Raw genomic sequence first — 57,671 nt, 5'->3', positions numbered from 1 at the left:
GGAAAGCGCCAAACTTTGCCACGCAATACCGAGCAACTGATCGGGAAAAACCAGCAGTCCCAGCAGGACGAACATCATGATTTGCACCATCCAGGCGAACCCGTTGTTAAAATGAATAATAGACCGCTTGTAGGTCAGGTCCGAATTACCCAGCACGATGGCCATGACATATACTGCCAGCAAGCCGCTTGCCTCCAGTAAGGATGCCGCCGCATACGTTAAGACCGCAAATGCCAGCGCCATGACGGGATACAGACCGGATGAATCAAAATTCATTTTATTAATGGCATATACAGCTATGCGTCCGAGCACAAAACCAACGACCAGACCAAAACCCATTTCCCACAAAAATAGTAGAATATGTACCCAAATGGATTGCTCAGGGTGATGTATCAGCTCAATCAACGTTACCGTGAGGAATACGGCCATCGGATCATTACTGCCGGACTCCGCTTCCAGCGTGGATGTAATTCGTTTTTTGATGTTTTTACCACCTAAAACAGAAAACACTGCTGCCGCATCTGTCGATCCGACAATAGCGCCGAACAGCATGGATTCCATCCAGCTCACGCCTAAAATAAACTTGGCGCAAACGCCAATGACCACCGTCGTAATAATGACGCCAAGCGTAGATAATGACATCGCAGGTCGAATGACTGGCTTAACATCTGCAAACTTCGTTTGCATCCCGCCTTCAAACAAAATAACGATGAGCGCGAGAATCCCCACCAATTGCGTAATAAACGCATTATCAAAATAAATAAACTGACTGAGCACCATGCCGACGGCAATAAACAATACGAGCGCAGGCATGCCGAAACGACTGGAAAATTTGGTAGTCAGTACGCCGACTAGCAGCAAGCCGGACAGCAAAAGCACAATAAAATTAATAATAGTTGTCTGTTCCATACGACGGCTTCTCCTATCTTGAAAATAGATGTTCATTTTTTCGCCTTTTATCTATATACCCTCAAATCACACAGAATACTAATCTTAGATAAAAAAATATATATAAAATCAAAAAATCCAGCTCATGAGCTGTGCTAATCGGCACTCCATGAGCTGGATTTTTTGATTTTATAGGGCTTGAACTGCGTAATTCTCAGCGCTTTAAGCTTTGGGCTGAATCATATTCGCCGGTACAACATATTGGTCGAACTGCTCTTCGGTCAACAATCCACTACGCAGAGCCGCTTCTTTGAGAGACAGTCCTTCGGCATGCGCGAGTTTGGCGATTTTAGCCGCATTTTCATATCCGATATACGGATTTAATGCTGTCACCAGCATCAGCGAATTGTTCAAATTGTGCTCAATTTTAGTGAGATCCGGCTCGATACCAATCGCGCAGTTGTCATTAAAGGCAACAATTGAATCGGCTAGCAGATTCACGGATTGCAGGAAATTATAAATAATGACTGGCTTAAACACGTTCAGCTCAAAATTCCCCTGACTCGCAGCAAAGCCGATAGCGGCATCATTACCCATGACCTGCGTTACGACCATCGTAAGTGCCTCGCTCTGGGTCGGATTGACCTTGCCCGGCATGATCGAGCTGCCTGGCTCGTTGGCAGGAATCGTAATTTCACCCAAGCCGCTACGCGGACCGCTTGCCAGCCAGCGAACATCATTGGCGATTTTCATTAAATCAGCAGCAAGTGCTTTAACGGCTCCGTGTACGGCAACCACTTCATCATGGCTGGTCAGCGCATGGAATTTGTTTGGTGCGGACGTAAATGTTTTGCCAGTGAAGCTGGAAATCTCCGCAGAGGTTCGGTCACCGAACTCCGGATGAGCGTTAATACCCGTGCCCACGGCTGTACCACCTATCGCCAGCTCCTTCATATATTGCACCGTGTCGATGATAATTCGCTTGCTTTTGTCCAGCATGGCATACCAGCCGCTGATTTCTTGACCCAGAGTAAGCGGCGTGGCATCCTGCAAATGAGTACGACCGATTTTAATAATATCCTTAAATTGCTCTGACTTCTGCTGGAAGGTTTCTTTCAGCTTATCAATAGCAGGCAGCAAGTGATCCTCCACTGCAATGACACCCGCTATATGAAGCGCCGTCGGAAATGTATCATTCGAGCTTTGCGACATGTTCACATCGTCATTGGGATGCAGCTTTGCATCCTGTCCCTGCTCTTGCAGCCATTGGCTTCCAAGATGAGCAATCACTTCGTTCACATTCATATTGGATTGCGTACCGCTTCCTGTCTGCCATACGACCAATGGGAAATGGTCATCGACCCGACCAGCAAGAATTTCGTCCGCCGCATAAATAATAGCGTCCTGCTTCTGCTGTGACAGCTTGCCCAACTTATAATTGCTGATCGCTGCACTCTTCTTGAGCACTGCGAACGCCTGAATAACCTCTAACGGCATTTTCTCCGAGCCAATCGGGAAATTTTCCTTGCTGCGCTGTGTTTGCGCTCCCCACAGACGGTCTGCCGGTACTTTGATTTCACCCAACGTATCTTTTTCGATGCGGTAGTTCAATTCATTTCCTCCTCTTGGCCTATGTAATTCAGACAAAATATGGTGACTTCCTTGCCTATTATACATTAAATTTCAAAGGTTATCATATATATTGCAAGCGCTTTTTTACGATTAGGCCGGAGGAGGAATGGATCGTCAGCGACATACCAGGGAGGTCGGATCAGCTAATGGTGATGTTGCCTTTAGCTCGAACCTCTTTTCTGCCCAGCAGCTTATTCAGCGCGTCGATGTAAGCTCTGGCACTGGCTTCCAGAATATCTGTACTTATGCCTCTTCCACGGGCGGTATATTCTCCTTGTCTCAGAACAGCATGCACTTCTCCGAGCGCATCCTTACCGTACGTTACAGATTGGATCGAATAATCCTCCAATTCCACTTCTTCATCACTGGCCTTGTCTATAGCATGAAAAATCGCGTCTACGGAGCCGTTGCCCATCGCCACTTCATCAATAGCTGCTCCATCCTGCTTAATCAGTCGAATGGATGCTACTGGAACCGACTGATTGCCATAGGATACCTGGATGGAATCCAGCGTGTAAATCTGTGGAGAGGCACTGCGACTCTCATCCATCAGGACGAGCAAATCTTCATCCAGCACCTGTTTTTTCTTGTCCGTCAAGGCTTTGAATTTACGGAACGCCTCCTGAAGCTGCTCCTCTGTCAAAGCATCAAACCCCATGTCCGCCAGCTTTTCCTTGAACGCATGTCGCCCCGAGTGCTTGCCGAGTACAAGCTTACTCGTCTTCAAGCCGATGCGCTCCGGGGACACAATTTCATATGTCGTACGCTCCTTAAGCATCCCGTCCTGGTGAATACCGGACTCGTGGGCAAAAGCGTTCGCTCCAACAATGGCCTTGTTTCCTGGTACGGACATCCCCGTGCGTTTGCTCACCAGGCGACTGGTGGCATACAATTCCTCCAGAATGAGATCCGTTTTTGCATCATAAAGCTCGGTTCTGGTATCAAGGGCCAGTGCGACCTCCTCCACAGGGGTATTTCCGGCACGTTCCCCGATGCCATTGATTGTGCCTTCAAATTGATCTACACCATTACGGATGGCCGCCAATGTGTTAGCTGTTGCCATGCCGAGATCATCATGACAGTGGGTGCTGAGCTGTATTTTTTCGATGCCCGGCACCTGGGCTTTTACGATTCTGAACATTTCGCCGAACTGATCCGGCGAAGCATACCCAACGGTGTCCGGCAGATTGACGACCGTTGCTCCAGCACGGATCGCCATATCCACGACCTCGCAAATAAAGTCCAGTTCAGTACGACTGGCATCCTCCGCCGAAAATTCCACCTTATCAAAATACTTTCGTCCATAACGAATGGCTGCGGCTGCGGTCTCCAGTACCTTCGTCTTATCCATTCGCAGCTTGTGCTGGCGGTGAATGGGTGAGGTAGCCAAAAACAGATGAAGACAGGCGTCCTCCGCTCCCCGCAGTGCCTCTCTGACCGCATCTATATCCTGCTCTTTCGAACGTGCAAAACCAACCAAGGTTGAGTTGGTGACCTGTTTGGCAATCTCCTGCATGCTGAATATCTCACCTGGCGAGGTAGCCGGAAAACCGGTTTCTATCCGATCTACGCCCAATTTTTGCAGTTGAAGGGCGATTTCCACCTTTTCTGTACTGGTCAGACTAACTCCTGGTGATTGTTCTCCATCTCTTAACGTTGTGTCCAACACCCATATTTTGCGCATTCAGAACCCACCTTTGGTTTTATTTTAGGAGATGTTCGATATAAAAGATTTACAATTCAATTTATTCATCCGATCATCTGATGTTTAAGATTAAAAAAATTATGAATTTCCCATATGCTTTTGCAGTTCCAGCTTGGTGCCATCCAAATGCTGAATACTGTACAGCTCGGCAGCCTTGGCATCCTGATCGCGGATCGCTTCATATATTTTCTCATGCTGAAGTGTAAAAGGATTTTGCATCGCCGGATCGGTTACGAGATTTTTCAGTGCCTTCCGAATCGCCTCTACAAAGCTGCGATACACATCTGTAAGCACTTTATTACGTGTAGCTCCGGCAACAGCCAAGTGAAAAGTAATATCCGCATCCAGATACCCGTTCAAATCTCCAGCAGCCAATGTCACGGCACGACGGTCCAATGCCTCGCGCATCAAGCGTAAATCTTCATCCTTACGTCGTAAAGCAGCCAGTCTGGCAATTTCCAGCTCCAACACACTCCGCACCTCATAGACCTCAATTATTTCAGCGCGACTCAGTCGGTAATCCAGAGGCTCCTGGGAAGTCGTCGGTTGGCAGACAAAGGTTCCGTGTCCTTGTTTTTTCTCTAATAGACCGGCATGTACGAGAACGCTGACCGCTTCACGCACCGTGGAACGCCCTACTCCAAAAAGCTTCATCAGCTCAGGCTCTGTCGGAATTTTTGCACCCACTTCCCATTCACCAGTAGCTATTTTTCGTTGCAGCTGTTCAGCCACTTCATCGGCGATTTGCTTGCGTTTGACGGCTTGAAAAGGCACCATTTCCTGATTCATCTGATCATCTCCTGTTTCGTATCATACTATAGCGGCTTGCCATCCTGCAACCTGTTTTTCATGTTCCTATCCTCACTAAACAGACTTCTGTCTGTAATATTTGTCTTCTCCACCTCTCCCATCAACAAAATAAAGCCCGCACCGTTGGACACGATACAGGCTTATTCCGATAAAATATAGGCTAGGATTTCGAACGTGCAGGTGTGACACAATATAAACGGCTGGTTGCTTCAAAAATATGGCCTGGAGCAAGTGCAATCAACCCGATCTCCTCCGCAGGCAAGTCCGGACGATTCGGTGCATTGATCATGTTCATTTGCGGCTCAGGACAGATGAATTCCTTGTTCGCTTTGTTATTCCAGATCATCCAGTGCTTATAGGCCGTGCCTACATCGTATACGAGAGTAGCGCCTGTCTTACTGTGTGTCAGCTCCATATAGTTGCGTCCATTTTGCGGAGCTGCCGTGTAATGATTATCCATGGAGGCAAAATAAGGACTCACTCCCGTTGTCTTCAGCAGTTCCTCTTCCGGCGACAATGGCTGGAACTGTCCTGTGGCTAACAACCGCTCCGTCAGCTCGCGACGCTCACCGATGGTAACCTTAATTTTGTAGTCTTCCGGCGAACTCTCCGGTACGAATGGAACCCGAATTGCCGTGTGAAAGGCATACAGGTTTGGAATCGGCTGATTACCCTCGTTGTGGATCACATAACGCTGATGCAGTCCAAATTCGTCCAGGCTGTATGTCAGCTTGATGGTAAAGGTGAACGGCAAATAGCGGAACATGGGATGTCCTTCCCTCACATGCTGATTCATTACCACATAGCTGCCCTGTTCTCCAGATCCGTAGTCCTCAACCTCCCACCGGACGGTGTGTAAAAAACCGTGCAAATGGTTGTGGGTCGCCGTTTCATTGATGGGCAGTTCATATGTAACTCCATTCCACAGAAATTTGCCATCTTCATACCGATTCGGAGGAAACAGGAAAGGAATCCCATAGACTGACGGACTTTGTTTAAAAGCCTCTATGCTGTCAGCTTCCGGCTCGCGGAGAAATGAATATCCTGTCTCATTGTCACGAAAAGAAATCAGATTTGCCCCGTTTCCCGGCAGGGCTACCGCTTCATAACGCCCGAATTTAAGGCGAATCGCCGGTATTCCATAATAAAGGTCACCAATTGCAGCATGCTGATGTGTCATCAAAAATCCTCCTTGATGAATGACGATGTTTTAATGAAAGCGTTTAGCTTTTGGCTTGACTATACCATGCTGAGCAAAAAAATTCCATGCCAACACAAAAAAACGATGCCCCGTAAGGCATCGTCCTTTCCACGTCACTACACATAGCGTCCCTGCTTGGGTACAGCCGTGTGCTCAAAATCCTCCGCCAGTCGTTCCAACTGGGTCGTAAGCTCATTACCCTGCATGTAGTGACCGTGTCCCGTAACAGCAATCTCCGGCTTTAAACCGGACAGCAGTTCCACTGACCGCTGCGCAGCCTGCCAATCTGTCGTAAAATATGCAGGCGGACCGTGTATTTCTTTTTCCTGTAAAATAACTGCCAGCGCCGATTCCTGCTTTACTGTAATAAAAGCATCTCCAGTTACTAGCAACCGTCTGCGTTCATGAAAAAGCGATATGTGACCCGGCGTATGTCCAGGTGTATGCAGCCACTTCCACCCAGGCGCACCGGGCACACTGCCATCCTCAGGCAGACGGGTGATGCGATCATCCAGATCAATGGCATCATTGGGGTATAAAAAGGAAACGCTCGACAGCAGACCTCCACCCACGCTGGGATCAGGTTGTTGGTAATCCTTCATCCCCGTCAAGTAAGGAAGCTCCAGCGGGTGCGCATACACAGGGGTACCCCAATGCTGAACCAGTTCAATGGCCGATCCCACATGGTCAAAATGCCCGTGAGTGAGCACAATAGCAACGGGAGGGCCAGCGAACCGTTCCTCAGCCAAGCGAATAATCGAGTCTGTAAACCCCGCCATCCCCGTATCCACCAGTACCCAGGATCGACTTCCCGGCTCCCCGATAAAACACACATTTACAAACAGCGTCCGTAAGCTCAGAAGATCGGGAGCAGCCTCTTCATTTGCCGTCATTCCTTCGGTGAACAGATGATTTGCCAAACCGTCATCCTCCCCATTCACATGGAATTTGCTGTCATTATCGACCTATAGGCTTCCCCCATGTCGGCAGATTATGCGGACACTGCTAAATATAATCCGCTTGTCACGAAAATAGACCATGTTTACATTACTCGGGTAATTTACTCCATGCCGCATCAAGCAAATAATCAAACAAATCATCGTTCTCTTCAATCCATGCATCCATACGCAGCATCTCTTCCTCTACCCGTGGCTCCCCTGCAAAATGGAGACTGTAATCCCACTCCTTGCCCCTTTTGCTATGGAACGTAATTTCGTATACAGAGGTCTGTCCGTCTACTCCAAACACGACCTGACCCAAGTATGCACCATTCTCATCTCTAGTCATTTGTGCCTGCTGAATATGTACTTCCTGTACTTCCTGAGGTGCATTTTGATCCGTCATTCATCTATCCGCCCTTTCATTTTCACCAAAATGTACCAAAATGGATTTGTGAACCTTTTCGTTACATTGTACAATATATAAGCCGTGTGTGGAATTTGCAAAAAACTGCGCAGGCAACCCCAAGCCCTGTTAAGGGCCTTTTCGTGAAATGGAGGAAAGTTACATGTCAGATTTTCAACAAAAATTGCAAAAATATGCCGAGTTAGCTGTTCGGGTGGGGGCTAATGTCCAGCCTGGGCAAACACTTATCGTTCATGCTCCCATCCTATCCGCTGAACTTGTGCGGCTTATTGTCAAATCTGCGTATACCGTCGGAGCCAAGCTGGTTAAGGTAAAATGGAGCGACGAAGCCATCACTCGCCTGCAATATGAACTGGCTCCTGATGAGACTTTTAATATTCCTCCCAAATGGTATGCGGCTGAAATGACCGAAGAGGTCGAGAACGGCGCAGCGGTACTGCATATCATAGCAGAAAATCCGGATTTGCTTCAAGGTATCCCGTCCAGTCGCATTACTGCGGCTCAGCGTGTGCGTTCACATGAATTGCGCCAATACCGCGAACTTCAAATGGCCGACAAATTCAGTTGGGCTCTGATTGCTTACCCTTCCGAAGAATGGGCTGCCAAAGTATTCCCGAATCTGCCAGCTTCCGAACAAATGGATAAGCTGTGGGAAGCCATTTTCAGCACCGTGCGTGTGGATCTGGACAACCCGGTAGAAGCATGGAAAGAGCATTTGAAAACACTCTCCAGCAAATCAGATATTTTGAATGCCAAACGCTATAAAAAGCTGCATTATCTGGCCCCAGGTACCGATCTAACCATCGAATTGGCTAAAGATCACCTGTGGGTTGCAGCCGAAAGCGTCAATCAGCAGGGACACACCTTTGTAGCCAATATGCCTACCGAGGAAGTGTTTACTGCCCCGCTCAAAACCGGAGTGAATGGCAAAGTAAGCAGCACCAAACCTCTCAGCTACAGCGGAAATATTATCGACAACTTTACACTGACCTTTGAAAACGGGCGCATTGTAGATGTACAGGCTGAAACAGGTTTGGAGACTCTTCAGCATCTCGTCGAAATGGATGAAGGCTCCCACTACTTGGGCGAAGTCGCTCTTGTGCCTCACCAGTCCCCGATTTCGGATAAGAACATTTTGTTCTATAATACGTTGTTTGATGAAAATGCTTCCAACCATCTGGCCATCGGCAATGCCTATGCATTTAACCTCAAAGGCGGCAAGGACATGAATCAGGAGCAGTTAGCAGCCAACGGCCTGAATTCCAGTCTGACACACGTCGATTTTATGATCGGCTCAGGTGAAATGGACATTAACGGCGTCACCGAGGACGGTACCGAGGAACCCATCTTCCGCAAAGGAAACTGGGCGATCTAAAAAGACAAAAAAGGCTCACGCCGCTGTCATGCGGAGGAGCCTTTTTTTCTTCATTCAACGGGTTAGGTCACAGATATTTTACAAATTACGAAGCCACTGATTCACTGTAATTCCAAAGACAACTTGCACTATGCTGATGATTAAAAAGACAATAAGGCAGCTTACGATTCTTCGATTTGTGGATTGGTGCATGGATAAAGCGGATTTTACATAAAACATGCTGCCCAATATTCCTATACACACACCAAAGATCCCCGAAAATAGCACTCCTATAACCAAGCTGACCACTACAAAAGCCCAACTCCAACCCGGAACTTTAGACACGGGCACGTAAGGCTGATTGGAACCCAGATATACGCCATCGACGGCCAAATCCGCTTTGTTACCGATGACGACAACATTTACAGCTTTATTCGTCAATCTGATGGGGAAATCGACCAAATTCAAAAAAGCATTCTGGCTTTTAACCTTCTGTACGCTTCCATTCACAATAATTTTTCCTCCGCCGAGGCTACGCTTGTACTCAATTTCATACTGAGTTCCATTATCTTCTACATTCCATTTTGCCATTGCTCTACTCCTCTCAAGTTTTAGGCTAGCCGTAGATATACTTCCGACATTTCCTAATTATGTACTGTAAAAATCATAACATAAGCTGCAAGTTAAATAATGGAAAAAGGCCGCTTATTAGCGACCTCTTCGTGTATTTCATATTGTATTGGTGTTAGTTCGTATGTCCAATTTTAGCTTTGTAAGCAAGGGAATACTGGTCAGCAGCTAAAATCGCATCCAGCACATCGTCCGCTGTCACTGCAAATGGCAGATTATGAGCAGTTTCGCCTTCTTTCGTCGCCGCCTGAGCTACACGGTACAGATCCTCACGGGAGGCTTCCTGGAGCTTGACGTCCTCCAGCGTGACAGGCAGATCCAGCTTCAGATAAAAATCGATATACCGTTCCACCTCGGCCAAAGGTCTTTTTTCTAACGCAAGCTGTACCAAGGTGCCGAAAGCCACCTTCTGACCATGCGTCAAGTGATGAATATCCCCTTCCAGCACGGTAAAACCGTTGTGTATCGCATGTGCGCCTGCCAAGCCACCACTTTCGAATCCTAGCCCACTCAGCAGCGTATTGGCTTCTACCACTGCTTCAAGCGCAGGTGTAACCACTTTGCGCTTCACGGATTCATAGGCTTGCAGCCCGTAATCGAATAGAACCTCTTCGCACTTGGCCGCAATTGCTTCGGCTGCCAAGGTTGGCAAGCCGCCAGCCATCGTTGTCGCCCGGGCCTCGATGACGGCACGAGCTTCAATCCATGTTGCCATCGCATCCGCAATGCCGGAAGAGAGGAACAATGGCGGTGCTTGGGAAATAACCTTTGTATCGACTAGGATCAAGCTTGGATTTTTACTGAAAAAAGAATACGTATCAAATGCGCCCTCATCCGTGTACAAGACAGATAGCGCACTGGTCGGAGCATCCGTGGAGGCTGTCGTTGGGATAATGACTACCGAGGAACCAAGCACCTCATTAACCGCCTTGGCGGTATCCAGCGTCTTGCCGCCGCCTACACCAATGACAATATCGACATGCCCGCTTCGTCCCTGATCAGCAATACGGTTCACTTCGTTTTTGGATGCTTCCCCTTGAAACTCCACCTTTACCGATGTAATCCCCGCCTGTTCCAGACTTTTCACTACCCGGTCGGCTGCGATACCCCATACCAGCTTGTCGGCAATAACCAGAGCAGTATGACCTAATGGCTTGACATATTCACCCGTTTTATCAATCACATTTTTCCCTTGCACATATTTACCCGGACTAATAAATACTTTTTCGCTCATCGTTCAACGCTCCCTTCCAAGTTTGTACAATTCCTATTATACAGCCGGAAGAGCACACATCTCAATTTCAAACCCCAGATCTTCAATCATTTGATGATCGGCTGTGACTGCTTGTCCATCTGTCGTTAAATAATCTCCTACGAAAATCGAATTGGCTGCATACAGAGATAAGGGTTGCAGTGTCCCCAAATTCAGCTCCCGTCCGCCTGCGACACGAATTTCCTTGGATGGACAAATGAACCGAAACAGCGCCAGTACCTTTAATGCTCTGATCGGAGATGTGCGTTTTGCTCCTTCCAGCGGGGTTCCAGGGATCGGATTCAAGAAATTGACTGGGATGGAGTCGGCACCGATTTCCCTTAACGCATAACCCATTTGGACGATTTCCTCATTCGTTTCCCCCATCCCGATAATCACGCCGGAGCATGGTGACATCCCGTGAGATTGAGCCATTTTAACCGTTTCGACACGTTGATCGTATGTATGTGTGGTTGTAATGGACGGATAGTTGGCCTTGCTCGTATTTAAATTGTGATTGTAACGATGGACTCCCGCCTCTGCCAATCGGCGGCCCTGATCTCCTTTGAGAATTCCCAGGCACGCACAAATTTTAAGTGGCATCGTACTGGTAATTTCCTGTACCGCCTCAATTATCTGATCCAGCTCTCGATTCGTTGGGCCCTTGCCGGAAGCTACGATACAATATGTACCTGCTTTCCTTGCTAACGCTTCACGGGCTCCGGCCAGCAGAGACTCCTTGTCCAGCATACTGTATTTGCTGACAGGTGCCGTGGATACGATCGATTGTGAGCAATAGCCGCAATCCTCCGGGCACAGGCCGCTTTTGGCATTCATAATCATGTTGAGCCTTACCTTTTTACCGTAAAAATGATGACGCACACGAAATGCAGCTTGCATAATCGGTAAAATTTCCTCATCGTCCGCTTCCAGCACCGCCAACCCTTCTTCGAGTGTCACATTGCCGCCGTGGATCACATTTTCAGCCAGCGAGTACCAATCCATAACCTCATTGGACCATTTCATACTTTGTACCTCCCTAATTTAAATGAGCATGTAAACAGATACGTTTCTCAGGAGAAATTTCCTTTTTAATTGTCAACCAAATAAATTATTTTGGGTTGACAATAATATAGTTCATCATATCAATTCATGTCTCATGTGTAAAGAAGCCAAAATCAAAAAAAGCGGCCCTCTATTGTTCAAGGGACGCTTCAAGAATGATTCAATTATAGAATGTCTACTCTTTTATCTGGTGAATCCTGATTTACGAGACTCCCGCTTCCTCCATAAGGACTGGCTGCTTCAACAGCCGGATACGTGAAATCCGCTTGTTCTCGATTTCTTCTACAACGAACAGACAACCTTCAAATTCTACAGACTGACCCGGCTGTGGCGGGATGACTTCAACATGCGAGTATAGCCAGCCCCCTACTGTATCATAATCCTCATGATCCAGATTCAGTCCAAAGCGATCATTCACTTCATCGATTAACAGCATACCGTCAATGGAAAATTCCTCGTCAGTAATCTGCTCACAACCAGGACGCTCCTGATCGAACTCATCCTGAATTTCACCAACGATCTCTTCCATAATATCCTCCAGCGTTACCATACCCGATGTACCGCCGTATTCATCAATCAAAATCGCAATTTGTGTCTTGCTACGCTGCATGCGTTTGAGCAAATCACTAATTTGCGTTGATTCAGGAACGGCAAGAATCGGACGGATCATCGTACGGGTATCCAGTTTGTTCGCCCGCAGAAGATCCTTGATATGGATAAAGCCGATAATATGGTCCTTGTCCTCGGCGCAGATTGGATAACGCGTTCTCATGCTCTCCGTCGCAATCGCGAGATTTTCGTCTGTGGACTCATTGCTGTACAAACAGATCATCTCGGTACGCGGAATCATGATTTCCCTGGCGGTCGTGTCGGTAAAATCAAATATATTATCAACAAGCGCCAATTCCGTATTATCAATTAGTCCGCTCTTATTGCTTTCTTTCATCAGAATGCGTATTTCATCCCCCGTATGCGCGGAATCGTCATATTCGGATACCGGCTCCAGACGGAATAAACGCAGCAGGCTGTTCGCCATGCCATTCAACGCCCATATGAATGGATACATCAGCTTGTAAAACCAAGTCATCAGCATGGCCGAATACAGCGTAATGGTTTCAGCTTTACGAATGGCTATTGTTTTGGGCGCCAATTCACCCAGCACAATATGCAGAATCGTAATCACAATAAATGCAATGACCACGGCAGTACCGTGTACATATACCGGTCCCAGCCCGGCGGCTGTAAATACAGGTTCGATCAAATGTGCAATGGCCGGTTCTCCGATCCACCCCAGTCCCAGCGAAGCCAGTGTAATGCCCAACTGGCAGGCAGACAGATAAGCGTCCAAATTGTGTAATATATTCGCGGCATATACGGCTTTTTTGTTGCCCGCCTCTACCAATGTGTCAATACGGCTGCTTCTGACTTTTACCATTGCAAATTCTGCAGATACAAAAAAACCGTTCAATAATACTAATGCAAAAACAATAAATAAGTTAAACATACTCGGTAAAGGGTCACTCAATATGCTCCCCATCAGCCGTCATTACGGCAGACAGGCGCACCTCCTTCGGATAATTTCATCATAGACAGAACGATAACACATCATAAGCAGCGTCAACTTCCCAACACAATCACTCCTTCCGGCTTTCACAAACCATATTTTCGCATGAATGACGAAGCCATTCATCAGCTTATATTTAATTATATAGTTATACACTACACAGTCAATCCGCAAGGTATGTCAGAAAAATCGGCTAACGCGGTCATTTTGACCGGAAATCGCCATTTTCCGCCTCTTACCACAAGGGAAGCTACTATATTTGAGAAAGAATATAAATAAAATAAATCCCCCGCCGTAAGGCAGAGGATTGGGGGATAAACTATATATATGAAGACATCATCGAACCGGGGACGAGCCCGGATTACCCATGACGCCAGGATATTGGTACAGCAGCGGTTCATCAAAAGTCGCATAGTCCAGATTCACCATCAACAGAATGGTGCGTCTTCCGGTAGACGGATCACTGATGATAATGTGGTCACGACCTGCCGCTTCCAGAATACCTTTGAATATTTTCGCGTTCCATTCCCGGTTATTTTCATACGTCATATAGAAGGTTCCTGTTTTACCCAAGTTCAAGCGTAAAATATTTTCAATATAAGATTGCTCATATTGTGGAGTCTGAGTCTGTACCACTGTGCCAGTCGGTGTCATTGCGCTACCACTATTGACTTGAGGGGGAAAGCTGCTCATGGGCTGCATGGTTCCCATTGGAGCCAACCTAGGCCATTCGGGAAACCCGCCGCCAGCAGGATAAGAGACAGGACGGTAAGCTTGCTGTGAAATCATGTTAATTCCTCCTAAAATGGTTTTAAATCATACAAACTCATGTTGTTACGCATTAATAGACGGCAGGGCAATCCTGTGCAGTTGGACTAAAGAAGCAATGGGCCTTGTAACGGCCGGTGTTAGTCTGGTTATACCAGGTACCCGGACAGTCCCCGGAAGGTCTGAAAAACCACAATGCATTGGATGCCGGACGTATTTTCTCTCCATTGATTACACGTGTGGCAAGTCGAATGTCCCGATCTCGGGCTCTCTGATAAAAGTACCCTTTTTGAGTGGCTTCAAACCCGCCGGGGCTTTGGAATACCATGTCATTCATGAGGCGAATCCCCTGGAAATCCAGGCAATTGGCCAAAATCCGGTTCACACCAACGTTACCGACCATGAGCATTCCCTGCTCACCTTCTCCTTCGGCCTCTGCCCGCATAAGCCGGGCGAGTGTCCTTACATCCCCTGAGTTGACATTAATAACAGCCAACGTCTCTCCTCCTTACTGCTCAATCATATATCGTATCGTATGGTACAAATGCCCAATGGGTGACAGCTCCAGCGAAAAAAAGATAAAAAAAATAGCCCCGAAATTCGGGACTATTTCTTCAGACAGCTTACGGTTCGTAAATCATTTTACGCGTCATCCCGCCGTCCACTACCAGATTCGTGCCTGTAACAAAGTCGTTGCCGGGTTGGGTCAAATACAGGCACGCCCGCGCGATGTCGGCAGGGGTTCCCACTCGACCAGACGGATGCTGCTGATGGTCTTCAGGACGCAGTTGCCCGTAATCTCCTGTCTCAATCCAACCCGGACTAATACAGTTGACCCGGATGCCATCCTTTCCTAGTGATATGGCCATTGCGTGTGTAAGGGCTGCAATGGCTCCTTTGGACGCTGCATAGGCTTCTGTATCCGGTTCTGACATAAAAGTCCGTGTCGAAGTCATATTGACCACCGAGCCCCCTTCCGGATTGCGCTTCATCACCTTGGCCGCTTCTCGTGTCGCAATAAAGCAGCTGCGTACATTCGTATTCAAAATGTCATCCTATTCCGCAACCGTTAAATCATACGGAGATTTCCATTTGGACACGCATGCATTGTTAATCAGCGTATGAATGGTACCGTATTCCTCTTCCGTGGCACGGATCAGCGCAACAATATCTTCCTCCTTACGCACATCACAGGGAACAAAGATCGCCTGATATCCTTCATTCCGTGCCGCAGCCGCAACAGCTGCTCCTTCTTCCTCATTGTGATCGGCAAATACGACCTTGGCCCCTTTGCCAGCGTAGGCCAAAGCGACCTCTCTTCCGATTCCATGTGCCGCTCCTGTTACGATAACAACTTGTCCCTCAAATGACATGGCTTATTCCTCCTCTATACACTTCCCTAGTTTATATGTACCAAAATGTACTGCACAAGAAACAAGAACAGCCCCCTGGCCTGTTGTATTGCAGGGGGCTGCCCATGAATGAATGAGAGAATAAGCTGCTGTCTACATTTTAACCTGTTCCAAGCTATAGCGATTGAGACGCTGGAACCCGATGTACCGTGTACCCTGAAAGGTAAGCCGCCCCTCATCTCCCTCGGCACATTGACCATATTCTTCCCCGCTTACCTTGAACTCCATCCGGTCACCACTCTCCACCTCGAAAGTTACATAATAGAAAGTATAGGTACGAGTCCCTTGTTCCTCCTGCCGCCTCTGTTGGAGATGTGTCCTTCTGGCCGTAATTCGGGAACCGACCGTCAATACAGGCTGCCTTTTATTCCGGCTCCATTCCATGACTTCCTTGCCCGCAGACAGTACGACAATACCCAACACGACTACGAAAAAAACGGGCAGTACCGTACCCAGCCAATCGAACATCCATAATGACTCAAATCCCATGCACCGCACTCCTCTCCGCCAGGCATTCCACAGGGAAACGGCCGGGCATCCTCACATGACCTAAGCTTTCTGTAATAGTATATGTACGCTCCTGCCCAAATTTGATAGCAACCCTCAAGAACGCCAAGAGCCCCCACGGAATGATCCGGGAGGCTCAACATATGGCGATATCAGAATGGCGCATCTGTTTATACATGTACAAGCTGGAGATAACGTTGTGTCTCATCCAGAACTTCATTTTCTTCTGTTTCCGCATAACGCTCTGCACACTGTTTGCAATCCTCTTCAGTCGTGCAACCATAGGCATCCTGGCAAGTGTAACAAAATTGAAGGTAGTATTGAGTTAACATATGATCCTGATTCGTTCTCATGATTATCACTCCTATCGTTGTTTACAGGTTCAGTATAACAGCGACTCATCCGGTAGATTGTGATTTTTTTCACATATTGTCATATAAAATTTAAGTTTTTTAAAAATAAAACGCCCTGTGCCTCTTCCCAGATCTGCATGACCTTTTGAGGACGATGAGGGGGAAAGCACAGGGCAATCCCCCTGGTGAAGGTTATAGGATCCTCCAGTTGGCACCGCCATCCGTCGTTTTAAGTAACAGTGATTTCTTGTCATCCAATCGTTCCAGAAGCAGCCAACCTACCGTAGAAGAAGCAAAACGGAGCTTGACCGATCGCGGGTAATCCTTTAGCTTCGATGGCAGCACTTTGCTGCCAGTAAGGGTTGTCCACGTCTTGCCCCCATCCATTGTTCGGCTCATTCCGGCTGGGGTTATGATCCACCCTTCCTTATCATTTAGAAAGGTGCGGCCGGGAATAATGGAGTTTCTTTTACTGCTTAGCCCCAAAGACACATTGTTCCATTGCGTGCCTGTATCAGCAGTAAATAGTCCGCTATATTTTGTGCCGCTATCCAAATAACAGAGAACAGGAATCCAGTACGAGGAACTACTTCCTTTAAGAGACTGCGGAGCTTCGGCTTTTGCTTGAGGACAACCATTCATTTTATTGGCTACCGGAGTCCAGGTCTTCCCTCGATTCGAAGTTTTATAAAGCTTAACACTGCTATCCAGATTAATCGCAACAAAACCCTGCTTGTTGCCATCAAAGCTCATTCCCGCCATGCTGCCCTGATCGGGTAAGCCCGAGCCTAACTCATTGGATGACATGCCAGCACTTTGCGCAACCTTCTTCCATGTGGCTCCTCCGTCAGTGGTATGATACAACAACTTTTGTTGGTCCTGCTCATTCAAGTTTGTAGAAGCCATAATCCATCCGTTAGACGGATCTACATACTGGATAGCGCTCACATGTTCCCCGCTCGGGAGCGCTGAAATGTCCCAACTCTGTCCCCCATCAGCGGTTCTGAGGATGACGGTTGCCGTTTTGTCCAGATTTTGACGAACAACCCAGCCGTGCCGGGAATCGGTAAAGCTAATATCCTTCCCATATTCAAGCTTGTCTTGAAATTGAACGTTTTCGGAAGGAGAAATATTATTCCAGGTCTTTCCGCCATCATGCGTATAATAGAGCCGAAGCTCATTACGAGTAACTCCCCAAACGAAACCTTTGGTATCATCAATCAGATGGAAATCAGCTATTCGTGTCTGAACTACATATTTGGCATTGGGATCGCCAACCTTCGGCGTCAATGATGGATTAATAGTTATCGTTTGTCCCTGGTCATCCGGTTCCTCAACCTGAGGTTTGGTTACGGTTTCTGTGGGTTCGGAAGAACAGCCAGCCAGCAGAATGCCTGTTAGCAGCAATACTCCCCCCAGGAGCGCACGCCAGCGCAGTTTCATATAAAAATCCTCCCTCGATGGCATGCGGTAATCCGTGCCAAAAGCTTATCTGAAACAGAATTATACCATAAACGACCCTAAGTGACACTTTTCGCATGCTCATACCAAAAAGCCGGCCACCCTTAACTACGTGCAGGATGCCGGCTTTTTAACATTTATACCTATTAGGATTTACGGTTTAGCAAACTTTTGTGATATCCGTAGAAGAAATAAATCAGCAGACCCAGCAGAAGCCACACGATAAATCCAATCCACGTGCTGATATGAAGCTGAAGCATCAAACCGACGCAAACCAGGGCACTCAAAAGCGGGAGCAACGGAACCCAAGGTACGGTAAAGCCTCTTTTCAAATCCGGACGTCTCTTCCGCAGAACGATCACCCCAACCGATACAACGGCAAAAGCGAACAGGGTTCCGATACTCGTAAGGTTCGTCAGTGCATGTAATGGAAAAAATCCACTAGCCAATGCAATGATGCTTCCGACCAGCCAGGTACTTCGGATGGGTGTTTGAGTTTTGGGATTGATTTTAGAAAAAAATATCGGTAACAGACCATCACGGGACATCGAAAAGATTAGCCGTGTCTGACCATACAACAGCACGAGTAAAACCGTGGTCATCCCGGCAATCGCACCGACAGAAATCAATCCTGCCGCAAAATCTTGATGAATAAAGCGCAAAGCAAACGCAACAGGATCATTTACCCCCAGCTGCGTATAAGGTACCATTCCAGTAAGTACAACCGAGACCGCTATATACAGCACTGTACAAATCGCAAGCGAGGAAATAATACCGATTGGCATATTCCGTTGCGGATTACGTACCTCCTCTGCTGCCGTTGAAATGGCATCGAAGCCCAAATAAGCAAAAAATACGATTGCCGCAGCACTCAAAACACCGGAAAAACCATAGGGGAGAAACGGTGTCCAATTAGCAGGCTTAACATAAAAAATTCCGATTCCGATAAACAGCAGCACGACTCCGACTTTGACACAAACCATAATGAAATTAAATCGGACCGTTTCCTTGGCTCCGAGACTCAGCAGCAGTGTGATCAACATAATAATACACACGGCAGGCAGGTCAATAATGGTTCCCTTGGCTGAATCGAAGGCTGCGGTTAAAGCCAGTGGTAAATGTATATCAAACCCAGCCAGCAAACCTTGAAAATAAGCAGACCAGCCACTGCTCACTGAGGCGGCCGCCACCCCGTATTCCAAAATTAAGTCCCAACCCAGTACCCAGGCCAGAATTTCCCCAAACACAATATAGCTATACGCATAAGCGCTACCGGCAGCGGGAACCGTAGATGAAAGCTCTGCATAGCACAAGGCTGCCAGCACGCAGGCAATTCCTGCAATAACAAAGGAGATCATCAGGCCAGGACCCGCATTTTCCGCTGCTGCCTTGCCTGTGATCACAAAAATCCCGGTACCGATAATACATCCTACACCCAGCATAGTCAGATCGAAGGCACCCATCGTTCTCTTCAAGTGACCCGTCGTTCCGTTTTCTCCATGCGGGAGCATCCCTGTCTTTTTTCGAAATAAGTCCATAATCATAATCCTCTTTCCATAATGTCCTACGCCAATATTACTACTGCAACGCTTTAGTGTGTGTTTCTGTCATTCGATTAATTATTAGCGAGTCCCTGTTTGAAGTCAAGGAGAAATGTCATATTTCTTTGCAGTGAAGGGCACATATACGGTAAACTAAGTTGGAAAGATAAATTTTGTATTATTAAAAAATGAAAAGGTATGCAACCCGAGAAGGAGATGAGGATTTTATGAGCTTAAAACCTTACAAACGAAGCAGAGTGGCCATTGTCGGCATGGGAGCGGTCGGTACAACGACCGGTTACACCCTCCTGCTACGCCAACGCATGTCAGAACTTGTCTTTATTGATGTTAATGTCAAAAAGGCGCAGGGAGAAATGCTCGATATGAATCACGGGCTCCCCTTTCTCGGCGGTGTCAAAGTGTGGGCGGGTGATTATGAAGACTGCCGTGATGCGGATATCATCATTGTTACAGCAGGCGCATCACAAAAACCGGGAGAAACACGCATTGATCTGCTCAAGCGTAATGCCGAAATTTTTGAAAGCATCATTGATAATATCGTCAAGGTCAACACACACGGCATTTTGCTGATCGCAACCAATCCAGTGGACATTCTCTCCTACATCTCCTGGAAACGTAGTGGCTGGCCTTCGAGCAGAGTTATCGGTTCAGGTACACTGCTGGACAGCGCACGCTTCCGTTATTTGATCGGTAAGCAAAAGGGCATTGATCCTCGCAGCATCCACGCCCATATTATTGGAGAACATGGCGATTCCGAGCTGCCTGTATGGAGCATGGCCAACATCGCAGGAACTCCATTGGAGCTGGGTGAAGAAACGAAAAATGAGATTTTTGAAAGTACCAAAAATGCAGCCTATGAAATTATAGATGCCAAAGGCGCGACTTCTTACGCCATCGGGCTGGCTCTCGACCGTATCGTAGCCGCCATTCTGGGAGACGAAGGGTCGGTACTTAATGTGTCCACTTTGCTGGAAGATTATAACGGAGTGTCTGACGTTTACCTGGGTGTCCCGAGTATTGTAGATCACAATGGGGTACGCGAAATTTTGGATCTTCCACTGAATGATAAGGAACGTCAAGGGCTGAATCAATCTGCGGACAAGCTGAAAGATCAAATCAGTAAACTCAACTTGTAGATGAACAAACTGAAATTGTAGACAAAAAGGGCCTCCACAGCGGCGAAAATACCGTTGAGAGGCCCTTTGATTATGTCATATAAGAGTTCAGCTTATCGTAAACAGTTTACTCAGATTACCAAGGCGGCGTATTGCCATCGGCAAATTCGTCTTCTTGCTGGCGCTTCTCTTTCAATCGCTCAGCCACCGTTTCGAACGATTCAGGTTGAAGCAGCTCAATCGGTGAAAATCCCTTTTCAAACGTAAATGCATCACCTTCAATAATAAGTGCATATCTATCATGAAGTTTCGTGATATGCAGCTTGGCGCCAAAGTCGGACAGTAGCCCACGCACGGCCGTATCATCCAGCTTGAAGCGAACTTCAATTTCCGGCTTTAGCTCAACAATATGCTGCGCAGCCTCTACGACCTGAAGGGGCTCCCATTTCCCTTGCAAATCCCGTTTTTCACTGGCTGCCCACAGCTCCAGATCACGTTCCTCTTGCTGTCTTTCCTCATTGGAAGCATCTGGCCATTTCGTCTCTACATAGTTCTGGACGAAGCCCATGACATGCTCATTAACGATTTCTGGCATGGATTGCTCGTAGGTCACAAATTTCAGAAAATCCTCAAAATACCGGGCATGCGAGGACTGGTGAATTTTAAGCTCCCACTCATCGTTCATCCCCTCCTCCAGCATGTAAGGATACATGATAGATTTCATATTACGGGCTGAAATGGCCATTTCGACCTCACTGACCAGACTGCTTTCGGTAATCCTGGCAATTTTAGGTTCAAAATCACATTTGAGCACAAAAATAAACGGATCATCGGAGTGTGTATTCAAGGTAGCCTGTACAATGATCAACGCTCCGCCGCGTACCGCGCTCGTATCCAGATACATCCGCACCAGATCATCGCAGGCATTTTTAAAATCTTCCTTATCCTCTGCTGCCCGCAGCCGGGCGAACATATTGAAATTCGGATTACTGCTCAGTTCATGCTCCGGTTCGACGATAAAGCGGCCAATTTTGGTCGGTGCTTGCTCTGTGCTCGGATTTTTCTCGACCTTCCGCTTGCTAATGCGGGCAAATTCCCCATCCAGAAATTTTTTAACATCGCTTTCGTCATAATCATAGTCATCCATCGTAGCGTAATGCTTGTAGGACTTACCACCCTGTCCTTCTTTTCCGTCTACCTGAATTACAAAAAAAGATAAAAAGTCCACTTGAAAGTTCATTTGCGTTTCATACGCTCCTTCTCAGGCATGTACGCGTAATTATATCACTATAGATTTAAAACGTACATCGGATGCAAATCCTCATCGTGAAGATATACATTTTAGTTAACATAATATTTATTATGTATTTTTAAATGATTAGATATTTGACCACTTCATTGTCATAGCTGATGATTCTGAATAACGGCACAAGAAACCGCTTCTGGAGATATAATATGCATCCTCCCGAGGCGGTTTCTTATATTTGTATCATGATTTCATACGGATTATGACTCTCTCACCTCATGCTGTCTTTTCCACAATCGTGCATACAGGCCGTTGTCAGCCAACAGCTCATCATGTCGCCCCTGCTCCACGATCATTCCTTTGTCCAATACCACAATACGGTCCGCGTTTCGTATCGTTTTGAGGCGATGAGCAATAGCAATGACTGTTCTCCCTTGTACAAGGCGATTAATGGCCTGTTGAATATCCTTCTCATTCTCAGGATCCAGTGAAGATGTAGCCTCATCCAGCAAGACGATCGGCGTATCCTTAAGAATAGCACGGGCAATGGAAATCCGCTGCTTTTCGCCACCCGACAATGTACTGCCTCCCTCACCTACCCAAGTGTCATATCCCTTTGGTAGCTTCGTTATAAAATCGTGGCAACAAGCTTGACGAGCAGCAGCTTCGATTTCTTCCTGCGTAGCACTGCTTTTACCAAATCGAATATTATTTGCAATGGTATCTTGAAACAGATATACATCCTGAAATGGCATAGACATGCTCACATCCCGCAGTACAGGCTGGTCACCATACCCAAAGCGTATGTGTCTCAGCTCAATGTCGTGTCCTTCCGGAGACAACTGGTCACCCGGCATCACTGGCTCGTTCAGCAATTGGACGATTCGCTCCCCTGCCTGCTCGTGATACCTAAACTCTGCAAAGTTTACAAGCGCAGTGGTCAGCGGATCATAAATACGTGTTCCTACGATTAGAAAAGAAACAAAAACGATTACATCCATCTGACTCCCCAGTAGTAGATACACCCCGATTATAACCATCCAAGTCAAGCCAGACCGCAGAAAAGCAATAGAAGCTAATACAATCGGTCCTAACAACCCTTCAATACGGATGCTGTGCCGCATCAGCTCTTTAAATGCAAGCTCCAGCCGGACAAAACGCTCTCCGGTTAGCTGGTAGGCTTTAATCACCCGAATACCATTTAAATACTCCTGGAGGCGATTGGCAGCATTGATTTTGGCACGCATATGATTGGCGCCCAGCCGTCGCTGGATACGTGAAAGTAAGCAATACCAACAAAAGGGCGACTGGAAAAGCAGCAAACAAAGCCAGCGCCATCCGCCAATCTAAAAAGGTTAATCCGATTAATGCCAGCAGTGGCATGGTAACTGCCCCGATCATTTGCGGAACCAAATGGGAAATCCCATGTTCCACCATCGTAAAATCACCCATCATCATATTTGCCAGGTCACCCGGGTCCCGTTTGTTCAAAAATCCCAGAGACAGTTTGCGCAAATGCTCAGCCAGACGCGACCTCCCGGTTACCGATGCATCATAGGCTCCACGATATTGGGAACGATACGCGGGTATCTCACACAGAAACAGCAGAAGAAGTGACAGAAGCAGCCCCCCGCTAATCCACCATAAGCTAGTGGATTGGAGCGAAGTTCCCGGATGCATGAAAGGCTCGAAAATCAGACGGGCTGCCCCCACCAGCAATGCAAAAGGAACGAGACCTACGATATTGGCCAAGGTTGTGTATAATACCGGTTTTAACAGTGCCCGTGGATGTCCAGCCGTTATATTTTGCAGTATTCTCATCGATTAGCCGCCTCCTCTTCTGTTGCTCCAATCTGCCATTGCCCAGCATCCGTATAGGCTCGCCATAAGCGGGCATACAGACCGTCTGCATGCAGCAACTCGTTGTGCTGCCCCCGTTCAGCAATGCGTCCTTCCTGAAGCACCAGAATCTGATCCGCATGCCGAATAGTAGACAAACGATGTGCAATAACAATGACCGTTTTGTTTTTCATCAGTTCCTTCAAAGCCAATTGCATCTCGTATTCATTTTCAGGATCAGCAAATGACGTGGCTTCATCTAGCACTAAAATGGGCGCATTTTTGAGAATGGCACGTGCTACCGCAAGCCGTTGCTCTTCACCACCCGATAGATACACTCCTCCTTCTCCAATAGGCGTATCATAGCCATTCGGCAACTTACAGATGAACTCATGACACTGCGCGGCTTGAGCAGCGGCGATGACCTGCTCCATAGACGCCTTTGTATCACCCACGGCAATATTGTTAAAGACGGAATCATAGAACAAAAATGTTTCCTGAAATACAAAAGCAACCGTGTCCATTAGATTGGAAGTACTCATCTGGCGGATATCTGCTCCACCAATACGGATTGCTCCTTTCTGTACATCCCAAAAACGCGGCACCAAATTGGCGATTGTCGATTTACCGGAACCAGAGGGGCCGACTAAAGCGGTCATTTCCCCTTGAATTGCCGTAAAAGTAATATCAGATAACACTTGAGTCGGTTGATTTTCGTCTCCGTTCTCCTGCTCATTTACTTCTTCTATGCTTCCATAGGAAAAGAAAACTTGCTCAAACTGCACATCATAGGTAGTCGGCTTCAACGGATGTGTCGGCTCTTGCATTGCAGGTTCGTTAAAAATACGGTCAATTCGATTAACACCTTCATCAATATCACGCATGGAAGACATGAGGTGCATGATTTTAAACATTGGAGATGAAACTCCTGGGGCCATGACTAGAAAAAATAGCAGCACCGAAGCAAATGCTACATTTCCTGGGTTACCACTTAGCAGATATACGCCCACAGGAAGTACAAAAGCGGCGAATGAGCTAATCATTACCTTAAACACAAGAAAACCTGTTTGGAATTGGTCGGTGAATTTCACGCAATATTCACGATAATGCACCATATCAGAGTAAAACTTACGGAACGAATGCACCGTCTGTCCAAATACCTTGATTGCGGGCATACCACGGACATATTGCACAGCCGATCCGTTCAGACGTTCTAGTGAATTGTAATATTCCCTAACGTTGTCCTGCGTTTTGGAACCGCCGATCAGCGTCATTTGAACGGTGAAAGCAAGCAAAATCGGTACGATACAAGCGAGAGCCAACCATATATTCAAACTAAACATGGCCACAACCATCACTACTGCTGTCACGATAACCTGCACTAAATCAGGCAATTGGTGAGCGACAAACGTCTCTACTTTTTCTACGTTTTACTCCAAGGTCTTTTTGACTGCCCCCGTAGAAGTGCCATTAAGCCATCCTAGAGGGAGTTTACCGATGTGCGCAGACAGCTTGACACGTAAGCCGTATAAAATACGGAAAGCTGCAATATGTGAGATAAGTCCGCCGATGTACATTGTAATAAGGCTGGCTAACAGACCTGCTAAAGCGATCAGCCCCCACCGAACCATAAATGGACCATCTGCTGTTGTCGGTTTTGCAGCGTGCTCAAGTAGCTCTTTGAGCACAACATACACCGAAGCATAAGGCACCAGCATCAAAATGGCGCTTAAACCGGAAAATAGAGCAGAAAAAGCCAGCAACCCGCGTTTTTCCCCGGCGATTTGCAGCAATCGGGCTATGCCCTTTTTTTGTTGCATGAATCATTTCTCCTTTCAGATCACGGCAGTTACAAAATGCTTGAGCCTGAGTCTATTGTACGGCTCGCATTCTGCTTCCTGCCGCCAATTCCGGGAGAATCACCAACGCTGGAAGGAGAATTTTATAAAATTGAAGGATATTCTAACGAGGATAAATTTTTATTTTTTCGGTAGACACTCGGATTATAGCCATATGTTTTACGGAATAGCGCGGCAAAATGACTAAAGTTGCTATAACCGACTATCGCTGACGCCTCACTGACGGAAATCTGCTCCTGTTCCAGGAGTTGCTTGGCTTTTTCCAGTCTTTGCTGGCGCACAAAGCCAAATACAGTCGTGCCGAATAGCTCTTTAAAGCCATTTTTAAGCTTTTGTTCATTTATAGTGCTAACCGAATCAGGCTTGGGGGCTGAACCAGTGTACGAAGGGATTAAAACGCAGCTCCATGTGATTCATCGCCTTGCTTGCTGGCATTTCCGCATGGATCTTCACATCATTCATGTAAATAAGCTGTACATGTCCTCCATGCTCACGCTCTGAACGAAAGTCATCCACGGACCAGGCGGCTGAATAGTCGATGTTCAGCGCTAGCTCTAAATAAGGTGTACCGAACTTTCTTGTAATCTGGACTGGCTCATGAAATAGCATTTTACTATGCGAAAGCTCGAAGCCATTACGTAAAAAATGTGTACGATGTACACCACTTCCCCATTGTTCGGGTATATGATAAATATGTTCATGTTTCAATACCGCTTGAGTGAGTTCATTTTTATCATTTATAAGGTTTGAATCCGCTATCTGGTTATAGTAATCATTAAATGTAGACGGAGAATTATGTATCTTCATCTTGTTATCGCTTCCTCCCTTATTTGGATTTGCATTGCATGCAAGCTCTATTCATGATTACAATTATAATGATTATCATTCTCATTTAAAAGATAATAACATCTATTCGCTACTAAGTTAACATAATATTTATTGCGAGATAAATTTTCTATTCTGTAGTTTTAACATATCAATATCTAACCTTTGTTGTTTACTTTATCGAATTTTCAAAATATGGATGCTTGAACATAACTTATGGATACAGAAACAAAAAACCTTTAAGACTGCTTATAAGTAGTCTTAAAGGTTTAAATGTGAGGAATGATAACGTTTTATAAAGTTGGCGATTTAAATCATATCCAGCGCTGTTTTCAGCACGTTCGCTCCATTCATCATTCCATAATCCATCATATTGATTACAGTGACTGGAATCTCGTTGCCCACTTCTTTCTTCACGTCATCTTCCGCGTGCCCCATTTGGGGGCCCAGCATAACAATATTGACCGGCATATGCTCTCTTATGCTACTCTCACTACAAGCTTCGATTACAATTTCCACATTTTGTGCACGAGCCGCCTCTTTCATTCTCTCCACCAGCATACTTGTAGAAAATCCTCCTGCGCAAGCCAGCAATATCTTTTTCATTTTAGTTCACTCTTCCTTTCAATTGGTCTTCAAGCTCGATTCTTATTTTAATTTCCTCTACCATTTCTATAGCCAGTTCGCGTACGGTCAAGGCATTCATGAGATGATCCTGTGCATGAATCATTAGTAGGGAGACTTCGTTTTTTTCCCCCCGGCTTTCAGCCTGGATCAAGCCTGTTTGAACTTTATGCGCTTTAGTAAGCTGCTCTTTGGCCTGTTTCAACACCTCTTCCGCCCCCTGCACATTATTATCACGTGCAGTTCGAATGGCTTTTAAACTCAAACTTCTTGCCTCGCCGCTGCTTGCAATTAATTGCATAACTGCTTGTTCGTAATCCATTTCTCGCCAACTCCTATATCATATGGTCTAATTCATCCATAAACTGATCAAAATTTTGTATGGCCAGCAACTTCTTTCTGCTTTCGTCGTTTTCCATAATATGAAGCAGCATTTTGCTTATTTCTTTATGCAAAAACAATTGGCCTTGCCGCAAATTGATGAGAAATATGATCTGCACCGTTTTTTTTTCAAAAGAAAGCGGTTTCCTTAAAATAGTTACACTTATACAATCTTTTATTGCACCCATCCTCATCGGATGAGGCCCGGCAACTCCATTTTTATAAATGGTCGTAAACTTTTCTTCTCGGAGTAGAACCTGTTTTGTAAAGTCTTCTTCAGCGTAATGCTTGTCTACAATTTCATCGGAATATTGCTTCAATAGTTGTTTATAATTGTCCGGTCCGGTCAAATAAAATAAGTCTTTCTGAAACAATTCTTTGAAGTCCGTTATTTTGTACGAAGGCTTTACCGGGTTAAGATTTAGAGAAATGGTTTCCTGAATCCGTTTGACCTCGGCATCATCCAGCCATTCTTTAATATGAATAAAAGGTTTTTCAATCTTTTTTGACTCCAGCGGAATAGTTGACAAAATGAGATCGATCGGCATTTTCCCGATTTCCTCCAGTTCAAGAAACGATGCTGTTATCACCGAGGCTTTCGGAAATATAGTTTCAATTTTTAATCTAATCAGGTTGGCACTGCCTGCTCCCGTTGAACAAATCACCGCAATCCGTTTGAACTGTTCCAAATTATATTGCTTCATTCGTTCCAGATGAGTGGCGAAATGAAGCGCAACATAGCCAACTTCGTCACGTGATATCTTAAACCCGTATTTTTCTTCAAACATTTCCGCAAATCGAAAAGATATGACAAACACATTTGCATATTCTCTATATAAGTTCTCAACAAGCGGGTTTTCCAGTTGAAGATTGTAATAAAGACGATTAAGCAATGGATACAAATGCATAAGCAGAGCTTCCCGCAGTTCGTCATCCTCGTTGAAACAGGTCAGAAACTCCTGGTCCAAAGTGTACAATATCTCTCCCATATCTTCACGCAGTTTCCAGGTCGCTTCAACACCGATATTCTGAGCTGTCGTTTTTCCGGAAATGTGCAGCGCCAAATAATCCACTTCTTCATCAGGCAGCTTAATAGTGTAAGTTTCAGCTATCCATGCCCCTAAACCGCGTGCTATATTAACATAAATCGGAGCGACCTTCCTGATTTCACCATCAATAATCATGTTTCGTTGACAGACCCGGTACAACAAAATAAACAAATGAATAAGCAAATTGTTTAAAAAGCTGTCGGATATTTTCAAGTTGTTTTCCGTACATAATTGATGCAAACAGAGTTTCAACTTTTCGGAATCAAACTGGCGGCAGAAGGTGTTAAAATTCTCTTTTTCCTGAGGAGCATCGGCTCTCTGCAGTACCATATGTGAAAATGCCTTACGAAAGTCTTTCTCATCACCTTCAATTTTAATTCCGTAATAAGATCTTCGAGTAATGGATAATTTGTAGGGTTTGAGCTGTTCTTCAACCTCTCTAAGATCCGAAAGAATCGTTGACCTGCTTATTCCGATTTGATCCGCCAGTTTTTCCATAGACTGAAACGAATCATGCCTAAGCAGATTGGCCAAGAGACAATGTTGCCGTTCTTCCTTATTGTTCAGGTCTATACGTTTGTCTTCATCTTCGCGCATATATTCGGCAAAAGCAGACTCATTTCCAATGCATAAAGAATATCCTTGACCTCGAATCAATTGAACTTGAAAACCATGCTCATCGCCAGTCTTGTTTAGCGAGTGGATGACTTCCCGCAAAGTTCTTTCGGAAAGCCCCATTTCTGCAACCAATTCTTTTATTTTTACGGGAAGCTTCTTCTTGAACAAAATCTTCAGTATTGTATGCTCCCTCATAGCATCCCTCATTTTCATTCAACTTGCTTTACTGCATCTGCATTCGTACTCTAAGCTTCAAATTCCTTCATGGCCATATTTCATTTGGAATAACCGGTTACCTATATTGTAACGATGGGAATAATACTTATACAGATCAAACTTTGCACATTGAAACGGCAAAATATAAAGGATATTTGATAGTAACCAACGATAGCTTATTCCAACTTCTCCCCATTAGACATAATGACCTTTTTATACTAACCTAGTACCTCATAGACTATTGTTATAAGTCTGTTTTGTTTAGTTGCTTCTGTTTCTTGAGATATAATGTTATGAGCCGAATGTTGTTTTATGGAATATTTCATTCCTAACGGTAAACTTACATTCAACTTATATTTCCTTTCACCTTGCTTTTTCCACTCATGAGAAACCTTGCCGTACAATGTATTGATAGCTCCATATACAGAATCCAATTCATTAGGAAAGTAAGGCTGAATAATGACTTGATCATTGTGTTCAGAAGTATTAATTCCAATAAGATTACGTATAATCCAACTACTATATGATGAAAACATGGCATGGTTATAAGATGCACTTGAATGCATTGGATTAGAAGCTTGTGTCGGGAAATATTCACTAAGAACTTTATTGCCTCTCGAAAGCATTGCTCGATAACTCGGCATTTCGCTTCGAGTCAACCACTGATAAACACGATGCTCTTCACCTAATTGAGACAATGTTTCAAATGCCCACGACATGCCAAAAATCCCAAATTTAAAGATCCATGCATCTTGTTCAAGTTTTTTCAGCAAGTTCCCTTCAACAAGAGATTGAATTTCACGATCAAGCAATCCTGCTTGAATACCAAACGTAAAACTGGATTGCGAGCCAGTGGCAAAGTAACCTTTTTCATTATAAAATTCATCCATAATTCGTGTTTTGACAGATTCTATTCTATGCAAGAGCAGATCGTACCTTGAACCGGATTCACCAAGTGATGCAAACAACTTTTTATATCGTTTTAGAATAAGCAAATACATGCATGCAGAACAAAAGGTCTGGTCCGGCGTATAAATCTTTCCATTCTGAATCGTTGTGTCTACTGATCCCCAATCACCAAGACAGCAGTGCTTGATATAGTCATAATCAAAGCCCAATAGATAATCCAGATGTTTTTCCAAATAGACTCGATTTTTATCTATAAAACCTGTGTCCTTATACTTATTGCAGATCGCATCTGCTAAGGAAGGAAAAACCAATTGCCAGCCGATCGAGCCAGAACCATTTGAAGGTCCATGAGTCATGATGCCGACATAAGGGGCTGTTTGTGTAATTCCTCCTTGCATCGTCTGATCAGCAGCAAAATCTAAAAATACTTTTTTGAGCAAGCTTTCTGTATCAAGAGTAAGCATTTGCGTATCCAAAAGTGCTACAATATCTCCACCATATCCAAATCGCTCTCTTGCGCAATCCTCGAAATAAGAATGAATGTTGTTCAACCGGGTATCTGTACTTGCATCCCACAAAGCATTCAGTTCAGTGTTGGAAGATGAAAAAGCTGATATTTTTTGCAAATCCGTGTGAACACGATACGAAACGATTTTTTCCAAAATACCACTATGATCATGATTTGAATTTACTTGATTTGCAGGTTTAAATTCCACTTTAATATAACGAAAAGAATGGTACGTGTAGGTATTTTCAAAATGCAACTGCTCCGGTTTGGTTTTTGTTATTTTATCCTTTTGAATGACAGGGTCCTCTGAACGAATATTATTCTTTTTATCTGATAACCCATAAAGACCACTGATACTTGTTGAAAAGTTCAATTCATGATTACTCCCCATATCCTCCGCATAATAAAGAGTAATTTCTCCTATAAATTCTTTTTGAATATCAAAAGCAACTTGTCCCGAAATGATTTCTTCCAAATCCATAATGATATGAGATTTAGCTGATTCAATCATTTTAGGATGAATTTCTTGTTTTCTTTTCACTTTAGGAATCGAACTCGGAGTTAGCTTTCCGCTGGGACCGTACACCTTAGTTGTGATTGCTGATTCATTAGATACAGCATCCGTGAAATGTTCTCCAATATATACATTGTTCGACAAATATTGACCGAAGCTAGATGCCCACGTATTATCAGTATTGATCATTTCCGTGCTTCCATCAGACATAGTTAAGCTAATTTGAGCCAATAAACATGGTTTTCCTATGGCCAGCTGTTTGCGTATATTATATCTGCTAAGGATTAGAATAGGAGCAGGATTATACCAACCATTTCCCAACTCAACTCTCACCTTATTCTTACCTGTGTGAACATAATTACTGATATCAATCGTGTCATAATATACTATCTTGTCGTAATTAGTGACATCACTAGTCAAATAAGTATCATGCACCCTTGCCTCATTGATAAACAACGAATAATATCCAAGTCCACAAATGTCGATAAAAGACTTTTTAAAATCACTTGTTACAACAAATTCTTTTTCTAAAACAATATTCGCCTTTTCTTGAAAGTACTCATACTCTTTCTCAATCGGATTGTCTAATCTTGTTATCCATTCTGCATGCTTCAAATTCAGATTTTCAGAATAGAAAGCACTTTCCAAATCATACTGTTCTTCATGTTCACAAGTTATATCAAGCTGCAGCACGTATTTCTTCCTAACACTTGATCTGAACACTGATGGAATAGAAACAAATGTTCTTTTTCTGGAACTACACCTATTTTCTTGCTTAAAGACGACTTCATCTCCACAGATCATTTTCAGATTATAACTTTTCTGACTAAAGTCAGAGCTGCTCCAATCCACTAAAATGTCTTTTTCCAAATCTACTGAAAACGCAGTATCTAAACCATTGATCTTAATGCTGCTGTTAGTATTCAACGTATAACATCTCTCTTTCCATTTGTTCAGCAATGTAAATTACTGTCATTTTTTTACTTGCATATTTCATTGACTAAATCAGCAAAGAATATTATTATGTTAGCGCTAACAACTATAATTTTATCAAATAAATTGTTTTTTTTAATGACTTGTTTTGACTGAATGAATAACCTTTTTTTACATTGGAGGAATGCTTTATGAACAAAAAAGAGGTGTACCATTTTTTGAAAATGTTCACGCAACGAGAGCTATATTTCAAAGAATCAATGATTGATAGAATGGAAGACAACTCCAACCAGTTTGATATTTACAGAACATTTAACGGAGAAAATGTTTATAGATATACTTTTGAGAAGCATCTTGACAAATTAATGGAAAAAAATCCTCAAATTTCAAAACATATTAAAAACTCTCCTCTCTTAATTTTTAAACACAATCGCTTCTCCTACACTCCTCTGCATTCACATGATTTTATCGAATTAAATTATGTTTATACAGGAAATGTCCAAATCAATATAAATGGACTGACAGTTACCCTCAATAAAGGAGATTTATGCATACTGGATACGGATGTAATTCACCAAATTTTAAATACTACAGAGAATGATATTCTCGTCAATATACTTATGAAAAAAGAATATTTTACATCTAACATGCTAAGCAGATTAGCCTCTAACAGCATTATTTCCCGATTTATTGTAAATTCAATTTCTGAAGCTCAAAATCATGATCAATATATTATTTTTAATACTCAAGAGAGTGAACAGCTCTTTGATGCAGTCAACGGCTTAATCGCATGCTACTTTGATAAGTCCTTTTACTCTGCTGATGTAATTAATGCTTACATGATTATTATATTTTCGGAGTTGTTAAAGTCTTATAACAAAGAAAAGTCAATGGAATTAAGTAAAGCCAATCATCATTATATAGGCGATGTTTTACAGTTCATCGAGGAGCATTATGGAGAGTGTAGTTTAAGCGATATAGCTGCTAAATTTTCCTTCAATACAAGTTATTTAAGCAGATATATTAAAAGCAGCACCGGAAAATCCTTTGTTGCAATTATTCAAGAGATACGCTTAAACCATGCTTGCGCATTGCTCAAAAACTCAAACTATTCGATTGAGCACATAAGCCAGCAAGTGGGTTATAACAATATCACTTTTTTCTATCAGAAATTTAGAGAAACATACCAATTGACTCCAAATGAATTTCGCAAACTACACACCACAAAAAAACTGGAATAATACAATTGAAAAAAAGGCACGCCTTGTAAGTTGCAGTGATCGCTTGCTTCATCACATATACGCAATCCTCAAAAAAGGCGGGCCTTACTAAAAATTGGTTGCTTGCTCGATCAATGCTTGCTTACAACTAATTCCCCGGAGGCAATATCTCTTTGATAATTTTTCAAGAAATTCCACATTAGCTCTGCTTCCGGTTTATAGTTCCAATGAGCCAAATCTTTAATCGCAGCTAACTTCATAACCACTACACCTTGATCATTGGATAATGTACCAATATACATATCCTTATCGCCCAGCTTTGACCATTTCTGATCATCCAATTGAACTCCATAGTATTCATTTACACTCATGTCATACGTTCCAGATACTTCTAATTTATTGATGCGTTGATAGGCCTGAATGACTTCAAACATACTAACATTCGGATCTTCTTCGAATTTACCAGGTTTACCATACTTACTGGAGCCATCCACTGGAATCATTTGCAGGTAATCATGATCTCCGCACACATACATAAAAGGAACTGCTCCACCTTTATAGTTTTTTGAGATTTCAGTAATTTCCTTCTTATCCACACCAGGAGCAGAGACAGCGGCAGCGGCTGCAAAAATATTAGAATACTTCACTCCATAAAGGGAAGTTTTAGAGCCACCCGCTGACAAACCTGTAATATAAGTTCTTGATGGATCAATTTGCGGGTATTTCTTTTGAAGCTCTTTGACTAAGCTTGCTACGCCCGCATCTCCGAGACCGTCATTATGATTAAAATTCTTGCTCTTATCCTCCCACTCAGGGGAAACAACGATAAACTTTTCTTTGGAAGCTAACTCTGTCCACCCGCTAGTATCGCCTTGTATTCGGGGATCATTGCCTGTTCCATGCAAAGTAACGATCAGAGGAACCGTTTTTTCCGTAAATGTTTTAATATCTGAAGGAACATATTCATACCACATATACATCCCTGTGCCATTAACCGGTTGATCAATCATTTGATTATACGTAAGGTGCAAATCTTCAAACAATGGAATACCTGTCAAAGGATATTCATTCGTATAATCCTTAGGGTTTGAATTATAAAATTCTGTTACTTCATTGTGCATGCGGTAATTTTTTAAAAAAACCTTTTTCCATGCGTTTTGAAAAGCTTCTGACAAACTTTCACGTTGTGTACTGGCTATAACTTGTTTGTATTCATCCTTTTCATTCACATAGGATTTTATCGTTTTATCTGGTGATGATTTTTCGGTAGCTGCGTTTCCCTTAACATAATACGAAAGCACTTTTTCAGATGGGTTGCTCAGATAGGCGGGAATGGCTACACCCAAGCTTCGATTTTTGTCAATTGAACCCCCATATAACATAATACCAGCTAGAGCATAACCTTTGTCTGACAAATGATTATTCACAAAAGTTGCACCTTCATCAATTCCGATTACCTTTACATTTCGCACAATTTCATTTGATAACAAATCTATAAACACTTCAGCATCTTTTTCACCATACCCTGACGGATTAAGCGGATTAATGAAACGAATGGTGGATCCCCATTCATTTACATTATCCACGATGCCCAAATTGCTCATTAATTGTTTCGCTTCATCTAAGGTGAGATTTCCGGCATAAACATAGTAGCTGGGAGAAAGAATATCCGACCGGGAACTTTTAAATCCATTTTTACTTGCATCATACTTATAATAATGAGGTGCGGTTCCTGAGGAATTCACTTGACTCAAAGTAAAGGATTTTGCTTCAGCCGGTGCTTTTACATTCGTAAAAGAGACAAACAAGAAAAGAGCTAAAAATGCACTTAATAGTTTCATCACTATTCACCTTTCTTAAAACAATTTGGATTGCCTAAATGGCCATTGCTGCTATCATTTTGTTAAACTTACCTGTTCTTCTTCATACACTTTTTTATCTGCCATTTTCACAAAAGGCAGCCAAACTAATGTGGTAATAACCAATAAAACTAATTGAAGTAGGGCTCCTTTAATACTACCAGTAACTAAGTAACCGCTAATGATTATAGGAGTTGTCCATGGAATTTGCGCCAAACCGGTAGGTAAAGGAACTAATCCGGCTGAAAAAGCAAAATATGCGACTACCGTAGAGATTGCATTTGAAAAAATGAAAGGAAAAATATAACTAAAATTGAGCACTAACGGAACCCCGAACAGAACTGGCTCACCAACATTGAACAAATATGGAGCACCTGCAATTTTCCCCACTTGTTTATACTGTTTGCTTTTTGCCACTATCAAAATTGCAACCACTGCACCTATGACACCAATTCCAGCAAAGTGATTTCTAAAGCTCATACTTATAATATTCATTGGTAACTCTCCAGCGATCGAAGCCACCTTATTTTGATCTTCAAGTACCTGATGAATAGGATCCATAACAGCTTGGATGATAGATGTTCCATGCAATCCGAAAAACCATAAAAACTGCTCAAAAATTTTAACAATAACTAGCCCAATTAAAGAACCTCCTAAATAAGTTAGAGGTTTCCCCAGTATATTGTTTACTAGATCAAGTGCATTAGTATTGAATAACAACTCAATCATTAACCTAACACACAAAAAGAATGTAACAACAATAAAAGAAGGAATGGCTGATTCAAATGGTCCTGCTACTGCTGGCGGTACAGAGGGTGGCATTTTAATTTTCAAACCCTTATCTGCGACTTTTTTATAAATAAGAGTGCTAAATATCCCAATCAGAATGGACAAAAACATGGATTTGGCGCTTATTCTAGAAATGTCCAAATACATGACTCCATCTATAATATTAAGTGGTGTAACTAATAAAAAGGATACAACAGCCGTAATTATACATTGCAGTACGTTTGTTTTTAATTTATCTGCAATGGATTTCGACATTGAAATTACAACAATTAATCCTCCTACTGCTAATGTCGCATTATTTACATACAATAACTTTTCTTGCCATACACTTGCATCCGAAGTACCCAACATTCTTGTTATAAAATCGGTTACTTGTGTAACTGGAAAATAAGCGATAATTAAAAATATTGAAGCAATAAATGTAAATGGCATATATGCTAACATTGCGTCTCTAATTGCAGAAACATAAATATTTCCATTAACTTTTTTTGCAAATGGCCCGACAATTTTTTGCAATTTATCAGTTAATGATTCCTTGGCTTGATTCATGATGTCTCCTCCTATATATCCTTTTTTTCTTCCGGAAACAAAATTTGATAGCGCTAACAATTTGATTTTAATAGCTATTTCAATTTATTTTAATGACTCCTTTTTACTCGTTTACTAACTATATTTTACCTCGTATAATATTGAAAACAGAAATATACGTAAATGTTATTTGGTTAACCATGCTGCTTTGCTGTAATGATAAACGCCTAATTCATCTAAGGATAACATAATATATATTATGTTATCCTTATGCTCATTATTGTAACGAATTAAAGAAATCGGCCTTGACTTCAATGCCTGTCTAATCGTATAGTATGGGTATATCTTCAATTAAGGGAGAGATTTTGATGTCGGTGAACGTTCTTAACTAAGCAATTGCATATTCAGGGAGTATCATCAGGCGCTTGTGCCCTTCGGGGACAGGTTTGTTTGTTGCTATGTTGTTACCCTGATATTAGTTAAGAACATGCGGATATCATAAATCGCCTTCGGGATTATCTTCATCCAGGCCCCATTCCGTGCTGTGTTCAGCGCGGTTTTTTTATTTTCAGATTTTGTAACTTCCCTTTAAACGTCTTCCATTCGATCCAAATAGCTTAGCAAAGAGCTGTTGCGTGAATGAATGGGAAACTCGGAACTACAAAAGCTGAATAACAGGCTTATTTGAAGATAAATACCCTCTTTCCTTAAGGGCGGAGAATGAACGTTTTGTTCATTCTCCGCCCTTTTTTATTTTAACAGCAAGGTTCCAAAATCCTTACACTACACAACTAGAGGAGAGATTTATTTATGAACGAAACTACAATGCTGCGTTTGGAATATGATCAAATTAAAACAAGAGTTTCCGAATGTGCTTTTTCTTACCTGGGTAAGCGTCACGCTGCTTCTATGCGACCAATTACTGATATCCGTACTATTAAGATTCGTCTTGACGAAACGAACGAAGCGTTACAGATCATTCGCCACGGAGCAAGCGTCCCTGTTCCTTCGTTGGAAGGAATGGAGCACATTCTTCATCTGCTCGGAACCGGGTATATGTTCAGCGAGCGCGATTTTTCTCATATGGCTCAATTCATTAGAAGCTGCATTCAACTGATAAAATATATGCATTCCAAGGCGGATGCTGCTCCAACCGTCAGCGCCTACGCATCTTCCATGTATGGCATGGAGCTACTTCTATCCGAAATCGAAAGATGTATTCATTCAGGACGTGTGACGGATATCGCCAGTAAAGAACTAGCTAAAATTCGCAAAAAAATTGTGGTTACTGAAGAACGTATCAAGAGAAAGCTTGACTCTCTCACCACCCGTCACCGATCCATCATGCAGGAGAATATGATTAGTCAGCGCAATGGCCGTTACGTGCTCCCAATTAAAAAAGAATTCCGTAAACAAGTGAAAGGCAATGTACTGGATGAATCGGGAAGTGGTCAAACGGTTTACGTTGAACCTGCCGAGATCACGAATCTGCAATTCGATCAGAGCGCGAACATGGCAGAAGAATCAAAAGAAGAAATGAAAGTGCTGGGAGACCTGACGGCAATGGCTGAGTCATACAACCGGGAACTAAGCATCAATACAGAGACGGTAGGTGTACTGGATTTTTTATTGGCGAAAGCCAAATACGCCATGACTCTGGATGCTGTCCCTGTTGAACTTAACCTTGACGGGATTATAGACATCCGAGGTGCACGTCACCCGTTGATGTCCAATACCATGGTGCCGCTTGATTTCTCAATTGGTGAAGGATATTCCTCACTCATCATCACCGGACCGAACACAGGCGGAAAAACGATGGCCCTCAAAAGCGTCGGTCTATTAACACTAATGGTGCAATCTGGGCTACTGGTACCTGTTTTGCATGGCAGCCGAATGGCTGTATTCGAGGAAATTGTGGTAGACATCGGGGATGGACAAAGCATTGAACATGCTTTGAGCACCTTTTCTGCACATGTTCGCAATATGATCGGCATTTTGGAAACGGCGGGCAGCTCCACACTGATCCTGATCGATGAAATGGCATCTGGTACCGATCCGGGAGAAGGCGTAGGACTCTCCATTGCACTGTTGGAAGAATTCCACCGCCGCCAGGCAACGGTAGTGGCTACAACACACTTTAGTGAAATCAAGCATTTTGCTGAAAACACACCGGGATTCCAAAATGCTCGTATGGAGTTTGATACCGAAACGCTGCAACCCTTGTACCGTCTTTGCATCGGCGAAGCCGGGGAAAGCTACGCATACGCAATTGCCTTGAAGCTGGGGATGTGGGATCGTATTATCGAGCGTTCTCAGACCATTTCTGCAGGCAGAACGTCTCGGAATACACAGGAATCGTTTATTATGCCTCCTGCTCTTGATGATGATAAGCCTGTGGTTGCAAATAAACCTTCCCCTAAAAAAGGGACTTTAAACCCTTCAGCCAAACCATTTTCCCTTGGCGATAGTGTTTATGTAGGCTACTTGAATCGGAACGGAATTGTCTATAAAACCGAGGATGAACGGGGTAATGTAGGGGTTTTGATCCAAGGACAAAAGTTGACCATAAATAAAAAAAGGCTCGTCCTTCACATCGCTTCTACTGAATTGTATCCTGACGACTACGATCTGGACATTATTTTCGAAACCAAGGAAAACCGCAAAAAACGGAAGCTTCTGGAACGCAAGCATGTTCAAGGGTTGATCATTGAATCTCCTCCGGAAAAAGAAATGTAAACACATTTGCAGCTTTCGTTCGTAGGGCTCATAAAAGTTAACATAATATTTATTATGTTAACCAATATATCAAAACAAGCTTCGATACCAAAAAAAGGCGTGTCTAAAGTTAATGACACGCCCTTTTGTTTATATTTTATTCGTTTATATTACTCTTCTGACACTCGTCGTAATATAATCTTTTGTCATACTTCAAGATGATGTGATTGTTTGTAGTTATATATAGCGCCTAGCAAATTCGCTTCATTGCCTAATTTACTTTGCTCAATATCTGCACGCACAAAATTTAAGATCGAATCCAGATAAAGCTTCTCTAGCTCTTCTTTAATGGTAACAACGAGTAAAGGATTTGCGGATATGCCTCCCCCAATTACAAACTTTTCAGGGTCAAGAATCGTCTGTAAATTAATAATTTGTATTGCAATGTTCCTACAGTATTCTTGAAAAATCGTTTGAACCGTGTGATCGCCTTCTTCAATGAGCTTGAATACCTTTTCACCTGTCATAGAATCTGCAGGAAGTCCTTTGGCTTTCGCAACTGTTTTAGATAAAACAGAACTACTCCCTTGCATACCAAGCAAATAATCAACATTGTCTGCATACTCATTGTTAGTTCTGACGAAGGAGAATTCCCCAGCCGATAAATGATGGCCTTTCAGCAATTTACCTTGAGAGATGATTCCACCACCCATCCCTGTTCCAACTACCAGAACAACACCATCAGCGATTCCCTGTAATGAACCGCGCCATGCTTCTCCAAGAGCAGCACATTTTCCATCATTTTCAATCGCTACGGGTAAATAAAACGCTTTCTTAAAAACTTCGATCATATTTATATCATTTATATATCTTAATGAACCACCATGTACCATATGGCCACTTGCTGAATCCACAATACCTGGCATGCTGACGGCTATACCTACACATTCATCCATAAACTGATGATGAATTTGCTTCAAAGCTACAAGCAGGTTCTCAAGTGAGTCTAATGGTGTTGCAACTTTACCCTTGCTCATAAATTCACCTTGAAAATACAAACTGAATTTTATAAAAGAGCCGCCAATATCAAAAACCAATATCTTATTTTTCATGCTACGTGTAATCCTTTCATGGGGCAGTTTGGAGTACTTCTTTTTATAACGATAATTAATTTTAATTGTTTTGTAAATCTATCATTTTCTTTATCGTTAATAATACACCGTTTTCTTCGTTGGATTTAGTAATAAAGCTGGCTGCATTTTTAGTGTTCTCACAAGCATTTTTTACAGCGGAACTGTATTTTGCTATACTCATCAACTCCACGTCATTTTCTCCATCTCCAAAAGACATGGTTTCATCCTCAGTAACACCCAATATCTCTTGGAGTTTTCTTACCGTCTCCCCTTTATGGGTATGAAGGGCTGTAATATCCAGCCAATTTGCTTCAGAATCAACAATATAAATTTGATCCAACAAGGTCTTTTCAACATGCTTTCTTAATAAGGAACTTCTGCCAGATGGATCGTAAACGGTTATTTTAAGAAAGCTGCTGTTGATTTGATCAAATGAGTCAATCTTAATAACTTCCTTATAGGAGCCTTTTACAATTTGATAATATTCCTCTTGAATTTGAGAATGAACAAATGCTGCTTCCGTTGTACATGCTATGATAATGAAGTCATTGGAGAAGCATTCAATTTCTCTTATCGCTTGTAATGCTAAATCGTGTTCAATCGTAAACTCTTTGACGACGACTCCATCCTTTTTAATACGAGTAGCACTGTCTCCTAAGATCCAGATCCCTTTTCCGTGCTCGCCAAACAATTCTTCTACTCGTTCACATTGTTTACCTGTACAAGCTACAAAGGAAATATTATTTTCTTGCATTTCTCTATACACCTGATTAAATAATTCGGCATCGAAAGTACCACTATTGTTCAGAAAAGTACCATCCAGATCACTTACCACCAGTTTAAACATACATAAATCCTCCCTTAATATATAAAGATCTTTATTTATCGAGTTTAATTTACGACTTTTCATTATCTTTCCATGAATCAATATCAAAGTCTCTCTTAAAATTTTCAAGCATACGTGCTGCAAGCTTTTGAACAAGAGAAGAATGAGCCAAACTACTGATCACAAAGTACATAATGAATAAAATTATAACACACAAGATACCTTCAATTCCCCACATCGTCACACCTCCTTGTATTTGTAAATCCAACTTTTGTGCAAGATCTTTAATCAATTATTGTGCGCCGTGTATAGCCTGTTCACTTATTAAATCGATTAATTAAACATATTAATAAAGTAGATAAAAAAATTACTTTATTAAGTTGGTATATAAAGTCATTCAAAAAAATCATCAAAGGAACGGTAAGGTTTTACTTCCATAGGCTGCCCGGATAATACTAAGCACCAATAAGTACCAACCCATATAACTGAGCAAAGTAAAATCAATGAGATCATAGTGTGCCTCGCTTTCTCTTTTAGGTTATACGTTTACTTTAGCTGATGAAACGCGTTTCAGGTCAAGTGATAATTTAGATTAATTATTCAAAATTCTCTTTTTCAATATACGATTCACTTGTTCTGAACTGAACAGCATAAAAAGAAGGAAAACAAGGACTGCAACCGGAAAAAAATGAATACTTGCCTGAGAAGCTATAACCCCAAAAATGGGAGGAAGCAATGTTGTTCCTGTATAAGCAACTGCCATTTGATATCCCATGAGTTTGGAAGAATTTTCTTTACCAAACCGAGTTGGCGTTTCATGAAGAAGTCCAGGGTAAATCGGCGCAAGTCCTAACCCAATAAGAATAAACCCGGGTAATAAAAAAGCGATCGGCAAAGGAAGCAACAAAATGAGTCCTCCTGTAATTGCAGTAAGTTGGCCAGCCAGAATTAACATTCGATTGTTTATTTTTAAAGTAACAAACCCCGTAATAAGCCTGCCTACCGTAATTCCACCGTAGTATAAGGATATCCAACCAGCAGCAGTTTCGGCTGCAATGTTTCTAGCCCCTACCAAATAGCTTGCTCCCCATAAGCCTACCATGGCTTCCACACCACAATAAAATAAAAAAGTAATGAGCGTGTTCTTAACTCCCTTCATTTGGATTAGCCTTTGTTTGGGGATGCTCTCAACTTGTACAATATTATGATCCATCTGTGAGTAGTCAGATTGGACTTCGGGAATAACGGGATTTTGTATCGCGGTAACACGTTTCCATAATGGTAGTGTAATGAGCAAAATAATAACAAGACCCAACTGGATCATGGATACGGCTGTGTACCCACTTCTCCATGAGTTGTAGTTCGAAATGTAGAAAGACATAATAATCGGTCCCATCGTTGCTCCAACACCCCAAAAGCAATGCAGCCAACTCATATGATATGCCTTATAATGAGTAGCCACATATTGATTGAGCGCTGCATCAACAGCTCCCCCGCCAAGACCAAGAGGAATTGCTAATAATACTAGCCAAAATAAAGAAGGTGCAAATGAAAATCCGAGTAACGCTCCTGCAGTCAAAAAGCAGCTCACTAAAGTGACCTTACCTGTACCCATTCTTTCAATGATACTTCCGCTAACTAAACTTGATACAATGGTTCCCCCTGCGACGACCATGGATACAATTCCAGCTGACCCAAAAGAAGCCCCAAGTTCGGGCCACATGACGGGCCAAGCTGACCCCAGCAGTGAATCTGGGATACCCAAGCTAATAAACGAAAGATAAATAATAATCAAAAACCATGTTGCCATCATTTCTCTCCTCCTCTTTTCACTACGCATATATGCATTATTTAAAGACAATAATCGGACGTTCCAATTCTTTTAGAGTTAACCCTCTCAACCCTGTTTTAAAATCTTCATAAAATAAATCTGAGAGAATAATTTCAGGATACAAAGGCATTTTATGCTTAGATTTGTAGGATTCTAAAAAATGAAAGAAAGACTCTTCTTCTATATTCTCTCTATAGACTACAATTTGATCAGGATCAAATACGGATTGTAATATTTGAATAATTTCACATATACTATTAAAAAAAACTTCTGTTCCCTTGCTTTCATCCCAAACTATAGACGGAAGGAATTTGATTTCACCAGCCAGTCCATGTTTGCCTTTTAAAACCCCATCCCGTAAATAAATTCCCATCCCTGGGGGAGAATTCTCAGGAAAATAAATAGCCAGCACACATTGATCTTCATCTATTTGTTCTCTATAGACGTATCCACATACAGCGGCATTTACGTCATTCTCCACAATAACCGGCAAACCAAATTTGCTTTGCACATCCTCTGCCAACCGAATTCCATTTAACCTTTCATAGCTGCTGACTGTAATTTCTCCATTTACAGATTGTCCCGGGATTCCTATACCAATAACTTTAATGGAAGGATAGAGAGAAATGATGTCTTGAATCGTGGAATAAAATTGTGTAGCATTAAAAATTTGAAAGGGATGTTCTTCTTTCATGAGAACGTCCTCATTTAAATCAACTACCGAGGTACACACTACATCCGTCCCTTGTTTTTCATTAATATGTATAATCAGTGCCAGACTATACTCATAATTAAAACGATAGGTTAACGCATGTCTACCTCCGTTTGAAGGGACGATTTCATCTTCAAAAATCTCTCCATTATTAAGTAATTCCTGCATAAGAGTATTGATAGTTACCACACTTAAATCTGTCAATGCGGCTAGTTGGGGTTTTGTTGCCTTGCTGATCTGCTTCAATACTTTGCGAACCAGGTTCAGATTTATTTCTTTAATTAAATTTGTATTAGCTTTTTCCATACATTGCACCTTCTTTTTATAAAATCATGAAGCCACTTGATAAACCATATTTATAAAGTAGTTTTAATAATTTTGTAGCAAAATATTATCTTTGTCAAGGTAATATCATACTGGCTTTTAATTCACCATTGCTTTCCAGCTTATTCTGAATTATTCTAAGGTTTATCATATGACAAGCGCTCAAATAAGGAGGAACATCTATTGCAAAATGCTGTTGAAGAACTCACCAGACTCATCGAGAATCATGAAAAAGAATTCCTTTCGATCTCTGAACTTGAATTTAATGCCAAACCTTTCCCAGAGAAATGGTCTAAAAAAGAAATACTTGGGCATTTGTGCGACTCTGCTTCTAATAATCATCGAAGATTTATCATGATTAAGCATCCAACATCCCCTGTTAAAATTGAATCGTATGCACAAAATGATTGGGTTGCTGCTAATCAATATCAAAAAGAGTTCTCTCACGTGGATATCATTCACCTATGGAAACTATTAAATAAGCAAATTATAAATATATTAAACTCCTGTACAGCTCCCGCCTTTGAAAAAAGGTTCCATACAGACGGGGAGGCTACAGAAACATTAGCATGGTTAGTTGATGATTATATTCAACATATGCAGCATCATTTGGAGCAAATTAATCAAAAACAAAGCTAAGCGTTATGATAAATGACAAACCGTCCACGATATATATCAATAATCCAAAGTCATTGGTGCTATTTTTAAGTTAGGGTGTAATTCTTTCTAGTTGGTTTACATAATAATAATTATGAAAACCAGCTTTTTTATCTACTCCATGCACTCATGGTATATACTTGCAATCACGTTATTGGTATCTGAATATCCAGCTTATCCATCGCCTTTTCCTTCTCCCGATCCGTAACATGTGTATATACGGTGGTTGTCTGGATGGATGAGTGCCCCAGCAGCTCCTGCACCGTACGCAGATCGGCCCCCTTACGCAAAAGCATCGTTGCAAACGTATGCCGCAGCTTATGGCTAGAGTAGGCCACCCGAGCCTGCGCACCTTTATCTTGCTGGAATCGCTCGAACGTTTCTGTAGCGATCTGCTGGATAGAGCGCACTGCCAAACGGCGGCCTTTTTGCGACACGAACATCGCATCCTCCTTCCCTCTCCACGGCGTTAATCTTTCCGCTACTGCACGGTCTAAAATACCACACACAGCCTCCGGCACTGGAAGAGTACGCCACTTGCGTCCTTTACCAAACACATCCAAGGTGCGTCGTTCCCGGCTGTAATCCGAGACATTCAAAGAATGAACCTCTCCCACCCGTAATCCCATATATACCATGAGCAGAAAAATGGCCATGTTGCGATTTGCATATTTCCCCTCCACTGCGAGCAAAAACGGCTGTATTTCCTTTTCATCTAAATAGACGGGCATACGATTCTTTTCGGTCTTTGCTTTTTTAATTCCAGATGCCGGATTCGTGCTGCACAATTCAAATTCCTGCAATGCTTTGTAAAAGCTACTTACCGCCGCATGCTTCCGGTTCCGCGTACTATCTCCGGCCCCACTTTCCCGCGCTTTAGACAGATACGACATAACATGAATTTTCTTCACCTGATCAAGTGGCTTTTCACGCAGCGTACGTAAGAACTGCTTCACATCCCCCATATAGTTTTTTTGCGTATGTATCGTATAACCTGCATCTTTCATCCAAATCAAAAAAGCTTCCAACTCCTCAGCATACACTTCATCAATATCATCTATCTTATCCAGCTCCATTTGCCGACCCTCCTTGTTCATCCCGATTACCTCTGCTCCGATTCATCTTCCCAATATACTGTAAAACGTCCATTTTCGCCTACTTTTTATCGACAATTCGATCGACATCTTGTGCGTGAGGGCTGATGAAAGTCGATTTAAACCTAAACAGCGTATAATTTATATTATACGCTGTTTTTTGAACGATTTTCAACTAAAAAAGCGGGCTATCCTCCAATAGATAACCCGCACTCTTTGAGTTTTTTACAATGCAATATTATGTAATTGTTTGTAATTATAAATAGCACCTAGCAAAGTGGCTTCATTACCTAATTTACTTTGTTCAATCTGCGCGTAAATAAAATTAAACGTAGACTCTGAATAAAGTTTCTCTAATTCTTGTCTAATGGTACTCACGAGTAGAGGATTTTCAGATATACCTCCACCAATAACAAACTTTTCAGGATCAAGCACTGATTGCAGATTAATGATTTGTATATCTATATTTCTGCAATATCCTCGGAAAACAGATTGCACAACAGGATCATCTTTTTCAATGAATTCAAATACTTTTTCGCCTGTAACTGAACCAACGGGAAGATTTTTATTTTTCGCAACGTTTTTAGTTAAGGTCAGACTACTTCCTTGAAAGCCAAGAAAATAATCAAGATTATCTGCATCTTCATTATTCGTTCTAATGAAGTAGAATTCTCCTGCGGATAGATGATGGCCTTTCAATAATTTCCCTTGAGATATGATTCCACCTCCCATGCCTGTGCCAACCACTAGGACAACCCCATCGTTAACCCCTTGTAATGCACCTCTCCAGGCTTCTCCAAGAGCAGCGCACTTTCCATCATTTTCAATCGTTACAGGTAAACGAAATCTTTTTTCGAGAACTTCAACCATATTCAAATCATTTATATACTTTAAGGAGCCTCCATGCACCATATGGCCGCTAGTGGAATTCACAATGCCTGGCAAACTTATAGCTACACCTTCGATTTCATCCACAAACTGACTATGGATTTGTTCTAAAGTTACAATAAGGTCATCGAGTGAGTCCATCGGTGTTACAACTTTACCCTTTTTGAAAAAACCATTCTGGGAAAATAAACTAAATTTTATAAAAGAGCCTCCAATATCAAAAACTAGTATTTTATTTTTCATGATAGCAACGTCCCTTTCATTGAGGAAATAAAGTTTATCCAGCTTATAAAATATTGACACTATTACACTTAAAATATTAACAATTAACGAGATCCATATCAACGAAGACTGCATTGAAAAGTTCGGATTTCGTTTGATTAGCTCATGATTTCAAATAATACACAGGTTCACTCCCATTGATTTCCGCCTAATCTGGCGTGATCGTCAGTATCGGCAAGCATATCTAAGATTACACGGGATGAGCACTTCTCGGAGCAACAAGGCTAATGTGAAAAAGAATTTTGCTGTCTGGCTCCGTTTTCCCTTCATCATCCAGCACGTTATACTTAAAGAAGTCGAAAGGCAAACTTATTTTCAGACTATGTTCATTTCAAAAATGCAAGTTATTCATGACAAAGGGAGTGTTCTTTTATTTATGAGTACCGAAATGTTGGAACGTCGAAGTGAAATTCTAAAACGGAACATCCATCAGTTGCTGGTTCAGGAAAATCAACACGGCGTGACGCGTCAGGAAAATTACACTTTGCACAAAATGATCAGAGAGCTTCATCAAACTTCTCACGCCTTGAATACTTCCCGTTGATATGAAAGAATGCGATTGCTAAATTTTAAATGCAAAATAACCTTCAGCCCCACTTCCTTAGTGGTGTTGAAGGTTATTTTGTCGTGTATAGCTTTTAATGAGTAAGTTATGATTTCTTCGCAAGATTATCCCTTGGAGCGACTCAGCAGATACAGGAAGTATGGCGCCCCAATGATGGCCACAATTAAACCTGTCGGGATTTCCTTCTGTAAAGGTAAGGATCGTGTGATCGTATCGGCCACAAGCACTAACAGTGCCCCGACCAAAGCACAGGCTACTAACAGCATCTTATGCTTTGGTCCCACCAGCTTTCTCGCCAAATGCGGAGCGACTAAACCGACGAAGCCGATTCCACCGCTAACCGATACGCTGGAACTGGCCAATCCAACCGCAGCAGCGAGTAAAAGGATACGTTCTTTTTCAATTGATGTACCTAACCCGGATGCCGTCTGATCCCCCAGATTAAGCACATTCATTACATTGGCCTTGTAGTATGCGAAAGGCAGCAGCACAAGAAGCCAAGGTAACAGTGCCATTACAAATTTCCAGTTGGACCCCCATATACTTCCTGCCAGCCAACTGGCAACAAACGTATAACTTTCAGGCGTAAGCTTGAGGGTCATGAAGATCATCGCAGCACTGATCCCCGCCGCTACACCAATTCCGCTTAACAGTAACCTTGTCGGAGATATCCCTTCACCCTTTTTGTAAGAAAGCGCGTAGATCAAAATAGCAGCCGCTCCCGATCCAATCAGCGCAAGGGCAGGTAGTAAAAACAATGAATTCGTTGTTTGCATCGTTGGGAAAAGCAATACAAACAGCATAACCATCAGCCCGGCTCCAGCATTAATCCCCAAAATACCAGGGTCCGCCAAACCATTACGTGAAACTCCCTGCATGATACAGCCAGAAACAGCCAGACCTGCACCGATCAAAACGGAAATAACCATTCGTGGCAATCGGAATTCAAATAAGATTAATTCCTGCTGTGGAGTCCCTTGCCCAAATAAGGTTCTAAAAAGCTCCATTGGCGAAAGTCGAATGGTTCCTGTATTCGCACTAATGGTGAATGCAACAACGAGTAGAATGAGCAGAACGATAACAACGATCCAATCATGGATTTTTTTTCGGTGACCTGCTTTGGCAATAGCTCCAGTCGTGATGTTATTCATCTTACAGTGCTCTCCTTTCTTTACGAGCCAGATAAAGGAAGAATGGCACCCCAATCAGGGCAATAAGCACGCCTACTGGTGTTTCCTCCGGTGCATTAATCATACGAGCCGCCAGATCGGCAAACACGATGAGTAAAGCCCCCATAATGGCCGAGCAAGGAATGATCCAGCGATAATCGACACCGACCAGCTTGCGGGTCATATGAGGAATGATCAATCCTACAAAACCGATAGACCCTACTAGCGATACCGCCGCTCCCGCCAGGACCAGAACGAGAATCATCCCGGCTACCTTCACCAGCCCTGTTCGCTGACCGAGACTGAGCGCAATTTCATCCCCGAGACTGAGCAACGTAATAGACCGGGACAGCATAAGCGCACCGATGAAAGCAGCCACAACCCAAGGCAAGACAATCCCCAGTTGCACCCACTTGGTTCCGCTAAGTCCCCCTGCATACCAGAAGGCCAGATCCTGTCCGACATTAAAATACAAGCTGATCGCGTCACCCAAGGCAGACAGCAATGCCGTTACAGCTGCACCCGCCAATACAAGGCGTACTGGCGTAAGTCCACCCTTGGATATGGAGCTTGTACCATATACCATCACAACAGCTAAGGCCGCGCCAACAAAGGAGTACAGCATCAGTTGTAAAAAGGATGACCCGGGAAAAAGAGCAAAACAAATCGCCATCGCCAAACTGGCTCCCGAATTCAATCCAAGCAAGCCCGAGTCAGCAAGCGGATTGCGGGTCATCCCCTGCATAATCGCCCCCGCCACAGCGAAGCAGACTCCGATCAACACACCACCCAAAATCCGTGGTAGCCGGATTTCCCAAATAATTTGATGATTTTGTATTTCAGGATTAAAATGAAAGACTGCGTTCCATACCTCAAACAGCCTAATAGGAGCTGCACCAAAAGATAGGGATAAAGCGATACCGAACGCCAAAAGGGCTAGCCCGGCTGTTAAGATGAGCGAAGCCGCCCATGGCCGTGAGTGGAATGGAGTCGGCGGCTGGCTATGGTTACTCTGGGCGGGACTCTCCGGTGATTCTGATAATTTCATGACTATTTTTCACCCTTACTGTTGAATAGTATGTAGGCTATCACACAAACCTGTGCTCATGAAGGCGTTTGATAATGAGAATTATTATCATGCAATCTTTACTATTGTAAATTAATGCGACAATGGCTTCAATAGTAAATTTCGACGAACCCGTGAAGCCCTGCAATTTTGTGAAAAAATAAAGCCCTTTGGCATAAATAAATACCAAAGGGCTGCCAGGAACACCTGAGTAACTACTTCTGTGAAGCCTTCTCTTTATTCCGCTCGACGAGCATGTCTGCGATTTCTTCTGCTTGTCCTACAATGGCAATCGGGTCAAAGTACCAATAGCGATCCTCCTGTAACTCAAAGACCCTGCCATTTCGGACGGCATCCAGTGACTTCCATATACTGTCCCCTGTATAACCGGCGGTTTCCTTGTTAACCGTCAGAAAAATATAAGAGCCAGCATACTGATTAATAACTTCTTTCGATACCGATTTCCATTGAGTATCACCTAATAGTTCTTTTTGGACAAAAGGTGGAGGCGTCAAACCCAGTCCTCTGTATACCGCCTGTCCTCCTCTGCCAAAGTTATCGCCATATACATAATATTCCTTCGTTGAAGCCTCCATGACAGTGAAGGTATCCTCAGGTTGAATGATTCCCTTTAACTTGTCGCGTGCTGCCTGCATCCGCTGATCGTATTGGGCTAGCCACGCTTTAGCCTCTTGCTCTTTACCAAGAAGCTCTCCAAAAGCAGTTAATTCCTCATGCACATCCTTATACGTGCCATAAGGAATAGCGACGGTCGGGGCAATTTTACTGTAATTCTCATATTGAGAAGCATCTTTGGAACCAATCAGAATCAAATCCGGCTCCAGAGTAAGTACCTTTTCAAAGGACACGCTATCGCGATCTCCAATGCTTGTAATGCCTTGTACAAGATCCCTGGAAAACGGATTGTCCAAATAATACTTCACACTTCCCACAGGTTTAATACCGAGAGCTAATAAATTATTCTGATACATATCTACGACGATCCGTTGAGGATGAGTTGGGATCGTAATATCACCGTGAATCGTTTTGACTGTTTTCGTTGCCGCCGGCTTCTGCTCGGTAGAAGTTTTATTCTGCTTTCCGTCAGCCTGCTCCGTCTTTCCCCCACAAGCGGTCAGAACCAGAATGAATGACAGGAGCATCATTGCAATCCACATTTTCTTTTTCAAAACATTCATCCCTCTCTCTACTTACCTTTCATACTATTCTATTTAGGTACCGTACTGGGCTTGATGCAGACGGCTATATGGACCTTTTACCGCCAGCAATTCTTCATGTCTACCTTGCTCGGCGATTCCCTGATCGGCAACTACGATAATGCGGTCGGCGTTTTTGATCGTTGCAAGACGATGCGCAATAACGAGCGTTGTGCGTCCTTGCGACAACTCCGTCAACGCCTGCTGAATCGCGGCTTCCGTCTCCGTATCCAGTGCGGATGTCGCTTCATCTAAGATGAGAATAGGCGGATTTTTGAGGAACATCCGAGCAATAGACAAACGTTGCTTTTGACCCCCGGACAGCTTCACACCCCGTTCACCAATCATCGTATCCAGACCTTCCGGATAGGAACGAACAAGGTCTTCAATCTGAGCCCGACGGGCAGCATCCCAAATTTCTTCTTCCGAAGCACCTAGCTTGCCATATGCAATATTTTCACGAACCGTTCCATCGAACAGGAACACATCCTGCTGTACGATCCCAATCATGGAGCGTAACGATTCCAGCTTCATTTCACGGATATCCATACCATCAATGGTAATGCTGCCTTCCTCCACATCATAGAAGCGTGGCAATAAACTGCAAAGCGTCGTTTTACCTGCTCCTGAAGGGCCGACCAGTGCAACAGTTTCTCCCGCATGGATGGATAGATCCACTTTACGCAATACCTTGTCTTTGTTTTCATAGCCAAATGTTACACCTGCAAATTGGATCTCTCCATTAAGATGGGTAACCGTCTTGGCCCCAGGCAAATCTTCCACATCCGATTCACTTTCCAACAAATCCAGATATCGACGGAAGCCGGCAATACCTTTGGGATACGTTTCAATAACGGAGTTAATTTGTTTGATCGGCCCAAGAAATACATTGGACAGCATCACAAACGCGATAAATTCTCCGTACGTCATCTGCCCTTCGATAACAAACCATGTACCGCACACGAGTACAAACAGCGAAACCAGCTTCATCAGGATAAAGCTAATTGAAGAATTCCAGGCCATAATGCGATAAGCGACCAGCTTCGTTTTACGGAAGCGTCCGTTATTTTCAGCAAAACGCTCCATTTCATGTTCTTCATTCGAAAATGCTTGAACGACGCGGATACCGCTGACGTTATTTTCAATACGAGCGTTGTAATCTGCGATATCTGAAAACATACGATGGAAAGCCGCAGACATTTTACGACTGAAATATAAGGACAAGTAAATCATGAGCGGCACAATAATGAACGTCAGCACAGCCAGCTTCCAGTTAATGCCTAGCATGATGCCGAAGGCCCCTCCCAATGTCATCAGCGCGATAAACAAATCTTCGGGTCCGTGGTGAGCAATTTCCCCGATATCCATCAGATCGTTGGTCATACGGGAAACGAGATGCCCTGTTTTGTTATTATCAAAAAAACGGAAGGATTGCTTCTGCACTCGATCAAACAGCTTTTTACGCATGTCCGATTCGATATTAATCCCCAGCTTATGGCCCCAATAGGTAACCACATAATTTAAACCGGCACTAACTACATAAATACCAAGCAGTCCTAGGCAGGCATATAAAATCCACCTCCAGTTCCCGCTAGGCAGCAAATCATCGACCACCCGGTTGACGGCAAGTGGAAAAGCCAGCTCCAGCAGTGCAGCCAGCAAGGCGCAAGAGAAATCAATAATAAACAAAGTCCGGTAAGGACGGTAATATTCAAAAAAACGTTTCAGCATGTATATGGCTTCTCCCTTCTTATTTGGAGTGATTATTGAGGATCGGTGGAAAGCATGGTAACGGCTTCATCCAGCGATTGGTCGATAGCAAGCGGTGAATACGTAAACCACGGGTCAGCTTTGATGAAATATACTTTGTGATTTTTGACCGCAGGGAGATTTCTCCACAGTGCGCTTTGCTCGATTTCCTTGAGGATTCCATCCTTGCTCTCTTCATCATAAACCAGCATAATAATTCGGTCCCCTGACAGTTCAGGCAGCTTTTCCATCGAGATGCTATCGTAAACAAAATTAAAGTTCGGGTCCTTCGCCAGCTTTTGGCGTATGTACTCAGGAGGATTCAATTCCAGCGAGCGATAAATGACATGTCCTACATTCCGCGCCCCGTACACTCTCAGCACATCCTTGCCGTAGGTCATATAAATCGTAACCGTTTCATCTTTCTTAAATTTTCCAGCCAGCTTCTTCCGGCCTTCGGCAGTTTTTTTGTCCAAGTTAGCGATCCACTGCTCAGCTTCCTTCTCCTTACCCAGTACGGCTGCGACGTCCCGCAGTTGTTTGAATACATCCCCTTCTTCAAAAGAAACGACTACAGTTGGAGCAATTTTCTCCAGCTGCTCCTTCACTTCTGGCGTGGTATGTTCTGATGTGATAATCAGGTCTGGTTGTAGCTCCAGCACCTTTTCTACATTCGTCGGGTTCCCAATATCCGCAACTCCGTCAATCTTACCTTTTAAATAGTCACCCTCCAGCAAATGGGAAGCGGCACCTACCGGTTTAACTCCTAAGGCCAGTATCGCATCCAAATATTGCGTCGTAATAACTCGTTGCGGATTTACAGGGATATTGATCTTGTTGCCAGTGGCATCTGTATATTCACGCATGGCAACCGTTTGGGATTGCCCGGAAGAGTTGTTAATGCTGGTCTTTCCGTTGGTCTGATTGCGGGTATCTGCGTTTCTACAAGCACCCAGTACAACCGTCAGCAGAACCACAAGACAAAGCGTGATTCCCCATTTTAATCTGTTACTTTGTTGCATATTACAAGTCCTCCTTAGTTATATATATCGAAAAATGATAGTGATTCTCATTATCATACAATTGTTATTCTATCTTTTACCGTCTCTTCTTACAATATAAAAATAAAAAACTTCCATTAATATTTATGTATCATCACAATAGAAAAACCAAAAAGCCACCTGCTATAAGGTAGCCTCATGGTGTATTGATTTATAAAGTTGGGTTATACACCCGTTTTATTTCTTCTGATCCACTAACTCCAGCTTGGCAGGAATTGATTTTTTCACAGTTTTACCCTGGAGTACATCCTGTGCCGCCCGAACCGCCAATTGTCCAATCAGTTCGGGCTGCTGAGCCACGGTCGCCGTGAGTTTGCCCTCCTTAATAGATTTAAGTGCATCCTCGTTGCCGTCAAAGCCGATCACCGGAATATTTTTACCCGAGCTTTGAATGGCTTCAATTGCCCCAAGCGCCATTTCATCATTATGGGCAAATACCGCTTGAACATCCGGGTTGCCTTGCAGCAGGTTTTCCATGACATTCAAACCTTTGGTCCGGTCAAAATCGGCCGACTGTTTGGCAATAACGTTCAGTTCCTTATCCGCTACTTCGTGGAAGCCTTTGCCCCGTTCGCGGGTAGCCGATGCACCTGGTACGCCTTCCAGCTCAATGACCTTTGCACCTTTTCCGACCTGATCAATCACGTATCTGGCAGCCATGCGTCCACCCTCTACATTATCCGAAGCAACAAGCGCTTTTACTTCTCCTTTGTCAGCCGAACGATCCAGCGTAATGACCGGGATGTTCAAAGCGTTCGCGGATTGAACCACCGTAGAGATAGCCGACGAATCTGTCGGGTTAATTAACAACGCATTTACGCCTTGCTGGATCAGATCGTCCACATCATTGCTTTGCTTCGCCGAATCATTTTGAGCATCAACGACAATGACTTGTAATCCTTGTTTTTTGGCCTCTGCAACAACTCCATCTTTGAGAGAGACGAAAAATGGATTATTCAGTGTAGAGATGGACAAGCCTATTTTAATGTCCTTCAAGTTCGCGGCTGCTTTAGGTTTCGCCCATTCCGGCGGTTCCAGAGAACAGCCTGTCATGAGCAGGAGGAGCAAGGCTGTCATAATTAATGTAAGCTTTTTCATATATGTGGTCTCCTTATATACAGATTAGGTGGTTTATGCAGATTTCTTACGGTCAATCAATACAGCAATGGCGATTACAATCCCTTTGACCACCATTTGATAAAAAGAGTTCACACCCAGTAAATTCAAGCCATTGTTCAGCGTCCCGATAATGAGTACACCGATCAACGTACCTACGATTCGCCCCCGTCCGCCTGACAGGCTTGTTCCGCCCAGTACGACAGCCGCAATGGCATCCAGTTCATAAGAAGTACCTGCTGTCGGCTGCGCCGAGTTCAAACGTGAAGTCAAAATAGCACCCGCCAAAGCAGAGAGCATTCCAGCCAGAGAGTAAATCCAAATTTTCACGCGCGGTACTTTAATACCGGATACAATCGAAGCCTTCTCGTTACCACCGATGGCATACGTTTTGCGTCCAAACGGCGTTTTATGCAAAATGATCCACAGTACGGCAAAGGTAATGAGCATTGTAATCGCCGGAACCGGAATGCCAAACTGGTAGCCGCGGCCGAACAACTGAAATACCAGACTGTCTCCGAGTCCTGTAATGGGATTACCGTTGGTATAGACCAGCGTCAATCCTCTAAAAATAGTCATGGTTGCTAGTGTAGCGATAAACGGAGCCATTTTACCTTTGGTAATCATCAAGCCATTAATCATCCCCATGACGCCACCCAGCGCACAGCCAATGATAATCGCCAAAATCGGATCGAAACCGGCCAGCATCATATTCGCGACAAATGCACTGGATAGAGCTAGGATCGAGCCGACAGACAAATCAATCCCACCTGTGAGAATCACGAAGGTCATACCAAACGCAATCAGCGCATTAATAGATACTTGGCGCAACAGATTCAGAATATTAAGCGGTTCCAAAAAGCTGGGATTCAAGACCGATACGATGATGACCAAAATAATGAGTCCCAGCAGCGGACCAAGCTTTTGTGTAATTTGCGACATTTGAAAGCCTTTGCCACCTTTAGTTTCATTCATAGTTGTCATATTACTGTCCCCCTGTAGCTAACGTCATAATGTGTTCTTGTGTGGCTTCTTCCCTGCTCAGTTCCCCGGTGATTTTCCCCTCATGCACCACGATAATACGATCACTCATGCCGAGCACCTCGGGAAGTTCTGAGGATACCATGATGATCGCTACTCCGCGCTCGGTCAGCTCGTTCATCAACTGGTAGATTTCCCGTTTGGCACCTACATCCACGCCTCTCGTTGGTTCGTCAAGAATAAGTACGCTTGGGCCAATGCCCACCCATTTGGCAATAACCACCTTTTGCTGATTGCCACCTGACAAACTGCGTACCGTCGTTTCGCCTGATTGGGTTTTTATTTGTAAGCGCTTAATTAATGTATTAACAAAATCCAGCTCTTTTTTGCCTGAAATAAATCCTTTCGACGTAAAGCTGAACAGATTGGGCAGAACCATGTTTTCCCGGATCGAAAAATCCAACACCAAGCCCTCATCCTTGCGGTCCTCTGTAATAAACCCAATTCCCAGCTTAACCGCGTCATCCGGCTTGCGGATAGTTACCTTTTTTCCACGCACATGGATTTCACCACTATCCAAAGCATCCAGTCCAAAAAGCGCCCGCATGATTTCTGTTCGCCCCGAACCCATCAAGCCTGAAAAGCCTACAATTTCCCCGGATCGCACGGTAAAATTCACATTTTTAAATAAACCTTTGTGCGAGGCATTTTTGACCTCCAGCACCACTTCTCCCAAAGCAGGCGTTCTAGCTGGGTAGCGCTCAGTCAGCTCTCTACCGACCATTTTCCGTACAACCTCATCAAAATCGGTATCGGGAATCGCTTGGGTATCCACTGTTTTTCCGTCACGCATGACGGTAATCCGGTCGCAGATTGCGAATATTTCCTCCATTCGATGTGAAATATAAACAATGGAAACGCCTTCTTTTTTCAAGGAAGTAATAACCTCAAACAGCTTTTGAATTTCCCGTTCGGTTAACGCGGCTGTCGGTTCATCCATTACGATCACTTTGGCATCTGTCATCAATGCTTTGGCTATTTCGATCATCTGCTGTTGACCCACGGAACACTCGCCTGCTTCACCATTCAAAGGCAGATTCACCGCAAGCTTAGCGAATTGCTCATTTGCTAACGCTTTCATTTTGGCGCTATCGAGCAATCCCCACTTGGATGTCATTTCCTTCCCGATAAATAGATTTTCCAGCACGGTCATTTCCGGCCACACATTCAGCTCCTGGTGGATAAAAGCAATCCCCTTTTGTTCCGCCTCTTTAGGATTAGCAAAATAGGTTTCCTGACCGTCAATGATAATCGTCCCTTCATCACGACGATGCAGCCCGATTAAAATATTCATAAGCGTTGATTTACCTGCACCATTTTCACCCATGAGTGCATGAACCTCTCCTTCACGAAGATCAAAATCCACACCACTCAGCACCTGATTGGTACCAAAGGCTTTGTGAATTCCCTTCATTTGAACCTGCATGCTGTCCCCTCCTTTATATCCAAAATGAACTTATCCAAAATAGGCTTTATCCAAAATAAACCCCGGCCTGCAAAATACAATTGGCAAACGGCTTATTTTCTCCTGTGCGAATGACCACCTTGGCATGACGGGTCAACTCCTTGAATTGCTCATGCGAACAAAACTCAATGGCGGCGGTTTGCGCCGTGATCTGCGAATTTTCTGACTGTTCCCCTGCAAATGTGCGGCTAATATACCG

General features: G+C 43.4%; 48 protein-coding genes and 3 pseudogenes (2 of these 51 cut by a window edge). 6 read left to right on the top strand and 45 right to left on the bottom strand.

Annotated elements, in window-relative coordinates; all coding sequences use genetic code 11:
• The 7 genes from ACQ4MX_RS28155 to ACQ4MX_RS28125 form a co-directional block, all read right to left on the bottom strand.
• Positions 1 to 909, bottom strand: the 5' portion of a protein-coding gene (locus tag ACQ4MX_RS28155; protein ID WP_192511091.1) for a potassium/proton antiporter. The gene continues 558 nt to the left of window position 1, outside the view; only the first 909 of its 1,467 coding nucleotides appear in the window; the start codon lies at positions 907 to 909; the stop codon falls past the left edge of the window.
• Positions 910 to 1,110: 201 nt separating this feature from the next.
• Positions 1,111 to 2,499, bottom strand: a complete 1,389-nt coding sequence (gene fumC / locus ACQ4MX_RS28150) for a class II fumarate hydratase (protein ID WP_431088594.1) — start codon at positions 2,497 to 2,499, stop codon at positions 1,111 to 1,113.
• Positions 2,500 to 2,659: 160 nt separating this feature from the next.
• The gene (locus tag ACQ4MX_RS28145) at positions 2,660 to 4,204 is read right to left on the bottom strand and encodes a 2-isopropylmalate synthase (protein ID WP_431088593.1); all 1,545 of its coding nucleotides are present in this window, start codon (positions 4,202 to 4,204) and stop codon (positions 2,660 to 2,662) included.
• 99 nt (positions 4,205 to 4,303) lie between these two features.
• A complete protein-coding gene (locus ACQ4MX_RS28140; RefSeq protein ID WP_431088592.1) occupies positions 4,304 to 5,014 on the bottom strand; it encodes a FadR/GntR family transcriptional regulator in 711 nt (236 codons plus the stop codon).
• A 181-nt stretch (positions 5,015 to 5,195) separates the two neighbouring features.
• Entirely contained in the window at positions 5,196 to 6,215 is a 1,020-nt protein-coding gene (locus ACQ4MX_RS28135; RefSeq protein ID WP_431088590.1) for an aldose 1-epimerase, read from the bottom strand.
• A gap of 137 nt (positions 6,216 to 6,352) precedes the next feature.
• Positions 6,353 to 7,156, bottom strand: a complete 804-nt coding sequence (locus ACQ4MX_RS28130; RefSeq protein WP_431088588.1) for an MBL fold metallo-hydrolase — start codon at positions 7,154 to 7,156, stop codon at positions 6,353 to 6,355.
• A 127-nt stretch (positions 7,157 to 7,283) separates the two neighbouring features.
• Positions 7,284 to 7,580 (bottom strand): hypothetical protein, encoded by a 297-nt coding sequence (locus ACQ4MX_RS28125; RefSeq protein WP_431088586.1) that lies wholly within the window; start codon positions 7,578 to 7,580, stop codon positions 7,284 to 7,286.
• 163 nt (positions 7,581 to 7,743) lie between these two features.
• Here ACQ4MX_RS28125 and ACQ4MX_RS28120 point away from each other — a divergent pair, with 163 nt between their 5' ends.
• On the top strand, positions 7,744 to 8,976 hold the full coding sequence (locus ACQ4MX_RS28120; protein ID WP_431088584.1) for an aminopeptidase: 1,233 nt from the start codon (positions 7,744 to 7,746) through the stop codon (positions 8,974 to 8,976).
• A 78-nt stretch (positions 8,977 to 9,054) separates the two neighbouring features.
• Here the strand turns inward: ACQ4MX_RS28120 and ACQ4MX_RS28115 are convergent, their stop codons facing one another.
• The 11 genes and pseudogenes from ACQ4MX_RS28115 to ACQ4MX_RS28065 all read right to left on the bottom strand — a co-directional run bounded on the left by ACQ4MX_RS28115 (position 9,055) and on the right by ACQ4MX_RS28065 (position 19,505).
• Entirely contained in the window at positions 9,055 to 9,546 is a 492-nt protein-coding gene (locus tag ACQ4MX_RS28115) for a hypothetical protein (protein ID WP_431088582.1), read from the bottom strand.
• A gap of 154 nt (positions 9,547 to 9,700) precedes the next feature.
• Positions 9,701 to 10,819, bottom strand: a complete 1,119-nt coding sequence (locus tag ACQ4MX_RS28110) for a glycerol dehydrogenase (protein WP_134914670.1) — start codon at positions 10,817 to 10,819, stop codon at positions 9,701 to 9,703.
• 36 nt (positions 10,820 to 10,855) lie between these two features.
• A complete protein-coding gene (gene bioB / locus ACQ4MX_RS28105; RefSeq protein ID WP_431088580.1) occupies positions 10,856 to 11,863 on the bottom strand; it encodes a biotin synthase BioB in 1,008 nt (335 codons plus the stop codon).
• 241 nt (positions 11,864 to 12,104) lie between these two features.
• The gene (locus ACQ4MX_RS28100; protein ID WP_431091432.1) at positions 12,105 to 13,406 is read right to left on the bottom strand and encodes a hemolysin family protein; all 1,302 of its coding nucleotides are present in this window, start codon (positions 13,404 to 13,406) and stop codon (positions 12,105 to 12,107) included.
• A gap of 396 nt (positions 13,407 to 13,802) precedes the next feature.
• The gene (gerQ, locus tag ACQ4MX_RS28095; protein ID WP_431088579.1) at positions 13,803 to 14,255 is read right to left on the bottom strand and encodes a spore coat protein GerQ; all 453 of its coding nucleotides are present in this window, start codon (positions 14,253 to 14,255) and stop codon (positions 13,803 to 13,805) included.
• A 52-nt stretch (positions 14,256 to 14,307) separates the two neighbouring features.
• Entirely contained in the window at positions 14,308 to 14,730 is a 423-nt protein-coding gene (locus tag ACQ4MX_RS28090) for a cell wall hydrolase (RefSeq protein ID WP_431088578.1), read from the bottom strand.
• A gap of 127 nt (positions 14,731 to 14,857) precedes the next feature.
• A pseudogene (locus ACQ4MX_RS28085) lies at positions 14,858 to 15,607 on the bottom strand (SDR family NAD(P)-dependent oxidoreductase).
• A gap of 132 nt (positions 15,608 to 15,739) precedes the next feature.
• Positions 15,740 to 16,135 carry a DUF2500 domain-containing protein gene (locus tag ACQ4MX_RS28080; protein WP_014281575.1) on the bottom strand — a complete coding sequence of 132 codons (396 nt, stop codon included), beginning with the start codon at positions 16,133 to 16,135 and terminating at the stop codon, positions 15,740 to 15,742.
• A gap of 188 nt (positions 16,136 to 16,323) precedes the next feature.
• Positions 16,324 to 16,506 (bottom strand): hypothetical protein, encoded by a 183-nt coding sequence (locus ACQ4MX_RS28075; RefSeq protein ID WP_025684293.1) that lies wholly within the window; start codon positions 16,504 to 16,506, stop codon positions 16,324 to 16,326.
• 192 nt (positions 16,507 to 16,698) lie between these two features.
• On the bottom strand, positions 16,699 to 17,949 hold the full coding sequence (locus ACQ4MX_RS28070; protein WP_431088576.1) for a WD40/YVTN/BNR-like repeat-containing protein: 1,251 nt from the start codon (positions 17,947 to 17,949) through the stop codon (positions 16,699 to 16,701).
• A 164-nt stretch (positions 17,950 to 18,113) separates the two neighbouring features.
• Positions 18,114 to 19,505: an amino acid permease gene (locus ACQ4MX_RS28065; protein ID WP_134914663.1), complete on the bottom strand. Its 1,392-nt coding sequence runs from the start codon at positions 19,503 to 19,505 to the stop codon at positions 18,114 to 18,116.
• A 230-nt stretch (positions 19,506 to 19,735) separates the two neighbouring features.
• Between ACQ4MX_RS28065 and ACQ4MX_RS28060 the strand changes: the two genes are divergently transcribed.
• Positions 19,736 to 20,665 (top strand): L-lactate dehydrogenase, encoded by a 930-nt coding sequence (locus ACQ4MX_RS28060; protein ID WP_014281570.1) that lies wholly within the window; start codon positions 19,736 to 19,738, stop codon positions 20,663 to 20,665.
• A gap of 115 nt (positions 20,666 to 20,780) precedes the next feature.
• Here ACQ4MX_RS28060 and ACQ4MX_RS28055 read toward each other — a convergent pair whose 3' ends face one another.
• From ACQ4MX_RS28055 to ACQ4MX_RS28015, 9 genes and pseudogenes are all read right to left on the bottom strand, one after another.
• Positions 20,781 to 21,884: a DUF3900 domain-containing protein gene (locus ACQ4MX_RS28055; RefSeq protein ID WP_431088574.1), complete on the bottom strand. Its 1,104-nt coding sequence runs from the start codon at positions 21,882 to 21,884 to the stop codon at positions 20,781 to 20,783.
• Positions 21,885 to 22,150: 266 nt separating this feature from the next.
• A pseudogene (locus ACQ4MX_RS28050) lies at positions 22,151 to 23,711 on the bottom strand (ABC transporter ATP-binding protein).
• Positions 23,708 to 25,549, bottom strand: a pseudogene (locus ACQ4MX_RS28045) (ABC transporter ATP-binding protein). The pseudogenes ACQ4MX_RS28050 and ACQ4MX_RS28045 overlap by 4 nt, the downstream one beginning before the upstream one ends.
• Positions 25,550 to 25,671: 122 nt before the next feature.
• Positions 25,672 to 25,932: a helix-turn-helix domain-containing protein gene (locus tag ACQ4MX_RS28040; protein WP_431091431.1), complete on the bottom strand. Its 261-nt coding sequence runs from the start codon at positions 25,930 to 25,932 to the stop codon at positions 25,672 to 25,674.
• Between the two features lie 13 nt (positions 25,933 to 25,945).
• A complete protein-coding gene (locus ACQ4MX_RS28035) occupies positions 25,946 to 26,395 on the bottom strand; it encodes a hypothetical protein (protein ID WP_431088572.1) in 450 nt (149 codons plus the stop codon).
• A gap of 327 nt (positions 26,396 to 26,722) precedes the next feature.
• Positions 26,723 to 27,019 carry a PTS sugar transporter subunit IIB gene (locus tag ACQ4MX_RS28030; RefSeq protein ID WP_220025178.1) on the bottom strand — a complete coding sequence of 99 codons (297 nt, stop codon included), beginning with the start codon at positions 27,017 to 27,019 and terminating at the stop codon, positions 26,723 to 26,725.
• A gap of 1 nt (position 27,020) precedes the next feature.
• Positions 27,021 to 27,359 (bottom strand): PTS lactose/cellobiose transporter subunit IIA, encoded by a 339-nt coding sequence (locus ACQ4MX_RS28025; RefSeq protein WP_431088570.1) that lies wholly within the window; start codon positions 27,357 to 27,359, stop codon positions 27,021 to 27,023.
• A gap of 13 nt (positions 27,360 to 27,372) precedes the next feature.
• The gene (locus ACQ4MX_RS28020) at positions 27,373 to 29,280 is read right to left on the bottom strand and encodes a BglG family transcription antiterminator (RefSeq protein ID WP_431088568.1); all 1,908 of its coding nucleotides are present in this window, start codon (positions 29,278 to 29,280) and stop codon (positions 27,373 to 27,375) included.
• A gap of 239 nt (positions 29,281 to 29,519) precedes the next feature.
• On the bottom strand, positions 29,520 to 32,159 hold the full coding sequence (locus ACQ4MX_RS28015; RefSeq protein ID WP_431088567.1) for a family 78 glycoside hydrolase catalytic domain: 2,640 nt from the start codon (positions 32,157 to 32,159) through the stop codon (positions 29,520 to 29,522).
• A 197-nt stretch (positions 32,160 to 32,356) separates the two neighbouring features.
• Here ACQ4MX_RS28015 and ACQ4MX_RS28010 point away from each other — a divergent pair, with 197 nt between their 5' ends.
• Positions 32,357 to 33,406 carry an AraC family transcriptional regulator gene (locus ACQ4MX_RS28010; protein WP_431088565.1) on the top strand — a complete coding sequence of 350 codons (1,050 nt, stop codon included), beginning with the start codon at positions 32,357 to 32,359 and terminating at the stop codon, positions 33,404 to 33,406.
• A gap of 110 nt (positions 33,407 to 33,516) precedes the next feature.
• On the opposite strand, the gene ACQ4MX_RS28005 is transcribed toward ACQ4MX_RS28010, so the two are convergent.
• Together ACQ4MX_RS28005 and ACQ4MX_RS28000 are read right to left on the bottom strand one after the other, a co-directional pair.
• Positions 33,517 to 35,226: a PHB depolymerase family esterase gene (locus ACQ4MX_RS28005; RefSeq protein ID WP_431088564.1), complete on the bottom strand. Its 1,710-nt coding sequence runs from the start codon at positions 35,224 to 35,226 to the stop codon at positions 33,517 to 33,519.
• Positions 35,227 to 35,280: 54 nt separating this feature from the next.
• Entirely contained in the window at positions 35,281 to 36,582 is a 1,302-nt protein-coding gene (locus ACQ4MX_RS28000) for a PTS sugar transporter subunit IIC (protein ID WP_431088563.1), read from the bottom strand.
• A gap of 789 nt (positions 36,583 to 37,371) precedes the next feature.
• On the opposite strand from ACQ4MX_RS28000, the gene ACQ4MX_RS27995 reads away from it, so the two are divergent.
• The gene (locus ACQ4MX_RS27995; protein WP_431088561.1) at positions 37,372 to 39,297 is read left to right on the top strand and encodes an endonuclease MutS2; all 1,926 of its coding nucleotides are present in this window, start codon (positions 37,372 to 37,374) and stop codon (positions 39,295 to 39,297) included.
• Between the two features lie 185 nt (positions 39,298 to 39,482).
• Here ACQ4MX_RS27995 and ACQ4MX_RS27990 read toward each other — a convergent pair whose 3' ends face one another.
• From ACQ4MX_RS27990 to ACQ4MX_RS27970, 5 genes are all read right to left on the bottom strand, one after another.
• Positions 39,483 to 40,388, bottom strand: coding sequence for an ROK family protein (locus ACQ4MX_RS27990; RefSeq protein ID WP_431088560.1), 906 nt, complete (start codon positions 40,386 to 40,388; stop codon positions 39,483 to 39,485).
• Positions 40,389 to 40,449: 61 nt separating this feature from the next.
• Complete coding sequence (locus ACQ4MX_RS27985; RefSeq protein WP_431088558.1) at positions 40,450 to 41,256, bottom strand: HAD-IIB family hydrolase; 807 nt, start codon at positions 41,254 to 41,256, stop codon at positions 40,450 to 40,452.
• Between the two features lie 49 nt (positions 41,257 to 41,305).
• Complete coding sequence (locus ACQ4MX_RS27980) at positions 41,306 to 41,473, bottom strand: hypothetical protein (protein ID WP_431088557.1); 168 nt, start codon at positions 41,471 to 41,473, stop codon at positions 41,306 to 41,308.
• A gap of 354 nt (positions 41,474 to 41,827) precedes the next feature.
• A complete protein-coding gene (locus ACQ4MX_RS27975) occupies positions 41,828 to 43,048 on the bottom strand; it encodes an MFS transporter (protein ID WP_431088556.1) in 1,221 nt (406 codons plus the stop codon).
• Positions 43,049 to 43,082: 34 nt separating this feature from the next.
• A complete protein-coding gene (locus tag ACQ4MX_RS27970) occupies positions 43,083 to 44,084 on the bottom strand; it encodes an ROK family protein (protein ID WP_431088555.1) in 1,002 nt (333 codons plus the stop codon).
• Positions 44,085 to 44,285: 201 nt separating this feature from the next.
• On the opposite strand from ACQ4MX_RS27970, the gene ACQ4MX_RS27965 reads away from it, so the two are divergent.
• On the top strand, positions 44,286 to 44,741 hold the full coding sequence (locus tag ACQ4MX_RS27965; protein WP_431088553.1) for a DinB family protein: 456 nt from the start codon (positions 44,286 to 44,288) through the stop codon (positions 44,739 to 44,741).
• Positions 44,742 to 44,905: 164 nt separating this feature from the next.
• Here the strand turns inward: ACQ4MX_RS27965 and ACQ4MX_RS27960 are convergent, their stop codons facing one another.
• Complete coding sequence (locus tag ACQ4MX_RS27960) at positions 44,906 to 45,856, bottom strand: tyrosine-type recombinase/integrase (protein ID WP_431088552.1); 951 nt, start codon at positions 45,854 to 45,856, stop codon at positions 44,906 to 44,908.
• A gap of 222 nt (positions 45,857 to 46,078) precedes the next feature.
• Positions 46,079 to 46,984, bottom strand: coding sequence for an ROK family protein (locus ACQ4MX_RS27955; RefSeq protein WP_431088551.1), 906 nt, complete (start codon positions 46,982 to 46,984; stop codon positions 46,079 to 46,081).
• A 415-nt stretch (positions 46,985 to 47,399) separates the two neighbouring features.
• Here ACQ4MX_RS27955 and ACQ4MX_RS27950 point away from each other — a divergent pair, with 415 nt between their 5' ends.
• Positions 47,400 to 47,567, top strand: coding sequence for a hypothetical protein (locus tag ACQ4MX_RS27950; protein ID WP_007432475.1), 168 nt, complete (start codon positions 47,400 to 47,402; stop codon positions 47,565 to 47,567).
• A 125-nt stretch (positions 47,568 to 47,692) separates the two neighbouring features.
• On the opposite strand, the gene ACQ4MX_RS27945 is transcribed toward ACQ4MX_RS27950, so the two are convergent.
• The 9 genes from ACQ4MX_RS27945 to rbsD form a co-directional block, all read right to left on the bottom strand.
• Positions 47,693 to 48,739, bottom strand: coding sequence for a FecCD family ABC transporter permease (locus tag ACQ4MX_RS27945; RefSeq protein WP_431088549.1), 1,047 nt, complete (start codon positions 48,737 to 48,739; stop codon positions 47,693 to 47,695).
• A gap of 1 nt (position 48,740) precedes the next feature.
• Positions 48,741 to 49,805 (bottom strand): FecCD family ABC transporter permease, encoded by a 1,065-nt coding sequence (locus ACQ4MX_RS27940; RefSeq protein ID WP_431088548.1) that lies wholly within the window; start codon positions 49,803 to 49,805, stop codon positions 48,741 to 48,743.
• Between the two features lie 233 nt (positions 49,806 to 50,038).
• Positions 50,039 to 51,022 carry an ABC transporter substrate-binding protein gene (locus ACQ4MX_RS27935; RefSeq protein ID WP_431088546.1) on the bottom strand — a complete coding sequence of 328 codons (984 nt, stop codon included), beginning with the start codon at positions 51,020 to 51,022 and terminating at the stop codon, positions 50,039 to 50,041.
• Between the two features lie 33 nt (positions 51,023 to 51,055).
• Complete coding sequence (locus ACQ4MX_RS27930; RefSeq protein WP_431088544.1) at positions 51,056 to 52,771, bottom strand: ABC transporter ATP-binding protein; 1,716 nt, start codon at positions 52,769 to 52,771, stop codon at positions 51,056 to 51,058.
• Positions 52,772 to 52,803: 32 nt separating this feature from the next.
• Positions 52,804 to 53,811 carry an ABC transporter substrate-binding protein gene (locus ACQ4MX_RS27925; protein WP_431088543.1) on the bottom strand — a complete coding sequence of 336 codons (1,008 nt, stop codon included), beginning with the start codon at positions 53,809 to 53,811 and terminating at the stop codon, positions 52,804 to 52,806.
• A gap of 216 nt (positions 53,812 to 54,027) precedes the next feature.
• Entirely contained in the window at positions 54,028 to 54,948 is a 921-nt protein-coding gene (rbsB, locus tag ACQ4MX_RS27920; RefSeq protein ID WP_192511106.1) for a ribose ABC transporter substrate-binding protein RbsB, read from the bottom strand.
• 33 nt (positions 54,949 to 54,981) lie between these two features.
• Positions 54,982 to 55,950, bottom strand: a complete 969-nt coding sequence (gene rbsC, locus ACQ4MX_RS27915; RefSeq protein ID WP_014281544.1) for a ribose ABC transporter permease RbsC — start codon at positions 55,948 to 55,950, stop codon at positions 54,982 to 54,984.
• 1 nt (position 55,951) lies between these two features.
• Positions 55,952 to 57,433 (bottom strand): sugar ABC transporter ATP-binding protein, encoded by a 1,482-nt coding sequence (locus ACQ4MX_RS27910; RefSeq protein ID WP_431088541.1) that lies wholly within the window; start codon positions 57,431 to 57,433, stop codon positions 55,952 to 55,954.
• Positions 57,434 to 57,479: 46 nt separating this feature from the next.
• Positions 57,480 to 57,671, bottom strand: partial view of a D-ribose pyranase gene (gene rbsD / locus ACQ4MX_RS27905; RefSeq protein ID WP_431088540.1) — the end only. It continues 243 nt past the right edge of the window; the window shows 192 of its 435 coding nt (coding positions 244–435); its start codon lies beyond the right edge, outside the window — the gene reads right to left on this strand; it ends in the stop codon at positions 57,480 to 57,482.

The organism is Paenibacillus sp. 8b26 (assembly GCF_050626875.1).
In the GTDB taxonomy this organism is placed as follows: domain Bacteria; phylum Bacillota; class Bacilli; order Paenibacillales; family Paenibacillaceae; genus Paenibacillus.
Note: the sequence above shows the minus strand (reverse complement) of the source record. Positions and strands in the feature narration are given on the sequence as shown.

Coding starts and splice junctions, on each gene's coding strand:
- ACQ4MX_RS28145 (WP_431088593.1), bottom strand. CDS start 4,204: ATGCGCAAAATATGGGTGTTGGACACAACGTTAAGAGATGGAGAACAA.
- ACQ4MX_RS28140 (WP_431088592.1), bottom strand. CDS start 5,014: ATGAATCAGGAAATGGTGCCTTTTCAAGCCGTCAAACGCAAGCAAATC.
- ACQ4MX_RS28135 (WP_431088590.1), bottom strand. CDS start 6,215: ATGACACATCAGCATGCTGCAATTGGTGACCTTTATTATGGAATACCG.
- ACQ4MX_RS28125 (WP_431088586.1), bottom strand. CDS start 7,580: ATGACGGATCAAAATGCACCTCAGGAAGTACAGGAAGTACATATTCAG.
- ACQ4MX_RS28120 (WP_431088584.1), top strand. CDS start 7,744: ATGTCAGATTTTCAACAAAAATTGCAAAAATATGCCGAGTTAGCTGTT.
- ACQ4MX_RS28115 (WP_431088582.1), bottom strand. CDS start 9,546: ATGGCAAAATGGAATGTAGAAGATAATGGAACTCAGTATGAAATTGAG.
- ACQ4MX_RS28110 (WP_134914670.1), bottom strand. CDS start 10,819: ATGAGCGAAAAAGTATTTATTAGTCCGGGTAAATATGTGCAAGGGAAA.
- bioB (WP_431088580.1), bottom strand. CDS start 11,863: ATGAAATGGTCCAATGAGGTTATGGATTGGTACTCGCTGGCTGAAAAT.
- ACQ4MX_RS28100 (WP_431091432.1), bottom strand. CDS start 13,406: ATGTTTAACTTATTTATTGTTTTTGCATTAGTATTATTGAACGGTTTT.
- gerQ (WP_431088579.1), bottom strand. CDS start 14,255: ATGATTTCACAGCAAGCTTACCGTCCTGTCTCTTATCCTGCTGGCGGC.
- ACQ4MX_RS28080 (WP_014281575.1), bottom strand. CDS start 16,135: ATGGGATTTGAGTCATTATGGATGTTCGATTGGCTGGGTACGGTACTG.
- ACQ4MX_RS28075 (WP_025684293.1), bottom strand. CDS start 16,506: ATGAGAACGAATCAGGATCATATGTTAACTCAATACTACCTTCAATTT.
- ACQ4MX_RS28070 (WP_431088576.1), bottom strand. CDS start 17,949: ATGAAACTGCGCTGGCGTGCGCTCCTGGGGGGAGTATTGCTGCTAACA.
- ACQ4MX_RS28065 (WP_134914663.1), bottom strand. CDS start 19,505: ATGGACTTATTTCGAAAAAAGACAGGGATGCTCCCGCATGGAGAAAAC.
- ACQ4MX_RS28060 (WP_014281570.1), top strand. CDS start 19,736: ATGAGCTTAAAACCTTACAAACGAAGCAGAGTGGCCATTGTCGGCATG.
- ACQ4MX_RS28055 (WP_431088574.1), bottom strand. CDS start 21,884: ATGAACTTTCAAGTGGACTTTTTATCTTTTTTTGTAATTCAGGTAGAC.
- ACQ4MX_RS28035 (WP_431088572.1), bottom strand. CDS start 26,395: ATGAAGATACATAATTCTCCGTCTACATTTAATGATTACTATAACCAG.
- ACQ4MX_RS28030 (WP_220025178.1), bottom strand. CDS start 27,019: ATGAAAAAGATATTGCTGGCTTGCGCAGGAGGATTTTCTACAAGTATG.
- ACQ4MX_RS28025 (WP_431088570.1), bottom strand. CDS start 27,359: ATGGATTACGAACAAGCAGTTATGCAATTAATTGCAAGCAGCGGCGAG.
- ACQ4MX_RS28020 (WP_431088568.1), bottom strand. CDS start 29,280: ATGAGGGAGCATACAATACTGAAGATTTTGTTCAAGAAGAAGCTTCCC.
- ACQ4MX_RS28010 (WP_431088565.1), top strand. CDS start 32,357: ATGAACAAAAAAGAGGTGTACCATTTTTTGAAAATGTTCACGCAACGA.
- ACQ4MX_RS28005 (WP_431088564.1), bottom strand. CDS start 35,226: ATGAAACTATTAAGTGCATTTTTAGCTCTTTTCTTGTTTGTCTCTTTT.
- ACQ4MX_RS28000 (WP_431088563.1), bottom strand. CDS start 36,582: ATGAATCAAGCCAAGGAATCATTAACTGATAAATTGCAAAAAATTGTC.
- ACQ4MX_RS27995 (WP_431088561.1), top strand. CDS start 37,372: ATGAACGAAACTACAATGCTGCGTTTGGAATATGATCAAATTAAAACA.
- ACQ4MX_RS27990 (WP_431088560.1), bottom strand. CDS start 40,388: ATGAAAAATAAGATATTGGTTTTTGATATTGGCGGCTCTTTTATAAAA.
- ACQ4MX_RS27985 (WP_431088558.1), bottom strand. CDS start 41,256: ATGTTTAAACTGGTGGTAAGTGATCTGGATGGTACTTTTCTGAACAAT.
- ACQ4MX_RS27980 (WP_431088557.1), bottom strand. CDS start 41,473: ATGTGGGGAATTGAAGGTATCTTGTGTGTTATAATTTTATTCATTATG.
- ACQ4MX_RS27975 (WP_431088556.1), bottom strand. CDS start 43,048: ATGATGGCAACATGGTTTTTGATTATTATTTATCTTTCGTTTATTAGC.
- ACQ4MX_RS27970 (WP_431088555.1), bottom strand. CDS start 44,084: ATGGAAAAAGCTAATACAAATTTAATTAAAGAAATAAATCTGAACCTG.
- ACQ4MX_RS27960 (WP_431088552.1), bottom strand. CDS start 45,856: ATGAACAAGGAGGGTCGGCAAATGGAGCTGGATAAGATAGATGATATT.
- ACQ4MX_RS27955 (WP_431088551.1), bottom strand. CDS start 46,984: ATGAAAAATAAAATACTAGTTTTTGATATTGGAGGCTCTTTTATAAAA.
- ACQ4MX_RS27950 (WP_007432475.1), top strand. CDS start 47,400: ATGAGTACCGAAATGTTGGAACGTCGAAGTGAAATTCTAAAACGGAAC.
- ACQ4MX_RS27945 (WP_431088549.1), bottom strand. CDS start 48,739: ATGAATAACATCACGACTGGAGCTATTGCCAAAGCAGGTCACCGAAAA.
- ACQ4MX_RS27940 (WP_431088548.1), bottom strand. CDS start 49,805: ATGAAATTATCAGAATCACCGGAGAGTCCCGCCCAGAGTAACCATAGC.
- ACQ4MX_RS27935 (WP_431088546.1), bottom strand. CDS start 51,022: ATGAATGTTTTGAAAAAGAAAATGTGGATTGCAATGATGCTCCTGTCA.
- ACQ4MX_RS27930 (WP_431088544.1), bottom strand. CDS start 52,771: ATGCTGAAACGTTTTTTTGAATATTACCGTCCTTACCGGACTTTGTTT.
- ACQ4MX_RS27925 (WP_431088543.1), bottom strand. CDS start 53,811: ATGCAACAAAGTAACAGATTAAAATGGGGAATCACGCTTTGTCTTGTG.
- rbsB (WP_192511106.1), bottom strand. CDS start 54,948: ATGAAAAAGCTTACATTAATTATGACAGCCTTGCTCCTCCTGCTCATG.
- rbsC (WP_014281544.1), bottom strand. CDS start 55,950: ATGACAACTATGAATGAAACTAAAGGTGGCAAAGGCTTTCAAATGTCG.
- ACQ4MX_RS27910 (WP_431088541.1), bottom strand. CDS start 57,433: ATGCAGGTTCAAATGAAGGGAATTCACAAAGCCTTTGGTACCAATCAG.